The organism is Natronoarchaeum mannanilyticum, assembly GCF_039522665.1.
Taxonomy (GTDB): domain Archaea; phylum Halobacteriota; class Halobacteria; order Halobacteriales; family Natronoarchaeaceae; genus Natronoarchaeum; species Natronoarchaeum mannanilyticum.
On record NZ_BAAADV010000001.1, the window covers coordinates 600,519 to 654,768 of the forward strand.

Sequence of the window (54,250 nt, forward strand, 5' to 3'; positions counted from 1 at the left end):
GCTACCGCTTCCTGGAGACCGGCGCCAAGGCGATCGTCTCGATCGTCGTGCTGGCCTTTGTCGCCACGGCGTTCCTCGTGCCGATCGATCCGGGCGCCGCGGCGGGCGGGCTGGTGCCGACGATCCCGGCCGGCATCGACGGCGCCTTGCTGGCGGCGGGCGTGCTCGGCGGCGCGGTCCACATCACGCTGATCACGATGCAGAGCTACACGATGCGCGCTCGCGGCTGGACCCGCGACGACTACGATATCGGGCTGTTCGACGTCGGCACCTCGATGCTGGTCGCGTTCGGCGTGTTCAGCGTCGCGACGTTCCTCGTCGCCGCGAGCGTGCTCGCCCCCGAACTATCGCCGGGCGGTCAGCTGCAGGCGTCCGCGGCGGCCGCGTCGCTCGGCCCGCTGGTCGGCAATTTCGCAGAGACGCTGTTCATGCTCGGCCTCTGGGCCGCGGCCGTCTCCACGCTGGGCGCGAACACGGTCGTCCCGCCGTACCTGCTGGCCGACAAGCTCGGCTGGGAGACCGACGTCTCCGACGACCGGTTCCGCGCAGCGGTCGTCGCGGTGGCGCTGCTCGGCGGACTCGGGGCGTTCCTCGGCGGGAACTTCTTCTCGCTCCTGACCCAGATGCTCACCTTCGGGCTGATCGGGACGCCGTTCGCGCTCGCGATCGTGCTGTACCTGCTGAACGATCCCGAAGCGGTCCCCGAGACGAACCCCGCGATCGCGAACGTCGGCGGTCTGATCGTGTTCGGGATCGCATCGGTGCTGGCCGGTTCGTACGTCCGGGAGCAGCTTCGGTCCGGCCTCGGGGAACCGGTGCCGACGTTCTTCGTCGCGTTCGCGATCGCGATCGGCGCCGCGACGGTCGCGCTGGTCGGTAAGTTCGTGCGCGAGGCGCGCCGCTCCGCCGCGGGCGTCGACGCCGAGGCGGATGTCTGAGCCGATCGGCTCGGCCGACGAGCTCCCCTTCCCGCTCCGCGGGACGACGCTGGTGACCGGCCCCTCGAACGCCGGGAAGACGCGCCTGACCGCCCGCGCCCTCGACGCCTGGGTCGCCGATCGCGGCGCCGAGGGCGTCGTCGTGCTGGAGTTCGCGCCCGAGATCGAGCGCGACGGCGTCCTGCTCGGCGGGCGACTCGACCGGTTCGTCGAGGTGCCCGACGTCGCGTTTCACGGCATCCTCGATGCCCATGCGCCGCGGGCCGCGGCGAGCGACGAGACCGAAGCTCGCGAGCTCGCTGCGGACAACGCCGAGCGCGCGCGGTCGATTCTGGACGCCGCGCCGGAAGCTCCTGGGGCGGTATTCGTCAACGACGCGACGATCCCGTTCCAGCACGAGGCGGGCGACCTCGACAGGCTGCGCTCGTACTGCGGGGACGCCGACATCGCCGTGCTGAACGCCTTCGAGAGCGACGAACTGGGCGCGGAGCACCCCGTCACGCGACGAGAACGGAACGCGCTCGACGGGTTGCAGGACTGCGCCGACCGACACGTCGGACTCGACGCGGACGGGAGCGAGTGACGGCACCGGACCGGCAGTGACGCCGCGGCGACGCGTCGACCCTGTCACGGTGACGCCGTCGCGCCGCTTCGGTTCCGTCGTAGTGAGGCCGCTGTGACCTGTCGCGATCGGGACAAAGCCGCGGTGGCGACATCTCACGGCGTCGCCAACACCGTTTATGACCCGTGCTACCATAGTTCAGTATGTCCGGCGAGGACCCGAGGACACACCGGACGACCCGGCGCGGACCGTCCGAGCGGCGGACGGCCTGTTCCGGGTTAGGGGCAAAACTGAACTCCCCGTGAGAGGGGAACAAAGTGAACGCCCCGAAGGAGACTCGAAGCGGCCCGGCAACCGCCCGCCCGGGCGGGCGGTCGAGAAGGCCAAGTATCGGACGTCGCGCAAGTGACGTTCGCGAATCTGGCGACGCCGATTGGCGCCGTCAGCACGGTCGTAGGGGCCGCGGAAACCGGCTCCCGTCCGGGTCCTAATCGGGCCCTCGTCGGGAGCGCGACGATTTTATCGGCGATGCCGCTAGTCAGCCGCGGGACCGTCACCCGATGTCGAAGTTGAGCCGATTCTTCGCCTTGTCGACCAGCGCGTCGATCCGGTCCTGGAACTCCTCGACGGAGCGCTCGACGTAGTGGACCTTGCCGCGGGGGATCCGGCGGACCACGTCGTTGCCCTCCTCGTCCTCGCCGGTCTTGACCTGCCAGTGGTCCTGGAAGTAGACGATGTGCTCGTTGTCGACCTCGATCGACTCCACGTCGCCGTCCGGGTCGTCGAACACGATCGTCGCCTGGCCCAGCTCCGGGTCGGGCATGTCGAACTGCGTCTCGGACATGGGTATAGACGCCACGAGAGCGGACAAAAGCGTCGGGGGCGGTGCGAAGTTCGGGGGACGGCCTCCGCGATCATCCGGACCGGGGGACGCCTTATTACCGTACCGCGTGAAGCACCGCGAGAGATGGCGATCGCCCGAAGAATGCGACTCTGGCTCGACGAGCACCTCGGCTACGTCGGAGCGGCGCTCGCGTATCTTGTCGCCGGCATCCACCTCTTTCACCCGCAGTACGGCTTCTCTCGACTGGTCAGGCTTCTCGCGACCGGGAATCTGTCGTTGCTCGGGTACGATCCCCGTCCGCTGGCGTTCGTGTTGTCCGGGTTCGCTATCCTGCTCGGGATCAAGCTCGTGCTCCTCGATTTCGGCCGCAACCCCGTCTACGCGCTCGGAATGTTGCTCGTGACAACCTACTTCGTCGGCTACTTCGCGTGGCACCTGACGGGCCACGGCGGCTTTCTGCCCGGTCGAAAGCCGCTGTATCACGGTTTGCACCCGGTTACGGCGGTCCTGTCGCACCTCGCGAACTATCCGCTGGCCGCCGCGGCGAAGTTCGCCGAGGCGGCGCTGTTCGTCGTTCTCGCGGTTCTGTATCGGCGAGAGACGTGAGCCCGCGCGGTAAACCCCGCTACAGGTACGTGTCCCGCATCGTCTCCTCGAGGATCCCGTCCGGGTCGAGCACGATGTAGACGAGCACGAACGGCTCGCGCGGGTCGAGCACCCACACCGAAAACGGCGGTTCGGCGGACTCGGCCGCACGGGCGACCAGCGGCTCCAGGGGCTTGACGCCGTCGCGGAACTCCGAGAACAGGTCGCGCTGGCCCGCCTGCTCGGCGAACGTGTAGACGACGCCGTTGGGCTCGTTGTCGGTGCTGTAGGTGACCCGCGAGTTCATCGCCTCGCCGGCCGAGCGGGCGGCCTCGAAACACTCCTGGGCGGCCTGGAACACGGCTTCCTCGGTGCGGACGAACCGGAACCGCGTCGGCGAGGTGACGTCCACGTCCTCGATCTCGGGGTCGCCGTCGGTCCACCGTAGCGACGCCGCGACCCGGTTGCCGACCGCCAGATCGGGCGCGTCCGCCGCCGGGACGTAGGTCGGCTCGGCCGACTCGACGTCCAGCAGGAGCCACTCCTCCTCGTCGCGCCCCGGGAGCACGCGGAACCGACCGTCCGACGACTGTTGCATTGGGTGGACGTAGGCCCCCCGGCGTACATGAGTGCCACGACCTGGAGAGGCGCTGACTGCGACCGTCCCAGGCTGTCCCGAAACACAGGCATATCCAGCGCGAGCGCGTAGCCCCGCCCATGAGCGAGGGAGCGTCGGGACTGACGGACACGCCCGGAATCCACCACGTCACCGGGATCGTCGGGGACGCCCAGCGAAACGTCGACTTCTACGCCGGGACGCTCGGACTGCGGCTCGTCAAGCGGACGGTCAACTACGAGGACGTGCTCCGCTATCATCTCTACTACGGGAACGAGCGGGGAGAGCTCGGAACCGTGCTGACGTGCTTTCCGTACCCGAACGACGACCCCGGCCGACTCGGCAAGCCCCAGATCGAGTCGGTCGGCTTCGTCGTCCCGCCGGGCTCGCTCGCCTACTGGGTCGATCGCCTGACAGACCGGGGCGTCGACGTCAAGGGGCCGGACCGGCGGTTCGACGAGCAGTACGTCCGGTTCGAGGATCCGGCCGGAACGCAGGTCGAGCTCGTCACCGGCGAGTCGACGGTCGAGCCCTGGACCGGCGCCGGCGTCCCGGCCGACACGGCGATCCGCGGCGTCCACGGCGTCGCGACGCTGCCGGCGAACCCCTACGCGACCGCGAGCACCCTCGAAACGCTGGGGTTCGAGCTCGCCGAACAGGACGGCGACCGCATCCGCTATCGCGCGAGCGGCGATCGCGCGACCGCGATCGACGTGCTCGACCGCGAGGCGGCCTACGGGCGCGAGGGTATTGGGACGATCCAGCACGTCGCCGTCCGAGCCGAGAGCGTCGACGAGCTCTACGAGTGGCACGACCTGTTCCGCGAGCGCGACTACGACGTCTCGCGGGTGACGGATCGCCACTACTTCCACTCGCTGTACGTCCGCGGCCCCGGCGGGATCCTGTTCGAGCTGGCGACCGAACGGCCGGGACTGACGATCGACGAGGACGTTGCGACAATGGGCGAGTCGCTGGTGCTGCCCGACCGGTTCGAGGACGACCGGGAGATGATCGAGGGGCAGCTGTCACCGATCGAGCTGCCCGAACGAGAACGATCCGACTGAGCGACCGGATCGCTCCCGGACCGGTCGAACGACCGAGTCCGGACGTGCGACCGCGCAACCGACCCGAGATTTCACTGAACCGATCCGCGCGTACCCGGAGGCGAACCTGACCGACGCGCAACTACGCCTAAAGTCGCCGCGCGCGTAGCCTCGCCCGTGCTAGAATCTCTGCAGCGACGCATCGAGAGCGACGGCGAGACGGAGCGTCGACTCGACTCTAACCGGGGACCTGACGCCGAGCGTCGATCGGTCGTCGCGACGCCGCTGTTCAGACTGGGGCGGGCGATCTTCGGCGGCATCCTCGCGCTACTGGCGATCGACAACCTGCGCAACCTCGACGAGCGGATCGAGTACGCCCGGGCGAAGGGCGCGCCCGCTCCGGATCTGTCGGTGCCCGGGATCAGCATTACCCTCCTACTGGGCAGCGTCGGCGTCACGCTCTGGCGACTGCCCTCGGCGTCGGCGGCGGCCGTCGCGACGTTTTTCGCGGCCGTGACGCCCCAGATGCACGACTTCTGGACGATCGAGGACGACGCCGAGCGCCAGCAGGAGTTCTTCCAGTTCCTCAAGAACGGCGCGCTATTTGGAGCGGCGCTCGCGCTCGCGCGACTCGCTCGCAGGCACAGGTAGCGACGACCATCGCCGGACTACTCGGCTGCCGAATCGCCGGCTCGCGAATCACCCGAAGCCACCGACGGATCGGCGACCGTCGCGTTGACGATGATCCCCGTCAGGAGCACGGCCGACGCGAGATACAGACTCGTGAGCATGACGATGATCCCGCTGAGGACGCCGTACACCGCGAACCGGCCGGCGTTGACTGCGTAGAGGTGGACGCCGGCGTGGATGGTGGTGAGCCCGACTGCGGCGGTGATCGCACCCGGAAGCGCCGCCGCCGGTCGGTCGAGCGTCCGCGAGGGGACGTAGTACAGCGGGACGAACACGACCGAGAGCGCGACGACCAGCGCTCCGAGGCCGATCGCCGTCCCGCCCGGCGTGCCGAACAGCGTGCTCGCGAGGATGATTGCGCCGATAGTCAGGACGAGCGATCCCAGGACGACCGCGGCGTCCCTGAGCTGATACCGCAGCGGCCGGTCCCGAACGCCCTCGACGCGCTCGACGACCGCGAGGAAGCCGACGGCGACGTTCGTCGCGCTCCACGCGAGGACGACGATCGCCAGCGCCGCTGCACCGGTTCGGCCGGTCGCGGTCGTCGTCGCCTCGTACACCAGCTGCCGGGCGCCGAGCGTGAGAAACCGGGGCGTCGACGTCTGGACGCGCGCCGCGAGCTGCTCGCCGAACAGCGCGAACACGATCAACAGTACCGGGACGAACGAGACGAACGCGTAGTACGCCAGCGCCGCGGCAGGGTACTTCACCTCCTGCTCGTAGGCTACCCGGACGATCCGCCGTCCGAGAACGAGCGCGTCGGAGAGCCGCCCCATAGTTCCCGGTTCGTGACACGCGCCCATACGTCTGTGTTCGACGGCGGACTGCGACCCAGCGCTACGAGAGGTGGGCGGTGACGTCCGTCGAGGAGACCATCCCGACGTAGTCGTCGTCGACCACGGGGAGATGCTTGATCCCGTAGGTCGTCAGCATCGCGGCGACCTCCTCCATGTAGAGGTCCGGCGTGACGGTCTCGACGTCGGTCGTCATCACGTCCGACACCGCCAGTTCCGACGTGTCCCGTCCGTCGGCGACGGCGTCGAGCACGTCCGTGCTACTCACGATCGACCGCGGCGTCGTCGGGACGACCAGCGCGCTGATGTTTTTGTCTCGCATCCGCCTGGCGGCCTCCTCGACCGTGGCGTCCGCGGGAATCGTCTCCAGGGGCGTCGACATCACGTCTTCGACGGTTACTCTTTCTTCAGAACTCATACGTCTACAGATGGGATCGGGGGGTATGGAGCTTTGCCCCTGACCGGCATCGCCCTCGAAACTCCGGACCGCCGGTTCGCTGCCACCGCCAGTCGCGTCAGCCGAGGCTGATCAACCGCTGACGATCCGCCACTCGACGACGTCGAACGCGTCGACGAAAATCGAGGCTTACCGCTCGTGCGACCGGTTCGGTCGAGGTGCCGTTCTCACGCGCTACAGACCCTGTGAAGGTCGCTCAGCGAGTCGATATCCCAGGTCGGCCAGACGTTGAGCTCCCAGTTCGTGCGGTGGGGACGCCGGATGAACGCCGAATCGATGCCGGCGCGCTCGGCGGCCCGGATGTCGGACTCGTTGTCGCCGACGAACAGCGCCGAATCGGCGTCGAGGTCGGACAGCGCGCGCTTGAGGTAGTGCGGGTTGGGTTTCCGAAGGTCGAGGCTCTCGACGGTCGGCTCGCGGCCGTAGGCGGTGCCGAATCGATGGGAGATCTCGTTGTGCTCCAGCACGAAGTCGACCGTCTCCTGCTGATTCGAGCTGACGATCCCCATCGCGGCGTCGAGGTCGGTCAGCGTGTCGATGTCGTCGTAGAGCGCCTTCCGGCCCTCGCGGACCTCCACCTGCTGGGCGCGCGACAGCGCGCTCTCGCGGGCTTGCCAGAAGGTTTCGGGTTCGAGATCGTACGTGCCGCAGATGCTGTCGACCTGTCGGGGCGTCGCCCCGACGGTCATGTCGTCGACGTGATCGGGCTCCAGGTCGGTGACGCCGAACTCCGAAAACGTCTCCCGGGTCGCCTCCCGGAGGACGTCGAAGTCCGTTCGCTCGACGAGGACACCGTCGTTGTCGAAGATGACGGTATCGTATGTCATATTACATACTGGGCGGTCGGACTGATAAGAGTTTCAGTCGACGCGGCGTCGCGGTAACGGTGGGACTGCTCGAAATTCGGAAGAAGATCACGGTCAACGGGTGACAGAAGTCGGCAAATATTTTCTACGTTCGAGAAGCGAACGGGCGCGACGGGAGTGAGCAAACGCGAAGCGTTTGCGAACTACGTCGCGTCCGCTCGTTTGCGAGGAACGGACGTGACGAGCGAGAGCGGGCGCGACGGGATTCGAACCCACGGCATCTTGGTCCGGAACCAAGTGCTCTGTCCGCTGAGCTACGCGCCCTCGAATACAGTTAGGACTGCGCCGTGGTAAAACCGTTTTGAACCGTAGAGCGGAAGCACAACTGTCGAAGAAGCCGAACCGCGTTCAGGGCTGCTCGCCGGTCTCGATAGAGAACTCGCCGCGGGGGTACGCCACGCAAGTGAGCGTGTAGCCGTCGGACATCTCGCTCTCGCCGAGCATCGACTGGTTGTCGTGCTCGACCAGCTCGTTGGCGTCGCCGTCGATCTGGCCGGCACACGAAACGCACTGGCCCTGGCGACAGGCGTAGGGGAGGTCCCAGCCTTCCTCCTCGCCGCGGTCGAGGATGTTCTCGTTGTTGGCGATCTCGATCGTCTCGCCCTCCTTGACGAACTCGATCTCGTAGTACTCGATCTCGTCTTCGGGGATGTCGGCGGGGCCGCTGCCGCCCGAACCGCCCTCGCCGCCCTCTTCGAGCTCGCCGCCGGCTTCGCCGCCGCCGATGGCGCCCGCCGGGGCGCCGCCGCCGATCGAGCGGTTCATCGGCTCGGGGAAGTCGGTCTCGGGGACGCTCTCGGCGCGTCGGTCGAGAACCTGCTGGGAGATGTCTTCGTTTGCGGTCCAGCCCGTGCCCCGCGAGAAGTGCATGAGCACGGCAACCAGGGTCAGTCCGATCCCGATAGCGACCCCCAGTTCGTTCACCATATGCGCCCAGATTCGAAGTGCGGGTTTAATTGGTTTGTGTTTCCCGACCACCTTTTCCCTACCACCTTTTTCCCGTTCGGGTGGCCTCGCTGCGCTCGGCCACCTCTCACGGCAAAAACGTGGGCGAAAAAGGCCGATTCCTCACTTCGTTCGGAATCGGTGAAACGCCTCGCTTCGCTCGGCGTATGCTCCACCACTAGCCCCGTTGTCGGACCGCTACTCGTCTTTCCGCGCGACTTCGTGCCGTCCGAAGCCGTAGCGAAGCCGGTTGGCGAGGCGGCGGGAGAACCGGTCGTCGCGGCTGGCGAACCGCTCGGAGAGCGCCTGGTAGATCAGCGGAAGCGGCACCTCCTGTTCGAGCGCCTCCTGAACGGTCCAGGTTCCGGTCGAGCCGCCGGCGACGTAGTCGTCGACGTCGCCGAGGTCGGAGCCCTCCTCGCGGAATGCCTCCTCGCAGAGTTCGAGCAGCCACGAGCGGATCACGGCGCCGTTGTTCCACGTGCGCGCAACGGCTTCCAGATCGAGATCGTAGCGGCCGTTCGCGAGGAGCTCGAAGCCCTCACCGTAGGCCTGCATGAGCGCGTACTCGACGCCGTTGTGGACCATCTTGACGTAGTGGCCGCTGCCGGCGGGGCCCATCCGGTCGTGCCCTTCCGGACCGGTCGCGACGGCGTCGAAGATCGGCGTCAGCTCGTCGTAGGCCCACTCGGGGCCGCCGATCATCAGCGAGAACCCGAGCTCGGCGCCGGCGGGGCCGCCGCTGGTGCCGCAGTCGAGATACGCCGCGTCGGTCGCCTCCGCTCGACGCACCGAGTCCTCGAAGTGGGAGTTGCCGCCGTCGACGACGATATCGTCGGCGTCGAGCGAGCCCTCCAGATCGTCGAGCGCGGCGTCGACCGCTTTGCCGGCAGGCACCATCAGCCAGATGCGCTTCTCGTCGCCGAGTGCCTCCGCGAGGTCCGTGACGGAGTCGGCCGGCGTCGCGCCGGCGTCCGCCGCCGCCGCGACCGCGTCGTCGTCGAGGTCGAACGCCACCACGTCGTGGCCCGCGTCGAGCACACGCTCGACGACGATCTGTCCCATCCGTCCGAGTCCGATAACGCCGAGTTGCATGGAACACCCTCTCCCGGGGACGTAGGTAGTGATTGCGATTCGTCGGCCGACGCCGTCGAACGGTACAGCCTCGAGACGCGGGACGCTGAACGGTTTCGTCGCCCCACCTATAGTATAATTATAATTGGAACTATAGTATATTCATCTAACAATTAAGAATAATTTTAACTATCATGGTTGTATATGGCGAGTCATGCCATCCGATCACAACGGACGTGGCACGACGTACAGCGCGGACAGACGAACAGTGCTGAAAGGTATCGGCGCGACGGGCGCGGCCCTCGCCGGTGGCGCAGTTGCGTCCGGCACGGGCGCCGCCGCGATCGGCGACTCGGCCGTCCTCCAGTTTTACCACACCAACTGGTCGGACGTCGAGAGCCAGGTGAGCGCAATCGCGGACGCCGGGTTCGACGCGATCCAGCTACCGCCCGCACAGGAATCGAAGCTGACGCGCGCCGATCAGGACGACGACCACCACCCGCCGCTGGGGTATCAGCCGATCAATCACAAGAACTTCGACAGCGAGTTCGGCACGGAAGCCCAGTACCAGTCGCTGGTCGACGCCGCGCACTGGAACGGGCTGAGCGTCATCGCCGACGCGGTCATGAACCACATGGCCGCCGGCGTCGACTTCTCGAACTTCCCGTACTTCAGCTACAACGACTTCCACCACAACGGCGGGATCGACGACTACAGCGACGACTGGCAGGTCGAGAACTGCGACCTCTCGGGGCTGCCGGACCTCGACCAGGACTCGAGCTACGTTCGCGGCCAGCTCAAAGACTACGTCGACAAGTACGCCAGCCTCGGCGTCGACGGCATCCGCTGGGACGCCGCCAAGCACATGTCGGAGTCGTTCTTCGCCAACCACGTCAGCTCGTGGGCGAACGAACACGGCCTGTACTCGGTCGGCGAGGTGCTCCAGGGTTCGAAGAGCTACTGCGACGGCTACGCCCAGACGGGGATGTCGGTGACCGACTACCCGCTGTACTACACGATGAAGGAGGACGCGTTCCACCAGAACGGCGACCTCAGCACGCTCGACGGCGGCGGCTACGTCGACTGGAACTCCTACAGAGCGATGACGTTCGTCTCGAACCACGATAGCGACCCGCCGCAGTACCAGAAGATGGCCTACGCGTACATCCTGACCCAGGAGGGCTATCCGCGGGTGTACCAGAAGGACATGCCCTACTGGGACGGCGACATCAAGGATCTGCTGTGGGTCCGACGGAATCTCGCGGCCGGATCGGCGATCACGCGACACGCCAGCCGGGACCTCTACATCTTCGAGCGGGAGGGGAACCTGCTCGTCGGGCTCAATCGGTCGGGCTCCTGGCAGGGCAAGTGGGTCCCCACGAGCTGGACCAACACCGAGCTCTCGGACTACGTCGGCAACAACGGCGACAACTTCACGACGAACGGCGACGGCTGGGTGCAGATCTGGATCCCGCCGCGAGGGTGGGTCTGCTACGCGCCGGCCTGAACGACGAGCGCGCGACCGCTGCTCGGCTGGGTGAGACCGGGCGCAGGTCGGCTTCGTCGGTCACCGCGGCTGACGGTCTTCTTTTGCAGCTTCGGAGCCTCACGAGGTCGGACTGAACGCTAACGATGGAAGCGACGATCGGCTGCTAGAATCGTACGCAAAAATCGAATCGACGGATCGAAACCGACTCTCAGCGGTACCAGGAACGCTGGTCGAAGATGTACGCCAGGCACGCGACCGAGATCGCGAGCGGGACGAGCCACTGGAGCAGGCCATCCGCGTAGGAGACGGGCACGTTGGAGCTCGTCTGGACCCACACGAGGCAGCCGAGGAACAGGACCGATTGCGCCCCGAACATCGCCAGTGCGGCCGGCCAGGCCCACGACTTGATGCTCCAGATGCCGCCGATGACGTACAGCTGAACAACCGTCAGCGCCATCGACGCGAAGACTACCCACGCGAGACCGTCGATCGAGAGGAGCGAGAAGTTGAAAAAGCCCGCCCCGGCCATGTCCGAGAGCCCGATCATCGCGAAGGCCATCCCGAACAGCACCAGATATCCGTCTACGACACAGGCGGCCCGAATGCCCGCGGGGACCGATGTCAATTTCTCGTCTGCGGTCATGTCCACCAAGTCGGAGCGCCACCGTAAAAATTTTTCTAACGCAAGATTACCGAATTCCTCATTCTTTCAACTCGCGGTCGGGCTGCCCGAGGACGGCGACGAAACGAAGCCCTTAACTCCCGGAGCGGCATTCGTGGAAATGCACATCGGGACCGTGGGGTAGTGGTATCCTATGCGGATGGGGTCCGTATGACCCGAGTTCGACTCTCGGCGGTCCCACTCCACCTTTTTCATCGTCGGGTTCGCTCGCTAGGCTCGCGAACCACTCCTCGAAAAACGTGGGCAAAAAAGGCCGATTCCGAACGAAGTGAGGAATCGGTGAACCGCCTCGCTTCGCTCGGCGGATGCACTCTCCGCGAGTCCGCTAACTTGGAGCCTCGACACAACTAACCGAAGACAACTGAAGCTACGGCGCGATGTCCGCAGTACTTTTCATAATTCCGACCGATCGTCCGCACATGAACCGAAGGCGGCTGAAAATCCTGATCGGTGTGGCGATGGTCCTGCTCGGTCTCGTTCAGGCGTGGTCGTTCGCCGTTCAGGATATGTGGATCCCGACCGCCCTGGGAGTCGCCTACGGTGCCATCGGCGTCGCCTTTCTCTGGACCGAAGTGTACGCCGCCGACGAGTCGGCCGGCTAGAGGAACCCGCCGCCGACGTGCAGGACCAGCCCCGCCCCGAAGTGGGCGATCATCGCGGCTTCCAGCCCGCCCTTCCAGTAGAGCCAGCCGAACAGCGCGCCCGGAAGTCCGTTGAGTACGAGCGCCCGGACGATCACCGCGGGCGTGAGCGCGGTAAGTTGCGCGGTCGCCGGCAGGTGCCCGAGGGCGAATAGCACCGAGGTGAGTACCACGCCGAGCCAGACCATCCAGGGCTGCGGCATCCCGTCGGGGCCCGGACGGAGTCGCCAGAGCGTCCAGACGACGAGCGTCATCGCGCCGAACCGAAGGAGGATCTCCTCGTAGGTTCCGCCGGCCAGGGCTGCGAGGACGCCGACGCCGAGAATGTCGAGCGGCGTGCCGGCGAGGCCCGAGCCGACCGCGACGTGGCCGGCGAACGCGAGTCGATCGAGAGCGAGGACGAGCGCGCCGGCCGCTGCACCCAGGCCGAGCGACTGCGCGACGACCGGCCGCGGGTCCGGCATCGGGTAACCGCCGAGCGCGGCGTCGAGAAACGGCGTGCGAAAGCCGACAGCAGGACCGAGCGACAGGCCGATCCACGTTGCGATCGCGAGCAGGACGGCGGTCTGACCGAGCGTGGCGGCGACGGCCAGCGCCGGCGAAACGGGAAGCGCCGCGGGATCGAGGACGCCGGAGCGAAACAGGTACGGCAGCGACGCCGCGACGCCGGCGACGCCGAGCAGCCACAGAGCGAGAAACGATCGGCGATCGACCGGGCGACGAGTCATCTCTCCGGGATTTCTGATCGAGGGGCAAATCGCTGGCGGTCGGCGAACGAGTCGCTGGCGGTCGACGACCGGGTCGGACGCCGACGCGTCCGCGTCGACGCCGGGGCGACCGTCTCGACGCCGAGGCGGAACCCCGAGGAACCGGAACGCGACGGGTCGATCCGGACGACTTTATGCTGTCCGGCCCCTAGCAGGTCGCATGCAGTGGCAACCCGACTGGGGACTTCGCGCGCGGATGGGGCTGACGATGTTTCTCCTGTTCGCGCTGTACATCGTGTTCTTCGCGGCGCTGTGGGCGTACTCCGGCGGGAGCCTGCTCATCGCGGGGCTGGTCATCGGCTCGTTCTCGCTGGGCCAGTACTTCTTCAGCGACAAGCTCGCGCTCCGGAGCATGGGCGCGAAGACGGTCAGCGAGGAGGAGTACCCCGAACTCCACGCCGCGGTCCAGCGCCTCGCTCAGCAGGCCGACCTGCCCAAGCCGACCGTGGCGGTCGCCGACGACCGCGTTCCCAACGCCTTCGCGACCGGCCGGAACCAGAAGAACGCCGCCGTCTGCGTGACGACCGGACTCCTGCAGACGCTCAACCAGGACGAACTGGAGGGCGTACTCGCCCACGAACTCGCCCACGTCAAGAACCGGGACGTGATGGTGATGACGATCGCGTCGTTCCTCTCGACGATCGCCTTCATGATCGTCCGGTGGGGCGCCTTTTTCGGCGGCGGCGGGCAGCGCCGCCAGGGCGGCGGCGGCATCATCGTCGCGATCTTGATCTCGCTGGTCGTGTGGATCATCAGCTACGTACTGATCCGGGCGCTCTCGCGGTACCGCGAGTACGCCGCCGACCGCGGGGCGGCCGTGATCACGGGCAAACCCTCCGCGCTGGCGTCGGCGCTGATGAAGATCTCCGGCGAGATGGAGAAGATCCCGAGCAACGACATGCGCGACGAGGCCGAGATGAACGCCTTCTTCATCATCCCGATCTCGAAGGGGGCGATCGCGCGCCTCTTTAGCACCCACCCGCCGACCGAGAAGCGCATCGACCAGCTCAACCGGCTGGAGCGCGAGATGGAAGGGTTGTAGTTCCCGACGCCCCACGACGGAGATATGGGACTGCTCGACGGGCTCCGGAGCATCTTCGGGACCCGCGCCGAATCCGACGCCACGAGCGGGGCCGACCCCGACGACCTGTTCGGGATGAGCACCGCTTACCTGACGATGGCGGCCGACCTGGGGTACGAGCCCACCGGCCACGCCGCGCTGTGTTTCGCCGAGGTCGACAGCCACGAGTTCGCCGGAACGGTTTCTGACGTCCGCGCGATCCTGTCGGCGGGCGAGGCCGAAACCGGCACCGTCTCCCGGTTCGTCGACGACGACCACGGCTACCGCTGGGTCGTCTTCGAGGACGAGGACGACTTCGAGGATCTGGTGACGAATCTGAACTTCGCCTCGGACACGTTCATCGAGGAGGGGTACGGCTCGCGCCTGCTCGCGGCCGTGTTCGCCTTCGAGGGCCGCGGTCAGCCCGCCGACTGGATCTACTCGTTCCGCCGCGGGACCTTTTATCCGTTCGCGCCGAAGCCGGACGCCAGCCACGAGCGCGACAACCAACTGGAGCTGAAGCTGTCGAGCGTGCTCGACGGCGAACTTGAAGTCGAGGACGACAAGGAGTACTGGTACCCGCTCTGGCCCAGCGAGGGCGGTCGGCATCCCTGGGAGTAGCGTGAGAGGGCGTCTCTCGATGTTTCGGTTGACGCACCACCGAGGGATCTTCTGATTCTGGAACCGGGGTGAACACCTCGAAAGCCCCCGCTCGCTCCGGTCGAGGGGCTTGCTGCGCGCGCTCCCTTCGGTCGCGTGCTTACGGCGCCCGTCTTCCCGGAGCGAGCGGCCCCTTTCAGTCCCACCCATGTCGGCTGGTCGATCAAGCGTAGGGGTGGGACTGAAAGGGGCTGACGCCTCGACGTACCCGGACGAAGCAAGCACCGCAGCCGCCGAAGGCCGAGGAGCGAAGCGAGTCCCGGAAGTCGAGGCGTCAGGGGCTTTCGAGGTGTCGTTGATCGCGGTGACAGAGAAAACGAGTCAGCTAGTAACCGCTAATCCTCACTCCGAAACGTCGAGGAACGGAATCGTCGCGAGCGCTTCGTCGTCGTACGCGAGCGCCTCGGCGCGACTCAGTCCGGTCGGCGTCACCAGATCGAGCACGTTCGGATTGAGGTCGTCGTCGCGGCCGCCGCCGAACGTCCACTGCCCGGCGTCGGCCTCGACCTGCCGGACGTGAGCGTGCTGGGTCTCGTCGAACGCGGTCACCAGCGGAACGATCTCGGCGTCTTCGAGATCCGGCAGGGCGTCCGTGTCGACCCAGACGAGCACGGCGTCCCGATCGGACAGCACCTCCGCGCCGCCGGTCGCGCGCACGTCGCCGTAGGCACTCTCGACGGTGACGCCGCCCATCGGTCGGGCGAGCACGCGGTGCTGGTACTCGGCCTCAAAGCTGGCGTTCACGCCGGCCTGGGCGTACACCGATCCGCCGTCGGCGTCCGGCTCGCGGACGTACACCTGCGGGAGCTGGACCGAGAAACCGGTCTCGCGGTTCCAGGGGTTCTCGATCGTGTCGAACTCGAAGACGAACTGGTAGCTCTCGGCGAACTTGCGGACCTCGAAGCTCGTCAGGTCGAAGCTCCCCGGCGCGAAGTCGTCCGCGAGCGGGAACTCGTAGTGGCCGGGGCCCAGTCCGGGCGCCGAGTCGCCCGTCCAGGTCGCGATCGGGTCGCCGACGGCGTCGAACGTCGGCGTCTCGAAGACGGCGATCGTGTCGACCTCGACCGTGGTGAGATCGTCGCTCGTCGCGGCGCCGTCACCCGTCGCACCGCCGGACGCCGCCCCGTCCGCGGCGTCGACGGCCAGGTCCTTCCCGGAGAACCGGTCGGTCGTGTCGACGATCGAGGGGAGTTCGACACGAGCCGGCCCGTCGCTCCCGAAGTTCACGACGACAACCGCGCGCTCGGGGCCAGAGAGGTTCGCCAGATCGCTCGCGTCCCGCCCGAACGCGAGCACGTGATCGTCCGATCGGAACCAGACGTCTTCGAGGTCGGCGTTCGGACCGAGTGCGTCGACGTCGTGGTACAGGTCGATCACGTCGCGGTAGAACTGGACGTGGTCCTCGGGCACCGTATCGCCCTGGTTGGCCCAGTTCATCAGCGCGCGCTGCTTGCCGCCCGGCCGGACGTCGGCGTCGCGGTCGTCGCCCTCGCCGCGGTGGCGGCCCTCGCCGTACTTGCTGATCTGGCGCTCCTGACCCGAGTAGACGAAGGGGACGCCCGGCAGCGCGACGCCGGCCGCCCAGATCGCTCGCTGGACGTGTTCGGGGTCGTCGTGGGCGTCGGCGTGGAGCGCCTCGTTGAGCAGGCGCGCCTCGTCGTGGTTCTCGGTGGCGTTGAGCAGCAGGGTGTGGTCGGGGAACCCCTTCTCCGCGCGGGCCTCGACGGCGTCGAGCAGGTCGAACGCCGACCCCTCGCCGCGGGCGATGTCGTGGGCCGCGCCGGTGTACTCGACCGTGTCGAAGTGGACGTCGAACTCGTTTTCGGCGAACCCGGCGTCGTGGGGGATCGACTCGTCGAGCATGAGGAACTCCCCGTCGTTCGAGCGGACGATCTCGCGGACGTCCTTCCAGAAGTCGTGGGGGACGCCCCACGCGATGTCGCAGCGGAACCCGTCGACGCCGACCTCGCCCGACCAGAAGTCCGCCGCGGCGAGCAGGTGCTCGCGCACCGCGAGGTTGTCGAAGTTGAAGTTCGGCATGTCCAGCAGGTCGAAAAAGCCCGTCACGCGGGGCTCGGGCTCGACCAGCCCGTCGCCGTCGTAGCGGGCCTCGTGGACCCGGTCGAACCAGTCGTAGTACTTCGAGTCGGCGTCCCAGGCGTCGACGCGGGGCCAGTCGGCCAGCCCGTCGCGCTGCTCGTCGATCGATTCCTGGAAGAACTCGTGGTCCCGGCCGCAGTGGTTCGCGACGAAGTCGAACACGACCTTGATGTCGCGGTCGTGACACGCCTCGACGAACGACCGGTACGCCTCGATCGGGTCCTGTCCGTCGGGCACCAGATCCGGCGCGACGCCGAAGTAGTCCAGCGTGTCGTAGCCGTGGGGACCGCCGCCCGAAATTTCCTTGGCGGCGCTGGCCGAGGGGACGATCGGCGTCAGCCAGACGGCGTCGACGCCGAGGTAGTCGAGGTACTCGACGCCGTCGGCGAGCACGTCGAAGTCGGTCTCGCCGCGCTCGCCGGCGAACGATCGGGTGAAGATCTCGTAGACGACGCCGTCCTCGATCCACTCGGGCGGGCGGTTCGGCAGGTCGACGTCTCCCTCCGGCGAGAGCTCGACCGTGTCGACGACCGAGGCGAGGCGGCCGTCGTAGGCCGCGGCGTGGACGCGGGCCGACTCGCCGCCGAGGGCGCTCTCGGGCACGCGCGCAGTCAATCCATCAATCTGAACGTCCTCGGTCGCCAGCGCGTCGCGATCGTCCGCCAGAAAGAGGACTTCCAGCGCGGCCGTCGACGCGTCGGCGCCGGGCGCGAGCTCGGCGTCGGCCTCGACGACGAACTCGGCGGCGGCGGGGTCGTACGTCGCGTCGAGCGTGACCCGCGGCTGGCGTTCGGCGTCCGCCGGCGGTTCCGGGAACGCGTGGACGGTCTGCTCGTGGGTGCCGTCCGGCGCGTCGAGTTCGAGCACGTAGGTTCCGGGCGCGTCCGGGACGAACTCGGTGACGTGGTCCTGCCCGTGGTCGTAGCGCGGTTGCTCGTCGATCGTCGGCGTCGAGAACGACAGTTCGGCGTCGCTTTCCTCCGGCCGCTCGGCGATCGACCACTCGAAATCCGCGGGATCGTACCCGTCGGGATCCTCCCGGAGCACCGGCAGCCGCGGGCCGAGGTGGTCGCGGTTGGCGTAGTTGTCGCGGTCGCTCCCGTAGATCCGCCCGACGAAGGCCGGATCGACGAGCGCCTCGCCGACGGTCACGACGCGGGGCTGTCCGGGGTGGTACGAGTCGGCCCCGAACGCCGTGTGGGTGTCGACGCGGCTGGTGGTTCCGGATGCTGTGCTGCCGGACGGTCTGACGCTGTCGTCGTTCTTACTCATGAAGGTAGGTTCCGAAATCGGTCGCCGCCGATCGATCGCAGTCCGCCAAACGCGCGGCAACGCCGCCGGGGGTCGTCGTCCGCGACCCAAGAGAACAGCCCGCACGCCGGGGCCCTCCGACGTGCCGAGAGGAATGTTGCCACATCGATAGCATACCATGATAACTCCTTACATATATACTATCGTGTTCCGGCGCGCGAATGGAAGGGGGAAACTCCCCGACGACGAGTCCCGGTCACACCGGAAACGTAGAACGGGACCGTTGCAAAAGCAAGCGCCTACACACTTTGCCCTCGTTCGACGAGGCCCCTCCGGTTCGATGTCGAGCAGCGCGTGTGCGCAGGTTTAGGTACGATCGGGCGGCGACATCCCGACGAACGCGCGCCAGTTTCACTTCCACTTCGGTGTTAACGGAGGTTTATGTACCATCGGGGGCAACGGACGGGTATGGCAGCAGAAGCAGACCTCGAAGATCTCCCCGGCGTCGGACCGGCAACCGCAGAGAAGCTTCGCGACAACGGCTTCGACGACTACCAGGGCCTGGCGGTCGCCAGCCCCGGCGAGCTGTCGAACACGGCCGACGTCGGCGAGAGCACGGCCTCCGACATCATCCAGGCCGCCCGCGAGGCCGCCGACATCGGCGGGTTCGAGAGCGGCGCGCAGGTGCTCGAACGACGTGAGGAGATCGGCAAGCTCAAATTCAACATCCCGGAAATCGACGAACTGCTGGGTGGCGGCGTCGAGACCCAGTCGATCACGGAAGTGTACGGCGAGTTCGGCGCCGGCAAGTCCCAGGTGACCCACCAGCTGGCGGTCAACGTCCAGCTGCCCAAGGAGCACGGCGGCCTGCACGGCTCGGCGATCTTCGTCGACAGCGAGGACACGTTCCGCCCCGAGCGGATCGACGACATGATCCGCGGGCTCGACGACGAGATTATCGCCGCCATGCTCGAAGAGCGAGAGATCGAGGGCGAACCCGGGGACGACGACACCATGGATGCGCTCCTGGAGAGCGTCCTCGACAAGATCCACGTCGCGAAGGCGTTCAACAGCAATCACCAGATCCTGCTCGCCGAGAAGGCCAAGGAACTCGCCAGCGAGAGTCAGGACGACGAGTACCCGGTTCGCCTGCTGTGCGTCGACTCGCTGACCGCCCACTTCCGCGCCGAGTACGTCGGCCGCGGCGAGCTCGCCGAGCGCCAGCAGAAGCTCAACAAGCACCTCCACGACCTGATGCGCGTGGGCGACCTCAACAACACCGCCGTGCTCGTGACCAACCAGGTCGCCTCGAACCCCGACTCGTTCTTCGGCGATCCGACCCAGCCCATCGGCGGGAACATTCTCGGCCACACCTCGACGTTCCGCATCTACATCCGCAAGTCCAAGGGCGACAAGCGCGTGTTCAAGCTGGTCGACGCGCCGAACCTCGCCGACGGCGAGGCGATCATGCGCGTGCAGGACGAAGGCCTGAAGCCCGAGTAAGCGACCCGACGGCGGCGTTTTCTATCGCTTCGTCGTTTCTCGATACGCCCGATAGCGCAGCGAGCGCGAGGCTCACCTATTTTCTCGTGTTTGAGTCCCGCGTCGAAACCGCAGCGTGGCCGGGCGCGACCTCCGTGTCGCGCCGAGGGGGAGGGCAGGCCGCGGTGCGGTTGCTGGGGCGGTGGCTGTGCAGAAGCGGTCCTGGCGGAATGCAAGGGCGAGCGACCGGAGGGAGCGAGGGCTTGTTACACGAAGCGGAACGTCTCGAGGTTCTTCGGCGCGAACGTCCGCATGTTGTAATCGTGGTACAGCGCAGATGAGAGATCCTGCGTCGAGGACTCGTCGCCGTGGACGCACAGCACCTTCTCCGGGCGGGGATTCATCGTCTTGACGAAGTTCTCCAGGCCCTGCCGGTCGGCGTGACCGGAGAAGCCGTCGACCGTCTCGACGTCCATGTTCAGCGTGAGCGTCGACTGGCGGCCGGTGTCGGCGTCGTCGATCGGGATCTCGTCCCAGCCGCTCTGGATGCGACTGCCGAGCGTCCCCTGAGCCTGGTAGCCGACGAAGGTCAGCGTCGAGTCCGGATCGCTGCCGAGATGGCGCAGCCAGGACATGATCGGGCCGCCCGTGACCATCCCCGACGTCGAGAGGATGATGCAGGGCTCGCCGTCGGCGACCTCCTGGCGTTCCTCCTCGCCGCCGTCGATGTGGTTGAACTCGTCGGCGAGGAACGGGTTCTCGTCGTCGTGGAAGATCCGGTCGCGAAGGTCGTCCCGGAGGTACTCGGGGTAGGTCGTGTGGATCGCCGTCGCCTCCCAGATCATCCCGTCGAGGTGGACGGGCATCTCGGGGATGTCGCCGCTGCGCATCGCCTCCTCGAGAACGAGCATCATCTCCTGGGAGCGCCCGACGGCGAACGCCGGGATCAGCACCTTCCCGTCCTTCTCGTAGGTGTCCTTGATGACCTGCTTGAGGTTGCGCTCGGCGTCGTCCTGGTCGGTCTGGTAGTCGTTGCGACCGCCGTAGGTCGACTCGAGGACGAGCGTCTCGACGCGCGGGAAGTCGTTGACTGCGCCGTTGAACAGGCGCGTGTCGTCGTAGTGGATGTCGCCCGAGAACGCGACGTTGTACAGGCCGTCGCCGATGTGGAAGTGACAGACCGCCGACCCCAGAATGTGGCCGGCGTTGTGCAGCGTGAGCTTGACGTCCGGCGCGATGTCGGTGACGTCGCCGTACTCCAGCGGGATGGTGTGCTTGATCGTCTCGCGGACCATCTCGGAGTCGTACGGCGGCGCGCGACCCTCCTTGGCGGCGACGTCGAGGTAGTCCAGTTGGAGCAGGCCCATCAGGTCGCGGGTCGGCTCGGTCGTGTAGACGGGACCGTCGTAGCCGTACTTGAACAGGAGGGGAAGGAGCGCGGAGTGGTCGAGGTGGGCGTGGGTCAGCACGACGGCGTCGAGGTTCGACGCGCCGGCGCCCAGCGCCTCGGGCACCTGCAGGTACGGCACCTCGCCTTCGGCGCCGGGCTTGTCGCCGCAGTCGATGAGGATGCGCGTCTCGGGCGTCGAGAGGACGAACGCGGCGCGGCCGACCTCGCGACAGCAACCGAGCGTCGTGATGCGGACGTACTCCTCGTCGGACATCTCCTCGCGGTGGATCTGCCGGCCGACGCGTTCGAGGACGTCCCGGCGCTCGTCGCGCTCCTGCTTGAGGAAGTTCCGGACGTTCGAGACCGTCGAGGACTCGATCGGCGGCGTCCGGACGACTTCCGGCGTCCAGCCGACTTCCTTGGTGATCTCCCGAAGCGTCGAGCCGTGGCGGCCGATCACCATGCCGGGTTTCTCGGCCTCGATGACGACCTCGCCGGTGTCCTTGTGGAAATCCAGGTCGGACACGCCGGCGTCGTCGGGAATCACCGAGAGGATCTGCTCGCGGGCCTCGCGAGGCTCGGACAGCACGTCCGGATCCGGTCGAACCGTGATGCGCTTGCGGAGCTTGCTGGCCAGCTGGCGGATCAGATCGCCCTGCTGGGCGAACTCCTTGGGATCGCGCGTGTACACGACCAGCTCGGGGCCCTCGTACTTCACCTCCGAAACGGAGATGTCGCTCGGCAGTTCGCTCTTGATCTCTGTACGCAACTCGTCGAGTTGTTGGTCAACGGAACTCATAGGTCATAACGTCGCGGTAGCGTGGTGTCCCCCCGTCGGACGGCACGGGCGACCGCCGGGCGGTCCCTCGGAAGCGGCGTCGAAGCGACGATACCGGGGCTCCGGCGCGACGGCGACAGCGACCGCACGACACGTCCGCCGTACGATGTCTGAGTGCCGGAGAGTACGCATACTGATCCTTCGGTATCAGGGTTCCGTTCGCTTCGACCGGGAAATGGTCCAGGTCCGTGCGGGAGGATTCCAGGGAGAACCCGCTTGTTCGTCCGTATTAGCTCCGTGTTATAAAAGCCTTCGCAATAACGGGTAAGGGAACGCGCAAGTATCGCTTCGTATGCACGTTTCGCGCGCGACCGTCGAACGTGAGTACGAGTGGGTCCGGACTCGCGAGGCTGCCGTCGATCTCATCAACGACGTCCGCGCCGATCTCTCCGCGGTGTTCGACGCCGAGGTCGACGGCGTCACCGCCGAACGGTACCGCACCGAGGTCGACGCCGTGTTCGCCGACGGCGACCTCGCGGTCAACGTCGCCGCGCTCGTCGCGCTGCTGCGCGACCTCGACGTCGAGGACGACTACCCCGGGTTCGTCGTCGACGAACTCCTGGGGCGGCAGCTCGCGGCCGCGATCGCCGGCGCCCAGCCGTTCGGCCTGCTCGGCGAGGCGACGTTCCACTACGCCGACGTCACCCACCACCCCGACGAGGGCGGCGCCGGCGCCGACGATCTCGACGCCGCGCTCGCGGCGGGGTTCCAGACGCGCCTGCCCGGCTGGAACTGGACCGAAGGGGAGAGCCCCTTCGCGGTCGACGTCGCCGTTCGGCGCGCCGATCGGTGAACCGGCGCGGTGACGAGGTGGAACTGCGGCGTCACGATGCCAAAGGTCGGCGTCAGGATGCCGAACCGCGGCGTCGAGACGCCGAAGCCTGACCGTCGGTCGTCGGGAGTCGTTCGGGCGACTCACTAGTACGCCGCCGCGAGGTAGTCGTCAATCTCGGCGACGAACTCGTCGTCGTACGTCCAGAAGCCGAAGTACCGGTCGGGCTTGCGTTCTTCCGCGAGCAGGGCACAGGAGTTCGAGCCGCGGTTCGCGGCGGCGTCCGAGCCGCCGGCTGACCGGCCGGCGCCGTCCCGCTCGGCGGCGGTGTCGCGAAACACGACGAACCAGACTCGTCCGATATCCTCGTCGTCGGCCTCCTCGTGGAGCCGGACGCCCTCGACCGCCGGCGGCGTCCAGTCGGGCCGGCCGTACACGTGAACGTCGAGGTCGGTTTCGGAGCCGAGCCGGCGATACACCGACAGCTGGGACTGATAGGCCGACAGCGACTGGAAGCCCGCGCGAAGCCGTCCCTCGCCCGTTCGCCAGGCCCGGTCCTCGATCTCGCGGGTCGTCGCGAGCAGCTCGCGCCGCGAGTCCGTGCTGAACGCTGTCTCCCGGAACAGCGACAGGAACTGGCGGTACGCCGGGCTGTCGCCGCGGTCGCCCCAGGGCGGGGCGACCGTCGCCCGATCGGCCTCCCGGAGCGCGTCGAGGCCGATCGATCCCAGCGCCGCGCCGTTTTGCTGGACCAGCACGAACCCGTCGTCGGCGACCGCGGGCAGCGACTCGTGCGAGATCTCGACGTTACGGGTCGAAAACTGGTCGAGCAGCTCCTCGTGCGGTTCGGACGCGAAGACGGTGATCGTCGTCGCGGTTCGCTCGATGGCCGCGACGAGTTCCCGCAACGAGTCCACGCGCCCGGGCGCCCTAAACGGGGGGATCTCGTCCGGGAGATCGACCGCGGCGGACGATCGCTCGACGGCCGGCGCTTCGAGGTCGCTCGTCCTGTCGAGCAACTCCGAGAGCGGTTCCGGAAGCGATCGGGCGCTCGCGTAGTTCGTCTCGGCGTCGTAGTCGAGGAGGCCGGCGTCGTCGAGCGTCGGAAGGTGGGTGTGGTGGAGCTCGAGTTCGAGCCGGTCGTGATCCGCGCTGGTCGTCAGCCCCGCGTCGCTCTCGGCGCCGATCCAGCCGGAGACGACCCGGGCCAGCGTCGTCAGGTCCGCGCCGTCGCGGTCCCGGAGGTAGTAGAGCACGTACCGTCGCCGAACGTCGGTCAGCGCGGTCAGCGCAGCCTGCGGAACGTCCTCGAGCGGGTCGTCCGCGTCCGGCCGGCGGTCCTCCTCGTCGACACCCATGGTACGTTAACACACGAATCGAAGGCGGTTCACTCTTTCGACGATCCGAGAGGTCGAACGCCGATCGCGCGGTATCGAGCCGCAAGAACGACAGCGGCGTCCGACCGTATCGGTTCGTCTATTACCCCCGACGGATTCGTGTGGAACAAGGGACAGCATGAGCGAGCAAGAACTCGGCATCACGGAGAGCAAGGAGTACGCGACGGGCGACTGGTACGCGGAGGTCGTACAGAAGGCGGGGCTGGCAGATTACGCGCCGATGGGCGGCTTCATCGTCACTAAACCCCGGGGGTACGCCCTCTGGGAGGCGCTGCAGGACAACCTCGACGGCTGGTTCAAGGACACCGGCGTCGACAACGCCTACTTCCCGATGTTCATCCCCGAGAGCTTCCTCGAACGGGAGAAAGACATCGTCGAAGGGTTCGACCCCGAGGTGGCGTGGGTGACGCAGGGCGGCCACGAGGAACTCGAAGAACGTCTCGCGGTCCGCCCGACCAGCGAGAGCATCATCGCACCGTTCATGGCCGACTGGGTGCGCAGCCACCGCGACCTGCCCCTGCGGCTCAACCAGTGGTGCAGCGTCGTCCGGTGGGAGGCCACCGAGACGAAGCCGTTCTTCCGCACCAAGGAGTTCCTCTGGCAGGAGGGCCACACCGCCCACGCCAGCGAGGACGGGGCCTGGGACGAAACGATGCTCCGGCTCGACCAGTACGAACGCCTATTTGAAGACGTGCTGGCGATCCCGGTCATGCGCGGCCGGAAGCCGCCCCACGACAAGTTCCCCGGCGCCCACACGACGACGACCGTCGAGGCGCTGATGCCCGACGGCAAGTCGGTCCAGAGCGCGACCAGCCACTACCTCGGGACGAGCTTCGCCGAGGCGTTCGACATCACCTACACCGACGAAGACGAGGACGAGGCGGTCGCCCACACCACCTCGTGGGGCCTGTCCTGGCGCGCGCTCGGCGCGCTGATCATGACCCACAGCGACGAGCAGGGGCTCGTCGTTCCCCCGACCGTGGCGCCCACGCAGGTCGCGATCGTCCCGATCTGGCAGGAAGACACCAAAGACGAGGTCCTAGAGTACGCCGAGGGGATCGCCGAGGAGCTCGAAGACGCCGGCATCAGCGTCGACCTCGACGACCGCGACGAGCGCAACCCCGGGTTCAAATTCAACGAGCACGAGCTCAACGGCGTCCCGGTGCGCTTCGAGATCGGCCCCAACGAGGTCGAGGACGAGGAGATCACGGTCGTCCACCGCCCCGACGGCGAGTCGATCGTCGAGGACCGCGAGGAGATCGCGGAGACGGTCGAGGATCACTTCGACGACGTGTACGACAAGCTCTACGAGGCCGCCGAAGAGAACCTCGAAGAGAACGTGCGCGAGGCCGACAGCGCCGAGGAGATCCTCGGGACGATCGGCCAGCACCGCGGCTACGTCAAGGCGCCGTGGTGCGGCGACGAGGCCTGCGAGACCGCGATCAAGGAGAAGATCGCCGCCGAGATCGTGATGTGTCCGCTCGATCGGGACGTCGAGCCCGAGAGCGACGAGTGCGCTATCTGTGGGGACGAAGCCCACGAAGTGGCGTACTTCGCGAAGTCGTACTGAGCGTACTGCGCGAGCGAAGTGAGCGCGGTTTCGCCGAGTGTGAGCGGAGCGAGCACTCGGTCGTTTTCATCGACGTTTTGCGAGGAGTGGTGTGCGAGCGGCGAGAGCCGCGAGCACACCCGACGAAGTAAAAGGTCGTGTGCGATCTGCGGCGACGGTGCCCACGAGGTCGCGTACTTCGCGAAGTCGTACTGACTGCGAAGTTCTCTTACTTTTCGACGGCTTCCGCAGGATCGACAACGGCACCCGATTCCGCGTCGACGCCGACCCGATCGCACAGATCCGCCATCGGACACTCCTCTCCCCCGTCGAGACACGCGGGCTTGCGCGCCGAGCAGTACTCGCGCCCGAACTGGATGCTCGCGGTGTGGCCGAACCCGCACTTCTCGGGCGGGACGTCGCGCTCCAGCGCCGCCCGAACGCCCTCGTGGTCGGCATCCGGCGGCGCGACGCCGATGCGGCGGTAGATCCGGTGGACGTGAGTGTCCACAGGAAATACCCCCTCGCGCCCGCCCGCGAACAGTAACACGCAGTCGGCGGTCTTCGGACCGACGCCGCCGAAATCGAGCAGCGCGTCGCGGACGTTCGAAGGGTCCTCTTCCCGGACGAAGGCGTCGAACGCCGCCGTCGAGCCGTACTCGTCGAGCACGCGCTCGGACACGGTCTGGATCACCTCCGATTTCCGGTTGTACAGTCCCGCCGGCCGGATCGTCTCGGCGAGCTCCTCGCGGTCGGCCGCCGCGAGCGCCGCGGCGAGGTCGGCGTCCGGCGTCGGCTCGGCGGAGTCGGCGTCTGACGTCGCTGCTTCGTCATCGTCGGGCGCGTACCGCTCCATCAGCGCGTCGTGAGCGGGCTGGCTCGCCACGTCGCTGGTGTTCTGGCTCAGGATCGTCCGGACGAGACACTCGAATGCGTCCCGGCCGCCGTAGGCTTTCTGCCAGTACAGTTCGCCGAGCCGGTCGACGACGGCCTCCGCACGAGTTTCCGCATCGGCCGGCTCGAACGTTGCTGTCGTACCCCCGCCGGCCGCGCCGCCGCTGATGTTCTCGGCGGGCTCGGGATCGTCTACCATGCGCGGGCGTTGGTCCGACAGCCACTTGAGGGCCCCGCTCAGCGATCGGCCCGGACGGCCAGAATCGGCCGTAGCTGTCCGGAATTCGACGCTCCGCGTTTCCAAACCGTTTATACACCCGCGGATATTACGTCGCGGGTATGGCGAAAGAGCAGAAGGAAGTGCGAGACCTTCAGGAAGGCAACTACGTGATGATGGACGACGAACCGTGCAAGATCACCTCCTACAGCACGGCCAAGCCGGGCAAGCACGGCAGCGCCAAGGCTCGCATCGAGGGCAAGGGCGTCTTCGACGACCAGAAGCGCAGCCTCTCCCAGCCCGTGGACGCGAAGATCTGGGTCCCGATCATCAACCGCAAGCAGGGCCAGGTCGTCAGCGTCGAGAGCGCCGACGTCGCGCAGGTCATGGATCTGGAAACGTACGAGACGATCTCGATCAAGACGCCCGGCGACGTCGACCTCTCGCCCGACGACGACATCGAGTACCTCGAGATGGAAGAGCAGCGCAAGATCCTGCAGGACTGATGTTTCCCGGTGCCGGCGCCGCCCGCGACGACGCGAACTACGTCGTCGTCGGGGCGCCGCTGGACGTCTCGACGACGTTCCAGCCCGGCACCAGGTTCGGCCCGGACCGCATCCGCCGGTTCGCCCGGACCTTCGACGACTACGATCGACGGACGGACGCGCACTTCTCTGACCTCTTCGTGCACGATCAGGGCGACGTCCGCGCGTGGGACGACGCCGCCGAGTATCTCGACTACCTGGAGGGCGTCGTCACCGACGTCGTCTGGGACGACGCCGTCCCGCTCGTGCTCGGCGGCGAGCACACCGTCTCGGTCGCCGGCGTCCGCGCTGTCGACCCCGACGCGTTCGTCTGTCTGGACGCCCACCTCGATCTCCGCGAGGCGTACGACGGCAACGAGCTGAGCCACGCGACCGTCGCACGCCACGCGCTCGACGTCGCCGACGAGGCGTTCGTGCTGGGCGCGCGAACGGGGAGCGAGGACGAGTGGGACCGGGCCGAGCGCGACGACGTGACGGTCGTTCCGCCGGAGGACGTCGGCGAGTGGTCGCCACCGGAGCGCCTGCGCGAGCGGTCGGTGTATCTCAGCGTCGATATCGACGCGGCAGATCCGTCGGTGGCCCCGGGCACGGGCACGACCGAGCCGTTCGGGCTGGAGGGGCGCGAGCTGCGCGACGTCGTCCGGGCGGTCGCGCCGCTCTCGGACGGATTCGACGTCGTCGAGGTGAACGACCGCGACGACGGGCAGGCCGCGACGCTGGCCGGGAAACTGCTCCGCGAGTTCGTGTTCACCCACGCGGCGAGCGAGTAGGCCAACGTAACGGGGGCTAACGGCTTTCGGCCGGCACGGAGTAGCAGGGTCTATGGGAGATGCTTCGACCGATTCCGAGCGCGCGGGTCGCGGTGCCGCGCGGCCGATCGTAATCGCCGGGGTGGTGCTCGGCATCGGGTTCGGCGGCTTCTTCGACGGTATCGTCTTCCACCAGCTACTCCAGTGGCATCACATGCTGAGCCACCACTCGAACCCCGCGATCGCCGGCGATCTGCGGTTGAACGTGTTCGCGGATGGTCTGTTTCACGCGTTCGCGTATCTCGCGACGGCGGTCGGACTGGCGCTGCTCGTCCGCGCGGCGCGGCGGCCGAACGCCGTCGTGACGCCGCGCCTGCTCGGCGGGGCGCTGGTCGCGGGCTGGGGACTGTTCAACCTTCTGGAGGGGCTGATCAACCACCAGCTGCTCGGCATCCACCACGTCAATCCCGCCGGCCCCGGGCCGACGCTGCTGTGGGATCTGGCGTTTCTGGCATGGGGTGCCGCGTTCCTGCTGGGCGGGGCGCTGATCGTCAGCCGGAGTCCGGCCGCGGGAACGGCGTCGAGCGGCCGGCCGACGCCCGAGTAGGAGTCCGCGAACCGCAACGCACAATCGGACGGTGACCAAACCGTCGGGCATGGAACTCTCCGAACTCGTCGAGCGGTACGACGACCGACTCGATACGGACGCCTACGCGGACGTCGACGCCAGCGCGAACGGGTTACAGGTCGGTCCCGAGGAGGCCGACGTCGAGCGCGTCGCCTTTGCCGTCGACGCCGGTCGCGCGACGATCGAGGACGCCGTCGACGCCGACGCGGACGCGCTGGTCGTCCACCACGGCCTCTCGTGGGGCGGCATCGAGCGCGTGACCGGGACGGAGTACGAGCGGATCGCGCCGCTGGTCGAGAACGACCTCGCGCTGTACGTCTCGCACCTACCGCTCGACGGCCATCAGGAACTCGGCAACGCGGCGGGGATCGCGGAGCTGCTGGATCTGGACGATCGCGATCCGTTCGGCACCGTCGGCGGCGAGTACATCGGGCAGCGCGGCCGGGTCGACGAGCCGTTCGAGTCCGACGAGCTGACGACCGGATTACTCTCGCAACTGGACACCGACGGCGAGGACGTCCGCGCGATGACGTTCGGGCCCGACGAGATCGAGGACATCGCGATCGTCACCGGCAGCGGCGTCGACTGGCTGGAGGACGCCGCCGCCGCCGGCGCGGACGCGCTGATCACCGGCGAGGGGAAACAGAAGGCGTACCACCTCGCCCGGGAGCTGGAGATCAACGTGTTCCTGGCGGGCCACTACGCCACCGAGACGTTCGGCGTCCGGTCGCTGCAAGAGCTGGCCGAGGAGTGGGGACTGGAGACGACCTTCATCGACCACCCGACCGGACTCTGAGGGGAGCAGTAGCTGTTCGGGGGCGAGCAGGCGACGCTTCCGATCGGGGACGATCGGTAACGCGACGATCGTCCCCGCCGCGACGCGGTGCGTCGCACACCGGCTTACTCCTGCGTCGCGGCTAGCGAGTGGCGGATGGGGATTTTGGCCGCTCACTGTCGGATAAACCTGTGCTGCAGTAGCTGGAGAACAGAACAGCAACGAGACCTCCACCTCGAAAGCCCCCGACGGCCCCTTTCAGCCCCACCAGTACCGGCTACCCGGACAAGCGCACGGGTGGGACTGAAAGGGGCTGCCGTCTCGGGGAAGACGGCCGACGCAAGCACCGCAGCCGGTAGGCGAGGAGCACAGCGAGCCTCCCGAGCCCAGAAGTCAGGGCTTTCGAGGCGGTGTTGTAGATGCTTTCAGATCGATCTGCGCAACCAACCAATCCCAGGACCGTCGCGTTCAAATCGCTCGCACCGCGAGAGAGTGGTATGACCGACGAGAGCCACGACGAGCACGCCGAGGAGCACGAACAGCCGCCGCGCGAGGAGTTCGGCCACGACCCGATCGGGCACGCCGACGTGCGCGACGGGATGTCGGTCGGCGAGCTCGTCGACCAGTACGGCGAGGCTGGTATCGGCGCGGCCGACCTCAACGCGGCCGTCGACATCTACGCGGAGATGCTCGGGGACGACGACGTGACGAACTTCTTCGGGCTGGCGGGCGCGATGGTGCCGACGGGGATGCGCAAGATCGTCGCCGACCTGATCCGGGACGGCCACATCGACGTGCTGGTGACGACGGGCGCGAACCTCACCCACGACGCGATCGAGGCGATCGGCGGGAAGCACCACCACGGGCGCACCCACGGCGAGGGGACGATGCGCGAGCACGACGAGCAGCTGCGCGACGAGGGCGTCGACCGCATCTACAACGTCTACCTGCCACAGGAGCACTTCGCGCTATTTGAAGAGCACCTGCGCTCGAAGGTGTTCCCCGAGGTCGAGGAGACGGTTAGCATCCAGCGACTCACGGAGGAGCTCGGGCGAGCGAACGCCGAGGTCAACGAGAACGAGGGGATCGACGAAGGCGCCGGCGTCGCCGCCGCGGCCTACGAGAACGACGTGCCGATCTACTGTCCGGCGATCCAGGACTCCGTGCTGGGCCTGCAGGCGTGGATGTACTCCCAGACGACCGACTTCGCGCTCGACGCGCTCGGCGACATGACGCCGCTGACCGATCTGGCGTTCGACGCGGAGAAATCGGGCGCGATGGTGGTCGGCGGCGGCGTCCCGAAGAACTTCGTGCTCCAGACGATGCTGGTCGCGCCCGACTCGTACGACTACGCCGTCCAGCTGACGATGGACGACGAGCAGACCGGCGGGCTCTCGGGCGCGACCCTGGAGGAGGCCCGCTCGTGGGGGAAGATCGAGAAGGCCGGTCGGAACGCCAGCGTGTACGCCGACGCGACGATCACGCTCCCGCTGGTGGTCGCCGCGGCGCGCGAGCGGATCGGGGAGTAACTCGTGCGATCGGATGACGGAATAGCGAGCCAAACTACCTCGCCCGCGAGCCTAAACCGTTCGAGGGCGTACGACGGGTATGAGTCACCGAGAGACGGTCGAGGAGGTCGAAGCGGAACTCGAGGAGGCGATCGTGGGGGGAACTGAGGGCGCACTCAAGCGCATCGACGCCGTCGGCACGCTGCTCGACGACGCGTTCCGGGTCCCCGGGACTGACATCAGATTCGGGCTGGACCCGGTCGTCGGCGTCCTGCCGATCGCCGGCGACTGGGCGACGGCGGTCGTCTCGACGTACATCGTCGCGGAGGCCGTCAACCTCGGCGTCCCGAAGGGCGTGATCGGGCGGATGCTGTTCAACATCGGTCTCGACGCCACGGTCGGGATGGTCCCGATCCTCGGGACGCTGTTCGACACGGCGTGGAAGGCGAACCGCAGAAACGTCGAGCTGGTCGAAAAGCACGTCGACGCCGACGCGTAAGTCCTCGCAGCGGCGCCACTCCATCGCAGCGGCGTCACTCCACGGACAGCGTCAGCGTCGCGTCGGCGCCGTCGGCCAGCGCCGCGACGATCTCGCGGTCGACGCCGAGCGCGGGGCTGTCGGCGTCGATCATCACCGTGCGCTCGTCGACGTGGTCGCTCGTTCGGCCGACGGCGCTGCGCTCGCTCGCGAAGGATAGCTCGGGGTGGCCGCTGCCGGTGATCGTCTCGACGCGGGTGCCGTCGGCGGTCTCGACGGCCAGCTCGGCGGTGATGGTGGCGTCGCGGTCTTGGCACGCTTCTACGAACTCGGCGTCGAAGTCGGCGGGCGCGCGGTCGGCCTCGATCGCGAGGATGCAGTCGCCGGCCGGTGTCAGGTAGTCGTCGGTCGTCACCTCGAACGTGCTGGTGTGTTCGGCGAGGACGTTCGGGTGACCCGTCGCTCGGATCACTTCTTCCATGGGCGGCGATTCTCGGTCGGGCGACTTGAGCGCACGCATCTCCGATCGCGAGCGCGGGGCGGTTCGATCCGGACAGCCGCTACTGCTGCACGACCGTGATCGTGACGGCGCCGCAATCGCACTCGTAGGCGCGGCGCGTGCCGTGCTCAGTCTCCATCGCGAGCATCAGGTGGTCGTCGTCGAGCGCGCGGTCGCACCCCTCGGCCTCGCACGTGCTTGTGAGCCGTTCGAGCATACTTCGAGGTGCGCCCGAGAGGATCCTTAAACTGCGCCTTCCCCGGAGTGAAAGTGAAAGTAGTCGATTCGACGCCGCGTCGCGCCGACGGCCGGCGATCCGGGGACTGTCGAGAGTAAGACCTATTTCGGTCCCGTGCGGTGGAGTGGGTAGTGATGCTGGGCCAGTGGCTGGGGACCGCGGTCGAACCGAGCGAGGACGACGCGCCGCCGGCGGTCGAGGATCCCCAACCCGTCGACGTTCCCGGGCGCCCGGACGCGCTGGCGGGAGCCGACGCCGTCGCCTACCGGACGACGTTTCCCGACCCGCGCGAGGGCGAGGCGACGCGCGCGACGCTCGTTCTCGAAGGGCTGTACGCGCAAGCGCGCGTCTGGCACGACGGCGAGTTGCTCGGCGAGCACGACACCTACTTCGAACCCGCGCGCTTCGAGTTCGAGCCCTCGGCGGACAACGAACTGATCGTCGAGTGTCGACGACCGACCGACGGCTTCGGCGGCGTCCACGAGACCGACCTGCTGCCGGAAACCGACCGGGTCCCGGGCATCTGGTGGGACGCCAGAGTCGAGACCCACGGTCCGGTCGCGCTCGTCGACCTCTCGGTGACGCCGACGCTCGGCGAGGAGCGGGCGACGATCGAAGCCGAACTGACCGTCGACGCCGCCGAGGCGGTCGACGAGCGCGCGACGCTGTCGCTCCGCCCCAAAGGGTTCCGCGGCGGCGGCGCGATGGAGCGGGCGCGGGTGCGGGCCGCGGCCGGCGAGCGCGTGACGGTGACCAGGGAGATCGAGGTCAGGGACCCGCAGTTCTGGTGGCCACGCGGACTGGGCTCACAGCACCGCTACGAGGTGACCGCGAAACTGGACGGCGCCGAGCGATCGGCGACGACCGGCTTTTGCACCGTCGAACTCGACGACGGGCTCGTCGTCAACGGGCAGCGGGCGCGCGCACGCGGACTCAACGTTCTCCCGAGCGAGGACCCCGAGGCGGACGTCGCGGCCGTCGCCGGCGCGAACGCGAATTTGGTCCGCGCACACGCGCACGTCCCGTCGCCGACGTTCCGCGAGGCCTGCGACGAGGCCGGGCTGCTGGTCTGGCAGGATCTGCCCCTGACCGGCGACGCCGACGTCGATCCCGAGCGGGGCGCCGAGCTGTCCGACGCGCTGGTCGAAACCTGCCGGTCCAGCCCGAGCGTGGGGATCTACGGCGTCCGGGACGACCCCCGAACTCCCTTCGAGCAGCCCCTCGGAAGCGGGAGGCTCGCCCGCTCCCGGCTGCGCTGGCGCGCCTGGCGGACGAACTACGACCGCTCGACCGACGACGAGATCGCGGCATCGTTCGACACCGACCGTCCGGTCGTGCCCGTCACCGGCCCGCCGGGAACCGGCGCCGACGCCGCGACGTTGTATCCGGGGTGGGACTACGGCCGGGCTGACGACGTCGACCGGCTGCTGGACCGGTACCCCGGACTCGGCGACGTGGTCGCGGAGTTCGGCGCCGGATCGGTGCTCGACCGCGACGATGTCGAGCCGACCGCCGACCTCGAAGATCGCCTCGACACCGGCGATCCTCCGGCGACTCAGCGCGAGCAGGCCCGGACGCTCAAACGCGTCGGCGAAGGCCTTCGGCGTCGCGACGCCGACGTGCTCGCGGCGTTCGCGCTGCGGGACGTCCGGCCCGCGGGCGGGATGGGCGTCCTCGATGCCGACGGCCAGGAGAAGCCGGCCTACGAGGCGCTCGCGGACGCCTACGAGCCGGTGCAGGCCGTGCTCGACGCCGCGCCGAACCCGGGCGCCGTCGGCGTCACGGTGGTCAACGACGCCGCAGATCCGGTCGAAGCAGCCGTCGAGTGGACCGCCGGCGACCGCAGCGGCTCGTTCGAGGCGACGGTCGACCCGCTCGACAGCGAGTCCGCCGGCGGGCTGAAGATTCCGAAGGGCGCCGACGAGGTCGTCCTGACGACGACCGTCGACGGCGAGCGGGTTACGAACACCTACCGGCTGTAACGATCCGCGGGAGGACGCCGCCACTCGGCGCACGGTCTTTTATATGTCGCTACGGCCCCATTGGCAACCCCTTACACGGCCCGTCAGGCCGCTTGCTAACTGTTTTCACGGGGTAGATGACCGGTACTTTTAAATTGCAAGCCCCGTTAGTAACGGGTACCAGAACGCCACCGGCGTTCAGGCAGCATCGCTCGCAGACCAATGACAGGGGATCTTATCACTGAACCGTCGTCACACGTCGCGAGCTACTGCTGTCCCGCCGGTGCGGGTATGGCACAGAGGCTTGACTAACAATGGTAGAAGCACAAGAACTCGACGAAGCGGACAACGTCGAACTCACGGAAGACGACCTCGAGAACAAATCGAAAGGACAGCTCATCAAGCTCGCAGGGCAGCTGCGAGACCGACGAAACGAGCTGAACCAGCTGGCGTCCGAACGCGCCTCCAAGCGGGACGACCTGAACGCGAAGACACGCGAGAAGGTCGACGAAGCCCAGGAACACCGCGAGAAGCGCGACGAGCTCAACGAGCAGGTTCAGGAGCACAAGGAGAAGCGCAACGAGCTCAACGCCGAGGCCAACGAGCTGTTCGACAAGGTCGAGGACATGAAGTCGGACATGGAGCTCGACGAGGGCAAGGACCTCGAGGAGCTCGAAGAGGAGATCGAGGAGCTGGAGTTTAAGCAGCAGACCGAGGTCCTCAGCACCGAAGACGAGCGCGAGCTCATCGAGAAGATCGAGGAGAAGCGCGAGGAGTACACCGAGCGCAAGGAAAAACTCGACCAGAACGAGGAGCTCGACGACCTCGTCGAGGAGGCCGAGGAAGTGCGATCGGAAGCGTCCCAGCACCACCAGAAGGTGACCGAGCTCGCCGACAAGGCCCAGGAGCACCACAACCAGATGATCGAGGCCTATCGGGAGGCCGACGACATCCGCGACGACGCCGACGAGATGCACGAGCTGTTCGTGGAGGCCCAGGAGGCCGCCGACCGCCACCACGAGGACTTCGTCCGCGTCCAGAAGCGCCTGCGCGAACTCGACAAGGAAGAGGAAGAAGAGCGCAAGTCCGAGCGCGAGCAGGAGAAAGAGGAAGTCGAGCAGGAAGCCGAGGAGATCTACGAGCGGTTCAAGGACGGCGAGACTCTCGACACCGAGGACCTGATGAAGCTCCAGAAGGCCGGCCGTCTCTAACTAGGTAGCGCGTTCTTCTGCGGTTTTACGGCGAGCGCGTAGCGACGGCAAAGCGTCGCTTCGACCGCTGTCGGAGCGTCGTCCCGAACTACCGAGCGCTGCGCCCGGTCGGGAAACCACCACGCTTAAACGAGCGAGCGGCCAACGGGCGGGTATGGCTACGTTCGAAAAAGCGGAGGGACGGCTGCTCAACAAGATGATCTGCATGCGATGTAACGCGCGCAACGCCGCCGAGGCCGACCGCTGCCGGAAGTGCGGCTACGGGAACCTGCGTCCGAAGGCGAAGGAAGCCCGCAGCGCCTGACTATTTCCGTCTTCTCTCCGAACGCCCGCACGATGGAGTCCCGACTCCGCGCGGGCGTCGCCGCGTACAACGCCGGCTACCACCACGCGGCCCACGACGCCTGGGAAGAGTACTGGCTCGATCTGGAGCGCGGCACCGACGACGAGCGGCTGCTCCACGGGCTGATCCAGTTCACCGCCGCGGTCCACCACGCCCGCGGGCGCAACTGGGAGGGCGCGGTCGGGCTGGCCGAGAGCGCGGGCGAGTATCTCGCGGACCTCCCCGCGGACTACCGCGACGTGAACGTCGAGACGGCACGATCCTTTCTCGCAACGCTCGCGGCCGATCCCGAGGCGATCGAGCGGCGGCATCCGCCGAAGCTGCGCGTCGACGGGCGGGCCGTCGAGCTGGCCGATCTCGACGTCGACGCGGTCTGGATCGCGGCGCCGCTGCTCGCGGAGGCGATCGACGGCTTCGACGACGCCGTCGTCGAGCGGGCCGTCCGGTACGCCCGCGAGGACCTCGACGCGGGCGACGAGGGCAGCAAGTACGTCACGTTCCTGCTCGATTTCGTCGGCGACGCCGAGAACAGAGGGATCATCTACCAGCGGCTCGGACAGCACGTCGACCGGCGACGCTCGCGGGAGAAAGACGTCGAAGGGCTGTTCGACTAAGCTGCGCTGGGAGCAGTCGTTGACGAGTGTAGAGCGCATCGAGACGCCGAGCGACGGCGCCGGACGTCGAGCATTGGCGCCGGGCGCCGAACTCAGGCTTCGGGACCGTGAACCCGCTCCTCGCCCTCGAAGTGCGCGGAGTTGTCCTGCGGGTCGTAGCCGAGCACGTCCTTCGCGCGATCGATCGAGTAGTACTTGCGGTCGTTGTCGGAGATGCCGTAGACGATCTCGTAGTCGTAGTCGGCCCGCAGGCAGCGGTCGAACAGGTGGGCGCAGTCCCGGTAGGAGAGCCACATCGCCTGGCCGCGCTCGTAGTCGATCGGCGGGTGGCCTTCGGTGAGGTTGCCGATCCGCACGCAAACGACGTCGAGGTCGTGCTCGTCGTGGTAGTACCGGCCGAGCACCTCGCCCGTCGCCTTGCTGACGCCGTAGAGGTTGGTCGGGCGGGGGAGCTCGGTGCCGTCGAGGCGGAGCTCGTGGTGATCTCGGTACATCTCGGGCGTGCGCTCGTCGGTCTCGTAGGCGCCGACGGCGTGGTTCGAGGAGGCGAAGACGAACTTCTCGACGCCGGCGTCGACGGCGGCCTCGTAGACGGTCTTGGCGCCGTCGATGTTGTTCTCCAGCACGCTCGACCAGGGCGCCTCGGGGCGTGGATCGCCGGCGAGGTGGATCACCGCGCCGACGCCCTCCATCGCCGCCCGGACCTCGTCGTAGTCGGTGATGTCCGCGACGACGTACTCGCCGGGATGGTCGCCGGTCGGCGGTTCGCGATCGAGGAGTCGCCACTCGTAGTCGTCCGCGATCCCGCCCAGGATGGCCTGCCCGACGCGCCCGCTGGCGCCGGTCAGGAGCACGGGGTCGTCCATTCAATATCTCAGTGGACGAGGGTCGGTAAGTACCATGCGATTTAGGACGCCGGACCCCGATCAGCTGACATGGACGAATCCGACGCGACGCCGACGGTCGGCGAGCGAGCGTGCTTCGAGGCCGGCGTCAAGTTCGGCACGCTGTACCACCAGTTCGCCGGGACGCCGGTGAGCCCCGACAACGCGAGGAGCCTGGAGCGCGCCATCGAGGAGTCGATCGAGAACCAGCCCCACTGCGTCGGCGTCACCGTCGACATCCTCGAGGATCGCCTCGACGCTGCGATCGACCACGGCTACACCGAGCTGACGGGCGAGTTCATGGAGGTCGAGATCGTCGTCGACTACGAGGGCACCGAGGTCGTCACCAGCATGGCGATGGAGGACGGCTACCCCCTGATGCGCGTCGAGGAAGTGCGGCGCGGCGGCGACTGACGGGCGCCGGCCGCCAGTCGATCGACGCCCGTCGGCGATCGATCAAGTTTTTTAGGGGCCAGCGGTTTCAGATCGGCCGGCGTACGTTTGGGCCCAATGGTCGACGTGATGGGACACGTGGCGATGGGGTTGCTGTGGGCGATCCCGGCGTGGTTCGTCTGGACGGATCGCGCCAGCCTGGCGTTCATCGGGATCGCGGCCGTGGCCGCGCTGCTCCCGGACATCGACCTGTTTCTCAGTCAGTGGTTCCCGGCGGCGATCCACCACCACGGTATCACGCACACGGTCGTCGCGGTCCTCGGCGCGAGCGTCGTCGCCGGCGCGCTCACCGCCGTCGCGTTCGCCGGGCCGTTCGAGCGCTGGACCCGCGGCGAACGGTTCGACAGGACCAGCGCGTTCGTGTTCGCGGCCGCGGCGTACGCGGTGGGCGGGCTGAGCCACATCTTCGCGGACATGCTCTCGGCGCCGGACCTCTCCACGCCGATCGAACCGCTCTGGCCGTTCGTCCGGCAGTCGTGGGGACTCGACCTGATCTGGTACAACTCGCCGTGGTGGAACATCGGGCTCCTGGCCGTCGCGCTGACGATCCACGCGGCGATCGCCGTCGCCGCGGACCCGCTGGATCATCCCTATCGGCTCGGAGAGGCGTAGGCGAGCGCATCGCCGAGTTGCGGGTCGCAGCGCGGCGCGCCGACGCCGCCGACCGACGACGAGCGTTCGGCATTACGTTCGTTTCGGATCGTTCCCGCGGCGGAAGTCCGAACCGCTTTCTGGATCGCTCTTCGGTCGGATTTCACTTTCACTTTCGGGCGACTTTTTAACCGTTGACGGGTCGAAGTGTTCGGTATGAGCCAGTCGACGCTCGACGACGACGAACTGTTCGGCGAGGCCGCAAGCGAGATGCGCAAGGACGTCGAGGCGTCGCTCGACGACGCCCGGGCCGCGCTCCCCGACAGCGACGAAGTCTGGGACGCGGAGGCCGACAACGTGCTCGGCGTGCTCAACGCGCTGCGCTCGGCGCTCGACGTCGAGGACGCCGCCGACGAGCTGCACGACGCCAAGAAGTGGTTCACGATGGGCCAGCGCGCCGACGCGTTCGACGACGCCGACGACCTCGAAGAATCGATCGAGGAGATCGAGGAGACGATCGAGACGATCGAGGACGCCCACGAGCAGGTCGGCGATCTCACCGCGACGATCCCGGACCTCCGGGGAACACTCGACGAGGCCGCCGAGGCGATCGAAGACGACGGTGCGGATGCGGACGCCGACGCCGATGCGGACGCCGACGCCGAGGAAGCCGAAGCGGAGTAGACGCGGACGATTCGAGAATCACGCCGCGCTACCGCCGATCGTCGGGCCGCTCCACGTCGCGCTCCGCGACGGCGTCGAGCAGCGCCGCCAGCGCGTCGGCCGCCAACTCGAGCAGTTCTTCGCCGCGCTCCGCGTCTCCTTCACCCGGGTCGCCGACGACGCCGTTCTCCGTGAACTCCGCGGAGTCGAACGCGAGGTTGACGCCGCTGACCCACTCGCCCCAGCCGTCGCTGGCGTCCTCGCGGGCCTCCTCGATCCGATCCTCGCGGACGAGTTCGGGCGCCACGGCGCGCAGCACCGCGGTCTCCAGCGGGCCGCCGTGACCCATGTCCGCCGAGTGGTCGCCGACCGCGTCGAACCAGGTGAAGGGGACCGCGTAGGCGTCGTCGCGGCGGACGATCCGGCCTGCGACCTCGCGCAGCGCGCCGACGTTGCCGCCGTGGCCGTTGACCAGCACGACCCGGTCCCAGCCGTGCTCGGCGAGGCTGGCGACCGTCTCGCGGACGTACGATCGGAACGTCTCCTCGCTGACCCACAGGGTGCCGGAGAACTGGCGGTGTTCCTCGGCGACACCGACCGGGATCGCCGGCGCGACGACGACCTCGCCGTCGTAGCGCTCGACGCCCGCCTCGGCGACCGCCTCGGCCGTCAGGACGTCCGTCCCCAGCGGGGCGTGGGGGCCGTGCTGCTCGGTGCTGCCGATCGGCAGGATGGCCAGCTCCGTCTCGGCGTCGGCGGCGTCCGTCCAGGTCCGTTCGCTGAGGTGCATGTTCTGTCTCTGGCGTAGCGGCGATAAATATGTGGGGCCAACGGGTTTGTGTGCGCCCGGCGTCACTCCGATAGAGGGATTCCAGATGGCAAACGACAGCAACGCCGACGGGGGCGACAGCCGCGAGATGGGCGTCGATTTCGGCGAACTCGACGAGGCGCTCGAGGAGAAGTCCTACCCGGTGACGACCGGCGAACTGCTCGACGAGCACGGCGACGTCGAACTGGAGTACGAGGGAGGGCGGGCGACGCTTTCCGAACTGCTCGAACCGATGGGCGACCAGGAGTTCGACTCGAAGAACGACGTCCAGCAGGCCGCGCTCAACATGGTCGGCGACGACGCCATCGGGCGCAAGAACTACAGCGACCGGACGCCGCCGGCGACCGGCGAGGACCGGCAGGAGGAGGGCGCGCCGGGGCAGGACACCGGCGAGGGACAGGAGTCGCTGTAGCGCCGAGGGACGGGTAAGCCGGAGCTATCGGCAGTTCGAAGGTCGTGCGGCCGAGCGCGGGAGGAGTAAGCGAGCGCTAATTTCGGACAGCGCCGACCGAACGATTCTGAACGGTGGGACGGCTTTTCCCCCTGACCGCCTCAACCGGCGAGGGGAGTGGGATATGACGAACGCACCGAGCGGATCGGACGGACGAGCGAGGAGTCGCGGACGTGCGGAGAACAGAGCGCGGACGGCGCCGTTCGCGTCCCGGAGCGTCCGCGGGGGGGGCCGGGCGTGACGCCGGAAGACGGGGCCTGGACCGACAGCGGCGACGACTCCAGGACGGCGGCGACCGAAGCCGCGGCGTCGTTCCTGGACGGCCGCAGCCCGGTGGTGATCTCCAATCGCCAGCCCTACAGCCACGAGTACGAGGACGAGGAGGTCGTCGTCAACCGGCCCGCCGGCGGACTGACCGCCGCGCTCGACCCGGTGATGCAGACCGTCGAGGGCACCTGGGTCGCGTGGGGGAGCGGCGAGGCCGATCGGGTGGTCGCCGACGACGACGTCGTCCCCGTGCCGCCGGACGACCCCAGCTACGACCTGCGGCGGGTCTGGCTCGACGAGGACCAGGTCGACGGCTACTACTACGGCTACAGCAACCAGGCGCTGTGGCCGCTGAGCCACTCCGATACGACGCGAGCGACGTACTCCCAGTCGGACTGGGAGTGCTACCGGCAGGTCAACGAGCTGTTCGCCGAGGCCGCCGTCGAGGAGAGCGATGGCGAGACCCCGGTACTCTGGTTCCAGGACTACCACTTCGGGCTGGCGCCCCGGATGGCCCGCGATCGGCTGGACGACGCCTTCATCATGCAGTTCTGGCATCTTCCCTGGCCCGGCTGGGACGTGTTCCGCGCCTGCCCGCAGGCCGACGAGCTCCTCGACGGGCTGCTGGCCAACGACATGCTCGGCTTTCACACCGAGGCGTACTGCCAGCACTTCCTCGACACCGTCGCCGCGCTGACCGATCTCGACGTCGACCGGGAGAGCCGAAGCGTCCGCCACGGCGACCGGCGCACGTACGTCCGGCCGTTCGGCATCGGCATCGACGCCGCGTCCCAGGCCGAGGCCGCCGCAACCGAGGAAGCCGAGGAGTTCTGGGAGACGTTCACGAGCGGCCACGGCATCGACGAGGATCAGCGCGTCGCCGTCGGCGTCGACCGGCTGGACTACACCAAGGGCCTCGTCGAGCGCCTCGAAGCGCTCGAGCACTTCTGGGAGACGCGCCCCGAGTGGCGCGGCGAGCTCACCTACGTCCAGAAGGGCGCCGAGAGCCGGAGCCGGATCCCCGCCTACCGAAAGATCCAGGAGCGCGTCGAGGCGAAGGTCGCCGACGTCAACGCCCGGTTCGGGACGACCGACTGGCAGCCGATCGTCTACACCACCGAGATGCTCTCCGAGGAGGAACTGGCGGGGCTGTACCGCGGCGCGGATCTCTGTCTGGTCACGTCGCTGCGGGACGGGATGAACCTCGTCTCGAAGGAGTTCGCCGCCGCCCAGCTCGACGAGGACGGCGTGCTCGTACTCTCGGAGCTGGCCGGATCGAGCGGCGAGCTCGGCGAGGACGCCCTGCTGGTCCATCCCTCGGACACGCCGGGCGTCGCCGACGCGATCGAGTCGGCGCTGACGATGCCCGACGACGAGCGCGCCGAGCGGATGCGCGCGCTCCGCGAGCAGGTGCTCGACGCCGACGTGTTCGACTGGATCGCCCGCCAGTTCTGGACCGCCGAGCGGATCGAGGGCGCCCGGAACCAGCAGGAGTCGACGCTCGAATCCTGATCAGCATGGCACCTCACGACGCCGACGACCGATCGGCGACCGACCACCCCGTGCTCGACCCCGTCCTCGACGATCTCGCGGAGCGACTGGCGCGCGCGGACGGCCTGCTCTTTCTCTCGGACTTCGATGGCACACTCGCGCCGATCGTCGAGGACCCCGCCGCGGCGGCGCCGCTCGACGGCGTCCCCGAGAGCCTGCGCGAGCTTCGGGACGCCGACCGGGTCGCCGTCGGGCTGGTCAGCGGTCGCGCGCTGGCCGACCTCCGCGAACGCGCCGGCGTCTCCGGCGTCCACTTCGCCGGCAACCACGGGCTGGAACTGCAGGAGCCGGCGGACGCCGATGCGTCAGCGGCGTCCGGCGGCGAGGAGCGTCCGGACGCCGACGTCGAGATTCACCCCGCGGCCGAGTCTGCGGCCGACGCCATCGGGTCGGTGGCCGACGACGTGGCGTCGCGCCTGGACGAGATCGACGGCGCCCGCGTCGAGGACAAGCGCGTCACCGCGACGGTCCACTACCGCGGCGTCGACGACGACGCCGTTCCGGCGGTCGAGCGGGCGGTCAGCGAGGCCGTCGACGACGTCGACGCCGAACTGCGAATCACGTCCGGAAAGAAAATCTTCGAGATCCGGCCGGACGTCGACTGGGACAAGGGCGCGGCCGTCGAGTGGCTGCGCGACCGACTCGTCCCGAAGAGCGAGAACTGGCTCGCGATCTACGTCGGCGACGACGTCACCGACGAGGACGCGTTCCGGACGCTGGAGGAAGGACGGGGGATCGCGGTCGGGCGCGAGGAGACCGAGGCGGACCACGTGATCCCCGACCCCGAGGCGGCCCGCGCGCTGACGCGGTGGGTCGCCGGGGCGGGGCGGCGTCACCTCGTGGGCGACGGCGGAGAAAACTGACGGCGAGTCGGGTCCGGCCTTCGATCAGTCGTCGTCGTCCATGTCGACTTCCGTACGCGCCTGTCGCCGGGCCGCGCGCTGGACGAACTCCTCGGGCAGCTCGTCGATCTCGCCGGCCTGGACGCCCCAGAGGTGAGCGTAGAGGCCGTCGTTGCCGATCAGGTCGTCGTGGCGGCCGCGCTCGACGATCTCGCCGTCTTCGAGGACGACGATCTCGTCGGCGTCCTTGATCGTCGAGAGCCGGTGGGCGATCGCGAAGGTGGTCCGGTCCTCGGTGAGCTCGTCGAGGCTGCGCTGGATCAGCATCTCCGTCTCGGTGTCGACGTCGCTGGTCGCCTCGTCGAGCACGAGGATCTCGGGGTCCCGCAGCACCGCGCGGGCGATCGAGATGCGCTGGCGCTGGCCGCCCGAGAGCTTGACGCCGCGCTCGCCGACCTCCGTGTCGTAGCCGTCGGGCAGGTTCTGGATGAACTCGTGGGCCTCGGCGGCCTTCGCGGCCTCGATCACGGCCTCGCGGTCGGCGTCGAACGTGCCGTACGTGATGTTCTCGGCGACGGTGCCGTAGAACAGAAACGTGTCCTGGCTGACGTAGCCGATCGACTCGCGCAGGCTCGGCAGCGTCACGTCGCGCACGTCGGTGCCGTCGATCCGTATCTCGCCGTCGTCGACGTCGTACAGGCGCATCAGGAGTTTGAGGATCGTCGACTTGCCCGCGCCGGTCGGCCCGACGAGCGCGAGCGTCTCGCCGCCCTCGACGTCGAAGCTGACGTCCTCGACGATCGTCTCGGCGCCTCGCGAGTCGCCGTGCTCCTCGCTCGACTGATCCGAGGCGCGTCGCGCCTCGCTATCGTCGTAGCCGAACGTGACGTCGTCGTACTCGACGCGCCCCTCCTCGACGACCAACTCGTCGGCGTCGGGGTTTTCCGCGATGCGAGCCGGCTCGTCCATCAGCCCGAAGATCCGGGCGCTGGACGCTCTGGCGCGCTGGTACATGTTGATGATCTGTCCGAATTGGGCCATCGGCCAGATAAAGCGCTGCGTGTAGAGGATGAACGCCGTGAACGTCCCGACCTCCAGATCGCCCGTCATCGGCCCGGGCGGCCCCTGAAACACCCAGATGCCGCCGACGAGAAAGGTGATCACGAAGCCGATCCCGGCGAACACGCGCAGGCCGGGGAAGAACTTGATCCGCGTGTCGATGGCGTCCCAGTTGGCGTCGAAGTAGTCCTGCGAGACGTCCTCGACGCGCTCGGACTCGTAGGGCTCGGTGTTCGAGGACTTGATGACGGTGATGCCGCCGAGGTTGTTCTCAAGCCGGGAGTTGACCTTGCCGACCGTCGAGCGCACCTCCTTGTACTTGGGCTGGATGATCTGGATGAACCAGTAGGTGAAGGCGGCGATCAGCGGGACCGGCAACAGCGCCACGAGCGCCAGCTGCCAGTTCATCCAGAACAGGATGCCCGCGATCCCGAACACCATCACGACCAGCCGGAACAGCGAGTTCATCCCGTCGTTGAGGAACCGCTCTAATCGGTTGACGTCGTTCGAGAGGATCGACATCATCTCGCCGGTCTGCTTGTCCGCGAAGAAGTCCATGTTGAGCCGCTGCATCTTGTCGTACGTGTCGGTCCGGATCGAGTGCTGGATGTTCTGGGCGGCCGCGTTGAACCCCCAGTTTCTGACCCAGTGGAAGACGGCGGCGAACAGGAACGACGCCGCGATGATGCCGACGGCGAACCAGAACTGCGCGGTCTGGCCCTCGGGGACCCACGCCTGCGGAACCAGCGGCAGATCGAACGGCCCCGTCTGGTTGAAGACGGCGTCGATCGTGACGCCGAGGATCAGCGGCGGCAGCAGGTCGAGCACCCGCGAGAACACGCTCCCGACGACGCCGACCGACAGTTGGGACGCGTTGTCCCGGCCGTACGTGAGAAAGAGCCGCTTCATCGGGTTCTCGACCTGCTCCCGCTGCTCCTCGAAGGGATCGTCGTCGTCGAGATCGACGCCGCTCATGAGGTCGCTCTAGCGGATAGCCGTGCAAAAGGGTTTGCGAGCACCCGAACGGTGCCGGTTCTCGGGGTATCGATACCGATCGTCGGCGTCGCGCCGCGGCGTTCAGAGCTCGCGCCGTTCGACGTCGGCGTCGATCCCCGCGGCCGCCAGATCCTCGCGGATGCGCTCCCGGAGCGGCCCGGGCACCGTCTCCCGGGCGACCGGCACGGCCGTCTCGCCGTCGTCCTTGACTTTCCAGTAGAGCACGCACTCGCTGGGCTCGTAGAACTCGATGCTGTAGGCGTCGCCGGCGCCCTGATAGTGAACGCGAGCCGCGAAGTCCTCGGCGCGCCACCCCTCCCGCTCGGCGAGCGCGTCGACGTGATCGCCCATACTAACGGCTGGACGAAGCGGGCGCGTATGCGTTACGATCCGTTGCCGTGGTACTCGATCTCGATCCGGTCGCCCTCGGTGACGTTGTTGTCGGCCATGTACCCCTTCGGAACCTCCAGGACGTACTTGCCGCGACCCGGATACTCCATGGAGCCGCCGTCCTCGTTCGGGCCGGGTTTTCGAGCCTCGTGGATCTCATTGATCCGCTTGTCGCTTCCGACGTACACGATGTCAATGCCGAACGACATATTGGGCATTATGTACGTGTGCTGCCCCTCGCTGTCGTGGACGAACAGCATTCCGTGTCCGTCGTCGAGCGAGTCGTGCTTACTCAGACCGATCCGGCGCTCGCGGTTCGTGTCCGCGACCTCCGTCTGGACGACCGCGAGTCGCTCGCCGCTCTCGTCGCTGATCGTCACCGTCGCCTCGCCGTACTGGTCGGCCCACGGCGTCGGGACGAACCCGGCCTGTACCGCGAGCGCGCCGACGAGCAGGAGGGCGGTCAGGCCGCCGATCGCCGCGGTCGCGCGCGTGTCCGCCATACTCGGTGTGAGGGGCCGTTTCGCCGTAAGGCTACCGACCGAGAGAGAAAGCGTTATTTCGCCGGATCCTCTGGTTGGGAGTGACGGGTTCGTAGTCTAGCTGGTTATGACGTGGCCTTTACAAGGCCGAGATCGGCGGTTCGAACCCGCCCGAACCCATAGATTTTGACTGCGAACGAACGTGAGCAGTCAAATCTTTGACCGAGGGCGCGGTTCGAACCAGGGAGCGGGAGGTGAGCGAGCGCCAGCGAGCGAACGGGAGCGACCGAGGTTCGAACCCGCCCGAACCCATCATTTTGCGACGGTCACGCGAACGGAGTGAGCGTGACATCGTGACGAACGGAGTGAGTCACGGCAAACGGACGTGAGAAATCAAATCTCTGACTCGAGGTACGGGGCGAATCAGGCCTCACGTCGTCCGGGCCACCGACCCGACGCCTGCCGCGTACACAACAACTTTGCCGCGCCGGACGCCGAGTTCGAGCATGACCTACGCGGATCTCCACGTCCACACGACCGCGTCGGACGGCGAGTTGACGCCCGAGCGGCTGCCCGAGGCCGCGCGCGACGCCGGCGTCGAGGTCGTCGCGGTGACCGACCACGACCGGCTCCACCCCGATCTCGACCGGCCCGTGACGACGCGCGACAGCGTCACCGTGATCCGCGGGATCGAGCTGCGCGTCGAGGCGGCGGGCGGGCAGCGCGTCGACCTGCTGGGGTACGGCGCGCGAGCGACCGCGGGGCTCGACGCCGAGATCGAGCGGCTGCAGCGCGACCGCGTCGAGCGGGCCCGGGCGATCGTCGAGTCGGTCGAAGACCGGACCGGCGTCGACCTCGACGTCGAGATCCACGAGGGCGTCGGGCGGCCCCACATCGCGCGGGCGATCGCCGCCGAGTCCGATCTTCCCCACAACTACCAGGACGCCTTCGACGAGCTGATCGGGAACGACTGTCCGTGTTACGTCGCTCGCTCGATCCCGTCGTTCGAGCGGGGCCGCCGGCTGCTCGACGACGCCTGCGGGCTCGTCGGGCTGGCCCACCCGCTGCGGTACGGCGATCCCGCGGCGGCGCTCGAGCTGACGAGCGAGCTCGACGCCGTCGAGCGGTACTACCCCTACGGCCGGTCCGTCGATCGCGCGCCGGTCGAGCGGGCGATCCGCGAGCACGACCTGCTCGCGACGGGCGGCAGCGACGCCCACGACGAGCAGTTGGGGCTGGCGGGCCTCTCGGCGTCGGAGTACCGGCCGATCGCGGAGGCCGTCGAGGACGCCGGGGAGACGTGATCGCGCCGTTGTGAGGCACTCTGCGATCGTGCGCGGACCGCGTCCGAAGCCGTAGCGTTCAAACTGCTCGGGCCGCTAGAGGAGGTATGCAGTGTCATTACTGCGACGACGACGCCACCGTCGCCGCCGAATCCGACGGTATCAAAGTGGGCCTCTGCGAGATGCACTTTCAGGAGCGCCTCGAGGAGCTCGCGGAATCCGACGCCTTCGACGACCTTCGAGAGCAGATCGACGTCGATCACCGGGAGTGACCGGCCGGCGTGGCTCGTCGTTCGCGGCACCCGTCCTCGCGTCGTCCGTCGTCGGTCCCGACTTGATTCTCTGCAGATCGCCGGCAGTGGCGGCTACTGACGACGTTGATAGCGTTTGACAAAATGTATAGATTCTTTACGATCGAGACAGTAGATGTACGCATCTGATGAATCTGCTGGAGATTCTGGTCATCGTCGCGCTGGTGTCCGGAACGGCCACCGGCGCCCTCCTGTGGACCTGCGTGGGTCGCACGCGTCTCGCGGAGACGCTGCGATCCGCCGCCGAGCGGCGGCGACGCTTTCGCGAGGTGCTTCCCTATCTCGCCGCCCTCGTCGCCGTGCTGTTGATCAACAAGGGACTGCTGCAGTACAGCCGCCAGACATCGTTCTACCTCGGAATCAAGCTCACCGGAACGATCATCGAGATCGAAGGTGCGTTCGTATCGTGGGTACAGCAGCTGTTCCCGGCGGGTGCAGTGCTTTACTTCTCGGCCATCTACGTGTTCGGCTACGTCGTGTTGCTGATCTTTCCGATCCTCGCGTACTTCTTCACCGATCGTCTGCGGTACCTGAAAGTGCTGCTGACCGCGTACGCGATCAACTACGGCGCCGGCGTCGTGTGTTACACGGTCTTCGTCGCCTACGGGCCCCGGAACTCGATCCCCCAGGACGCCGCCCCGCTGATGTACGATCAGTTTCCGGCGGTGATGACGCTGACGTCGATGATCAACTACAGCTCGAACGTGTTCCCGTCGCTGCACACCTCGATGGCGCTGACGGCGATGATACTCGCGATGATGAGCCGCGAGGAGTTCCCCAACTGGACGCCGATCGCGTCGGTGCTGGCAGTCAGCGTGATGATCGCGACGATGTATCTGGGCATCCACTGGCTCACCGACGTGATCGCGGGCATCGTGCTCGGCGCGGGCGCCGTGTACGCCGCCGATCGCATCGTCGATCGCACCGAAAAGATCCTCGTCCGGCGTCGCAAGCAGTCCCAGTCGCCCAACTGGTCCGACTGAGCGCTAGAACCACCGGACGAGCGGCGCGAACACGACGGCGACCCACAGCAGGGCGCCGAGTCGCAACGACTGGCCTTTTTCGGCGGCGCCCGCGGCGAGCAGCCCGACCGCCAGCACGACCCCGAGCCGGTGGACCAGCGTCTCGACGGGCAGCACGGCGACGCCCAGCAGCGCGTAGTCGACCGTGATCCCGAGCGCGACGCCGGTCGAGGCGACCACGAAGCACCGGAACTCGTCGAGCCCGCGGGCGGGCAGGTACGCGACCAGCGGGACGCCGACCGGCACGAGCGGGTAGCACAGCGCGACGACGAGCTTCGGCGAGCCGGGGAGTACCTGTTCGAGGTAGATACCGGTGGTGCGGACGAACAACAGAACGGACAGCGTCGCACCGAACAGCACGAGGTAGCGGAGATCGACGTCAGCAGCGACGGCGACGAGCCGCTCGCGCGAGCGAGACAGGGTCCGCGAGATCCGATCCGGCGACACCGGCGCGCTCGCCGTCAGCGCCCCGACGAGGCCGGCCGCGAGTGCCGCGAGCGCGAGGATCCCACCAACTTGCGGGACGCCGACGCCCGGTAGCGCGGCGAGCGGAACGCCGACGAGCAGCTGCGCGGTGGCCGGAACGGCAGCAGTCGCGAGCGCGCCGTCGGCCGTCGAGTTCTCCGAGGCGTCCGCCTCGCCCTCGGTCGCGTTCGGAAGCCGAACCGCGCCGCCGCGCAGTTCGATCTCGGTCACCCAGCCGTCGGTGTCCAGCGGGTCGGACGTGGCGTAGTACTCACGGGAGACCGAGTCGACGAACGGCTGGCCCATGAAGTCGGCCTCGACGTACTGCTGGGCGCGCTCGTTGCTGTCGACGCTGTGGCGCAGCCCGAACCAGTCCCAGTGCTCCTGGTGGGCCTGCATCGCCACCCAGCGCTCCTCGTCGTCGATCGGCTCGTACAGCCTGACGTGGTACCGCGATCCCAGGTAGTCGCCGTCGTGGAACTGGCCCGACTCGGCCATCCAGTAGCCCGCGGGCGTCCCGTCCTCGCGGGCGACGTTGGCGACGTACGTGTAGCGAGTCGCGCCGCGGGCGCTCTCCCAGGCGACCGCCGTCCCGTTGGGCCCGGGCGGCGCGGCGTCCGGATCGAGGTCGGACTGGTCGCTGGCGGTCTCGTTCCAGTCGGCGTCGGTCCGGGCGACCAGCGCGTGGCGGACGTCGGCGGCGTCGCCGTAGACGACCACGTTGATCGACAGCGTCTTCGAGGGGAACGCCCGCGCCCGGCTGGTGTAGGGCCACAGCGCGGTGCCGTTGCTCGTCTCGACGAGCTGGACGTCCCGGTCGGGGTGGTACTGCGCGCCGGTCTCGTCGGTGAACGACACCGCGCCGGCGCCGGCCGCGACCGCCACCAGAACGACCGCCGCCAGCGCGAGAACGACCAGCCGGTTCGTGTCCACCACGACGGCCGGTACGGCGACCGAGCGCATAAGGGTGTTAACCGGTTGCTACTCGGCGGTTACCGGTCGGTTGCGGGTCGCGGTCGGATTCGTCAGAAGAGTTCGAAGGGACGCCGCCGCAGTCCATCGCTTCCGAAGATCGATGACGAAATTTATACCGGTGGACGGCGAAGCCGCGGTCATGTCAGTATCACGATCGGAAACGATCGCCGACCGGGTGATCGACGAGGTGCTGGGCGCCGTCGTCGCCGACCGCCGCCTGATGGAGACGATCATGACGGGCGTGCTCGCGCGGGGGCACGTCCTGCTGGAGGACGTCCCGGGCACCGGGAAGACGCTGACCGCCCGGAGCCTCGCGACCGCGCTCGGCCTGGAGTTCAACCGGCTCCAGTTCACGCCGGATCTGCTGCCCGCGGACGTGACCGGCTCGTACGTGTACGACGAGAACTCCGGCAGCTTCGAGTTCAACGAGGGGCCGATCTTCGCGAACGTCGTGCTCGCCGACGAGATCAACCGCTCGCCGCCCAAGACCCAGGCCGCGCTGCTGGAAGCCATGGAGGAAGGTCAGGTCACCGTCGACGGAACGACCCACGAGCTTCCAGAGCCGTTCCTGGTGATCGCGACCCAGAACCCCGTCGAGCAGGAGGGGACCTTCGAGCTGCCGGAGGCCCAGCGCGACCGCTTCACGGTCAAGACGTCGATCGGCTACCCCGACGCGGCCGGCGAGCGGGAGCTGATCGACCGGCGCGCCGATCGCACGGCGCAGGCGCCGACGGTCGATTCGGTGATCGACGCGGAGGCCGTTCGCGCGCTGCGGCAGATCCCCGAGCAGGTCACCGTCGAGGACGAACTGCGGGACTACGTCGTCGCGGTCTGTCGGGAGACCCGAGCCGATCGTCGCGTCGACGTCGGCGTCTCGCCGCGGGGCGTCCAGCGGCTGTTCGAGGCCGCCCGCGCCCGCGCCGCGATCGAGGGCCGCGAGTACGTCGTCCCCGACGACGTGCTGGCCGTCGCCGAGCCCGTGCTGGCCCACCGGCTCGTGCTGACGGCCGAGACGTCGGTGAGAGACACCTCGAGAAGAGACGTCGTCCGCGACGTGATCGATCGGGTGGAAGTGCCGGCGATGACGCCGCCGGAAAGCTAAGTTCGACGAACGCCCGTCAGGCCGGCGACGACGCCCGCTTACGAGCGTACAGCGCCAGCGCGACGACCAGCGCGGCGCCGACCCCGACCGCGAGCACGACCGGGCCGGCGACGACCTGTTCGACCAGCGGTCCTATTCGGCGGATTCCGGCCGCCAGCGCGACCGCGACGACGGTCGCGAGCGCGCCGACCGCGACGCTGCCGCCGGGCCTGACCAGCGCCGAGCGCTCGACGACGGCGTCGGCGCCGAGTTCGACGCCCATCGTCGCGCCCGTCCGGCCGACGTCCCAGACGATCGCCGCGGCGCCGATGCCGACCAGCGGCGCGACGACGCCGCTCCCGCGCAGCGCGGCGACGACCGACGCCGCGAGCAGCCCGCCCGCGCAGACGTACGGACCGAGCGCCGTCCGGCGATCGGACACGTCGGCGATCCCGCGGAGGCCGAACAGCACGACGGCGGTTCCGACCAGTGCGGCGGCGAGCCCGCCCCAGATCGGTGACCAGTCGCCCAGCGCCGCGGGGTGGACGACCGCGTTCCCGCCCGGGATCCGAACGAGCGCTGCCGTCGCGCCCGCGACGAGGCCGATCAGCGCGATCGTCCCGACGCCGCTCGTAAGCACCAGCACGCGAGTCGTGTCGGGGCCCTCCTCGTCCCACGCCCACGCGGCGCCGGCCCGGGCGGCGAACGCCAAGACGGCCACCGTCGCGACGGCGACCGGGACGAGTCGGAGAGTCGGGCTGCCGGTCGCGACCGCCAGCGCGCGCCACAGCGGCGTCGCGACCTCGGACAGGAGCCGATAACCGCCCAGAACTCCGACGATCGCGGCGACGCCCGCGGCGCCGAGCAGCCGGCGACCGAGCCGCTTGGCGCGGCCCGCTCGTCGCCGGAGCTGCCGGTTGATCGGCCGCCGCTCGTCCGGCGCCGAGGGCGTCGCCCCGAGGACGGCGCCGACGATCAGCGCGGCCGTCCCGTATAGCGCCAGCACCGTGCCGACCGCGGGCGCACCGACGTTCCACTCCAGCAGCGCCACGAGCCCGGCGGCCGCGAGGATCGACCCGCCGAAGACCGGGATCAGCACGCCCAGGGCGAGAAGCGCCGCGAACGCCCCGACCCCGCCGCCGGTGAGCGCGTGCGACGACAGGCTCCCGCGGCCGACGCCGAGCCCGCCCAGCGCGGCAACCCACAGTAAGGCCGCCAGCGACACCGAGACGTCCGCGGCGCCCGGCGCCTGCCCGGCGACGAACACCAGCGTCCCGACCGCCATCGACGCGGTCACCAGCGCGACGCCGCGAGCGATCTCCCGCGTCGGCGTCCGGGCGTCCTCGAACCGGGCGAGGCCCAGCGCCAGCAGCCCGCCGCTCATCGCTCCCAGCGCCGGCGCCGCGGACGTGGCCGTCAGCGAGAGCGCCGCGACGCCGACGATCGCGGTCGCGGTCGTCACGAGCGCGACGGTTCGTGGGACTTCGGACGGACCGGCGTCGACGCTCACAGCGTCGGCGTCGTCGCTCACAGGCCGTCACCTCCGGCTATCGCGGCCCCGAGCGAGGCGCCCAGCGGCCGGTCGCGATCCCAGTCGACGACATCGATCCGCTCGCTCCGGAGCGAGCGGAGCCGGTCGGCGCGCTGGATACGCCGGACGCCGAGCATCGAATCGTCGCCGTCGGTGACGTCCGGACTGACGAGCGTCACGTCGTACCCCCGGCGAGCGAGCCCGCGACAGAGGTTCGCCGGGAAATCGTCGAGCGCCGGCGAGAACACCAGCACCGTCGCGCCGTCGGGCAGCCGATCGAACGCCGCCTCGCCCACCTCGGCCGGTCGAACCGACCAGGCGTCGCTGTAGATCGACGACCGAACCGGACCGGTCGATTCGCCGGTTCGAAGCTCCTCCAGGCGACCGCGAGCGCGCTGGAGCGTCTCGGTGTCCGTGCCGGGCCCGATCGGCGCCTCCGCCTCGTCGGTCGCCGCCAGAAGGCAGATCGGCGAGGCGGCGTCCGCGAGGCGCTCGAGCGCCCGTTCGGCGGCATAAGCGGCCGTCGCCGCGGCCGTCGCGCCCCCAGACTCGGGCGCGAGATACGTCTCCGGACGCGCGTCGACGACCAGACCGACCGTGGCGGCCCGCTCGGCCCGGTACTCGACGGTCGTCAGGTCGCCCGATCGCGCGTAGCGCCGCCAGTCGATCGACCGGATCGGATCGCCGCGCTGGTACTCCCGGATGGCGCGAAACTCGACGCCGCTGCCTCCCTCGTCGGCGGTCACGCGACCCGTCCGGTGGGAGGTCCGGCCGTCGAGGGGGACGTCCTCGACGGGGAGTTCGCAGACGATCTCCTCGGTGCCCGACGCGTCGATCTCGCCGGTTTCGACGACGGTGCCGACGAGATTGCGGGCCCGGAGCGTCGGCGCCTCGAAGCGGTGAGTTCCCCGTTTCGCCGCGAGTTCGTACTCGACGGTCGCGCGCTCGCCCGGCCCGAGCGCGACGCAGGCGCGGGGCGAGCCCTCGACGACCGCGAGCTCCTCGGGGACGCCGTCGACGACGCGCAGATCGGAGATCGGGTCCTCACCGACGTTCTCGACCGTCAGCTCGATCGACACCCGCTCGCCGGCCTCGGTGACGACCCGTGGGCACTCCCGGGCGACGGCGACATCGACCTCGCCCATCCCGGTGACGGCGGCGTACGCGAGGTACCACAGCGGGATCGTCGCGCCGACGACCAGCACGGGCGTCCGGGTCGCGATGCCGATCGCCGCGAGCCCCAGCCCGATCCAGACGGCCCCGGAGAGTCGCGGAACGTGCTCGACCGTCGAATCGAAGGCGGAGCGGGTCGCGCGGGCGGAGCGCGGGTCGGATCGGTCGTCCAGCGGCTCGTAGCGATCGTTCGAGGGGCCAGTTCGATCGGACCGAGACGTGGTCCGATCAGCCGGCCCGGACGCCGTCGCGTCGGTCCGCGATCCGGGTTCTCGACGGCCCGATCGGTCGCTCCGATCCTGCGTGGACGGTTCTTCCTCGATCGACGCCGTCGTCGCGGTGTCTGATCCTGTCATCGTCGGTTCCCCAGGGATACTTCGTCGATTTCCAGTTCGTCATCGCCGTCCGAACTGCCGGCGTCGGACGACCAGCGGAACGCCACCTCGCGACCGGTATCGTCGCTCGTATCGGTGCCGCCGTCAGCAGCGGGGACCTCCCCGCCGGTCGCGGTATCGGCGGCGTCCGGACGGTCGTCGCCTGCGATCGCCGCCGGATCGGCCGAACCGAGGCCGTCACTGTCTTCGGCCTCGATCGAACCAGACTCGCAGCGATCGACCACTGCGCCCGCGGTTCGCCGGACGCGCCGGTCGAGCGCGCCGTTGGGATCGACCGCCCCGTAGAGGAGATCGACGAGCGATCGGTCGACGGCCGCGGCGGCGTCGGCGAGAAACGCGGCCGCGACCGGGTCGTCGGTCCACTCGCCGTTTCTGACCGCCGTTCTGGCGTCCGCTTCGCGTTC

General features: G+C 68.2%; 56 protein-coding genes and 3 tRNA genes (2 of these 59 only partly in view). 34 read left to right on the forward strand and 25 right to left on the reverse strand.

From position 1 onward, the window contains the following. Both ABDZ81_RS03175 and ABDZ81_RS03180 read left to right on the forward strand, forming a co-directional pair. Positions 1-938 carry the 3' portion of an NRAMP family divalent metal transporter gene (locus ABDZ81_RS03175; protein ID WP_343772404.1) on the forward strand. It extends 430 nt beyond the left edge of the window, so 938 of the gene's 1,368 nt are visible here — the last part of the coding sequence; its start codon lies off the left edge, out of view; its stop codon occupies positions 936-938. After that, entirely contained in the window at positions 931-1,521 is a 591-nt protein-coding gene (locus ABDZ81_RS03180) for a P-loop NTPase family protein (protein WP_343772405.1), read from the forward strand. The genes ABDZ81_RS03175 and ABDZ81_RS03180 overlap by 8 nt, the downstream gene beginning before the upstream one ends. Positions 1,522-2,053: 532 nt before the next feature. Here ABDZ81_RS03180 and ABDZ81_RS03185 read toward each other — a convergent pair. After that, on the reverse strand, positions 2,054-2,344 hold the full coding sequence (locus ABDZ81_RS03185; protein ID WP_343772406.1) for a hypothetical protein: 291 nt from the start codon (positions 2,342-2,344) through the stop codon (positions 2,054-2,056). Positions 2,345-2,467: 123 nt separating this feature from the next. On the opposite strand from ABDZ81_RS03185, the gene ABDZ81_RS03190 reads away from it, so the two are divergent. Then, positions 2,468-2,950, forward strand: coding sequence for a hypothetical protein (locus tag ABDZ81_RS03190; protein WP_343772407.1), 483 nt, complete (start codon positions 2,468-2,470; stop codon positions 2,948-2,950). Positions 2,951-2,969: 19 nt separating this feature from the next. On the opposite strand, the gene ABDZ81_RS03195 is transcribed toward ABDZ81_RS03190, so the two are convergent. Next, positions 2,970-3,527, reverse strand: coding sequence for a DUF6663 family protein (locus ABDZ81_RS03195; protein ID WP_343772408.1), 558 nt, complete (start codon positions 3,525-3,527; stop codon positions 2,970-2,972). 119 nt (positions 3,528-3,646) lie between these two features. Between ABDZ81_RS03195 and ABDZ81_RS03200 the strand changes: the two genes are divergently transcribed. Further along, on the forward strand, positions 3,647-4,609 hold the full coding sequence (locus tag ABDZ81_RS03200; RefSeq protein WP_343772409.1) for a VOC family protein: 963 nt from the start codon (positions 3,647-3,649) through the stop codon (positions 4,607-4,609). A 156-nt stretch (positions 4,610-4,765) separates the two neighbouring features. Then, complete coding sequence (locus tag ABDZ81_RS03205; RefSeq protein WP_343772410.1) at positions 4,766-5,239, forward strand: DoxX family protein; 474 nt, start codon at positions 4,766-4,768, stop codon at positions 5,237-5,239. 17 nt (positions 5,240-5,256) lie between these two features. On the opposite strand, the gene ABDZ81_RS03210 is transcribed toward ABDZ81_RS03205, so the two are convergent. From ABDZ81_RS03210 to gnd, 6 genes are all read right to left on the reverse strand, one after another. Beyond that, positions 5,257-6,054 carry a YhjD/YihY/BrkB family envelope integrity protein gene (locus ABDZ81_RS03210; protein WP_343772411.1) on the reverse strand — a complete coding sequence of 266 codons (798 nt, stop codon included), beginning with the start codon at positions 6,052-6,054 and terminating at the stop codon, positions 5,257-5,259. Between the two features lie 61 nt (positions 6,055-6,115). Further along, the gene (locus ABDZ81_RS03215) at positions 6,116-6,490 is read right to left on the reverse strand and encodes a CBS domain-containing protein (protein ID WP_343772413.1); all 375 of its coding nucleotides are present in this window, start codon (positions 6,488-6,490) and stop codon (positions 6,116-6,118) included. A gap of 206 nt (positions 6,491-6,696) precedes the next feature. Then, positions 6,697-7,356: an HAD family hydrolase gene (locus tag ABDZ81_RS03220; RefSeq protein ID WP_343772414.1), complete on the reverse strand. Its 660-nt coding sequence runs from the start codon at positions 7,354-7,356 to the stop codon at positions 6,697-6,699. A gap of 230 nt (positions 7,357-7,586) precedes the next feature. Further along, positions 7,587-7,659 (reverse strand) — tRNA-Arg (locus ABDZ81_RS03225). A gap of 84 nt (positions 7,660-7,743) precedes the next feature. Continuing rightward, complete coding sequence (locus ABDZ81_RS03230; protein WP_343772415.1) at positions 7,744-8,322, reverse strand: 2Fe-2S iron-sulfur cluster-binding protein; 579 nt, start codon at positions 8,320-8,322, stop codon at positions 7,744-7,746. A gap of 216 nt (positions 8,323-8,538) precedes the next feature. Then, entirely contained in the window at positions 8,539-9,435 is an 897-nt protein-coding gene (gene gnd / locus ABDZ81_RS03235; protein ID WP_343772416.1) for a phosphogluconate dehydrogenase (NAD(+)-dependent, decarboxylating), read from the reverse strand. Between the two features lie 193 nt (positions 9,436-9,628). On the opposite strand from gnd, the gene ABDZ81_RS03240 reads away from it, so the two are divergent. After that, positions 9,629-10,921: an alpha-amylase domain-containing protein gene (locus ABDZ81_RS03240; protein WP_343772417.1), complete on the forward strand. Its 1,293-nt coding sequence runs from the start codon at positions 9,629-9,631 to the stop codon at positions 10,919-10,921. Positions 10,922-11,111: 190 nt separating this feature from the next. On the opposite strand, the gene ABDZ81_RS03245 is transcribed toward ABDZ81_RS03240, so the two are convergent. Beyond that, positions 11,112-11,546, reverse strand: a complete 435-nt coding sequence (locus ABDZ81_RS03245) for a hypothetical protein (protein WP_343772418.1) — start codon at positions 11,544-11,546, stop codon at positions 11,112-11,114. A 148-nt stretch (positions 11,547-11,694) separates the two neighbouring features. Here ABDZ81_RS03245 and ABDZ81_RS03250 point away from each other — a divergent pair. Together ABDZ81_RS03250 and ABDZ81_RS03255 are read left to right on the forward strand one after the other, a co-directional pair. Next, a tRNA-Pro gene (locus ABDZ81_RS03250) sits at positions 11,695-11,765 on the forward strand. A 239-nt stretch (positions 11,766-12,004) separates the two neighbouring features. Then, the gene (locus ABDZ81_RS03255; RefSeq protein ID WP_343772419.1) at positions 12,005-12,187 is read left to right on the forward strand and encodes a hypothetical protein; all 183 of its coding nucleotides are present in this window, start codon (positions 12,005-12,007) and stop codon (positions 12,185-12,187) included. On the opposite strand, the gene ABDZ81_RS03260 is transcribed toward ABDZ81_RS03255, so the two are convergent. After that, positions 12,184-12,954: a CPBP family glutamic-type intramembrane protease gene (locus ABDZ81_RS03260; RefSeq protein ID WP_343772420.1), complete on the reverse strand. Its 771-nt coding sequence runs from the start codon at positions 12,952-12,954 to the stop codon at positions 12,184-12,186. The genes ABDZ81_RS03255 and ABDZ81_RS03260 overlap by 4 nt on opposite strands. Positions 12,955-13,153: 199 nt before the next feature. Between ABDZ81_RS03260 and htpX the strand changes: the two genes are divergently transcribed. Both htpX and pspAB read left to right on the forward strand, forming a co-directional pair. Further along, positions 13,154-14,035: a zinc metalloprotease HtpX gene (htpX, locus tag ABDZ81_RS03265; RefSeq protein WP_343772421.1), complete on the forward strand. Its 882-nt coding sequence runs from the start codon at positions 13,154-13,156 to the stop codon at positions 14,033-14,035. Positions 14,036-14,059: 24 nt separating this feature from the next. Continuing rightward, positions 14,060-14,674, forward strand: coding sequence for a PspA-associated protein PspAB (pspAB, locus tag ABDZ81_RS03270; protein ID WP_343772423.1), 615 nt, complete (start codon positions 14,060-14,062; stop codon positions 14,672-14,674). Between the two features lie 381 nt (positions 14,675-15,055). On the opposite strand, the gene ABDZ81_RS03275 is transcribed toward pspAB, so the two are convergent. Further along, positions 15,056-18,085, reverse strand: coding sequence for a glucodextranase DOMON-like domain-containing protein (locus ABDZ81_RS03275; protein ID WP_343772424.1), 3,030 nt, complete (start codon positions 18,083-18,085; stop codon positions 15,056-15,058). Between the two features lie 447 nt (positions 18,086-18,532). Between ABDZ81_RS03275 and radA the strand changes: the two genes are divergently transcribed. Continuing rightward, the gene (radA, locus tag ABDZ81_RS03280) at positions 18,533-19,567 is read left to right on the forward strand and encodes a DNA repair and recombination protein RadA (protein WP_343772426.1); all 1,035 of its coding nucleotides are present in this window, start codon (positions 18,533-18,535) and stop codon (positions 19,565-19,567) included. A gap of 245 nt (positions 19,568-19,812) precedes the next feature. Here the strand turns inward: radA and ABDZ81_RS03285 are convergent, their stop codons facing one another. After that, complete coding sequence (locus ABDZ81_RS03285) at positions 19,813-21,735, reverse strand: beta-CASP ribonuclease aCPSF1 (RefSeq protein WP_343772427.1); 1,923 nt, start codon at positions 21,733-21,735, stop codon at positions 19,813-19,815. Positions 21,736-22,066: 331 nt separating this feature from the next. Between ABDZ81_RS03285 and ABDZ81_RS03290 the strand changes: the two genes are divergently transcribed. Then, positions 22,067-22,567: a DUF7984 family protein gene (locus tag ABDZ81_RS03290; protein WP_343772428.1), complete on the forward strand. Its 501-nt coding sequence runs from the start codon at positions 22,067-22,069 to the stop codon at positions 22,565-22,567. Positions 22,568-22,692: 125 nt separating this feature from the next. On the opposite strand, the gene ABDZ81_RS03295 is transcribed toward ABDZ81_RS03290, so the two are convergent. Continuing rightward, complete coding sequence (locus tag ABDZ81_RS03295) at positions 22,693-23,904, reverse strand: DUF7344 domain-containing protein (RefSeq protein WP_343772429.1); 1,212 nt, start codon at positions 23,902-23,904, stop codon at positions 22,693-22,695. Positions 23,905-24,061: 157 nt separating this feature from the next. On the opposite strand from ABDZ81_RS03295, the gene proS reads away from it, so the two are divergent. Then, positions 24,062-25,513: a proline--tRNA ligase gene (gene proS / locus ABDZ81_RS03300; RefSeq protein WP_343772430.1), complete on the forward strand. Its 1,452-nt coding sequence runs from the start codon at positions 24,062-24,064 to the stop codon at positions 25,511-25,513. 208 nt (positions 25,514-25,721) lie between these two features. On the opposite strand, the gene ABDZ81_RS03305 is transcribed toward proS, so the two are convergent. Continuing rightward, entirely contained in the window at positions 25,722-26,585 is an 864-nt protein-coding gene (locus ABDZ81_RS03305) for an endonuclease III domain-containing protein (RefSeq protein WP_343772431.1), read from the reverse strand. A gap of 140 nt (positions 26,586-26,725) precedes the next feature. Here ABDZ81_RS03305 and ABDZ81_RS03310 point away from each other — a divergent pair, with 140 nt between their 5' ends. The 6 genes from ABDZ81_RS03310 to ABDZ81_RS03335 all read left to right on the forward strand — a co-directional run bounded on the left by ABDZ81_RS03310 (position 26,726) and on the right by ABDZ81_RS03335 (position 31,307). Continuing rightward, complete coding sequence (locus ABDZ81_RS03310; RefSeq protein WP_343772432.1) at positions 26,726-27,109, forward strand: translation initiation factor IF-5A; 384 nt, start codon at positions 26,726-26,728, stop codon at positions 27,107-27,109. Beyond that, positions 27,109-27,918 carry an agmatinase gene (speB, locus tag ABDZ81_RS03315; protein ID WP_343772433.1) on the forward strand — a complete coding sequence of 270 codons (810 nt, stop codon included), beginning with the start codon at positions 27,109-27,111 and terminating at the stop codon, positions 27,916-27,918. Before ABDZ81_RS03310 ends, speB begins: the two co-directional genes overlap by 1 nt. A 52-nt stretch (positions 27,919-27,970) precedes the next feature. After that, positions 27,971-28,504, forward strand: coding sequence for a DUF2243 domain-containing protein (locus tag ABDZ81_RS03320; protein WP_343772434.1), 534 nt, complete (start codon positions 27,971-27,973; stop codon positions 28,502-28,504). A gap of 49 nt (positions 28,505-28,553) precedes the next feature. Then, positions 28,554-29,321: a Nif3-like dinuclear metal center hexameric protein gene (locus tag ABDZ81_RS03325; RefSeq protein ID WP_343772435.1), complete on the forward strand. Its 768-nt coding sequence runs from the start codon at positions 28,554-28,556 to the stop codon at positions 29,319-29,321. Positions 29,322-29,797: 476 nt separating this feature from the next. Next, positions 29,798-30,829: a deoxyhypusine synthase gene (locus ABDZ81_RS03330; protein WP_343772437.1), complete on the forward strand. Its 1,032-nt coding sequence runs from the start codon at positions 29,798-29,800 to the stop codon at positions 30,827-30,829. A 79-nt stretch (positions 30,830-30,908) separates the two neighbouring features. Then, positions 30,909-31,307: a DUF4112 domain-containing protein gene (locus ABDZ81_RS03335; protein ID WP_343772438.1), complete on the forward strand. Its 399-nt coding sequence runs from the start codon at positions 30,909-30,911 to the stop codon at positions 31,305-31,307. 34 nt (positions 31,308-31,341) lie between these two features. Here ABDZ81_RS03335 and ABDZ81_RS03340 read toward each other — a convergent pair whose 3' ends face one another. Together ABDZ81_RS03340 and ABDZ81_RS03345 are read right to left on the reverse strand one after the other, a co-directional pair. Beyond that, a complete protein-coding gene (locus ABDZ81_RS03340) occupies positions 31,342-31,767 on the reverse strand; it encodes a DUF371 domain-containing protein (RefSeq protein ID WP_343772439.1) in 426 nt (141 codons plus the stop codon). A gap of 79 nt (positions 31,768-31,846) precedes the next feature. Beyond that, a complete protein-coding gene (locus tag ABDZ81_RS03345; protein WP_343772440.1) occupies positions 31,847-32,002 on the reverse strand; it encodes a hypothetical protein in 156 nt (51 codons plus the stop codon). Between the two features lie 155 nt (positions 32,003-32,157). Here ABDZ81_RS03345 and ABDZ81_RS03350 point away from each other — a divergent pair, with 155 nt between their 5' ends. The 4 genes from ABDZ81_RS03350 (at position 32,158) to ABDZ81_RS03365 (ending at position 36,152) form a co-directional block, all read left to right on the forward strand. Further along, entirely contained in the window at positions 32,158-34,005 is a 1,848-nt protein-coding gene (locus ABDZ81_RS03350) for a glycoside hydrolase family 2 protein (protein ID WP_343773362.1), read from the forward strand. Between the two features lie 293 nt (positions 34,006-34,298). Then, positions 34,299-35,195, forward strand: a complete 897-nt coding sequence (locus ABDZ81_RS03355) for a coiled-coil protein (RefSeq protein ID WP_343772441.1) — start codon at positions 34,299-34,301, stop codon at positions 35,193-35,195. 154 nt (positions 35,196-35,349) lie between these two features. Beyond that, a complete protein-coding gene (locus ABDZ81_RS03360; RefSeq protein WP_256394175.1) occupies positions 35,350-35,499 on the forward strand; it encodes a 50S ribosomal protein L40e in 150 nt (49 codons plus the stop codon). A gap of 32 nt (positions 35,500-35,531) precedes the next feature. After that, the gene (locus tag ABDZ81_RS03365; RefSeq protein WP_343772442.1) at positions 35,532-36,152 is read left to right on the forward strand and encodes a DUF309 domain-containing protein; all 621 of its coding nucleotides are present in this window, start codon (positions 35,532-35,534) and stop codon (positions 36,150-36,152) included. 92 nt (positions 36,153-36,244) lie between these two features. On the opposite strand, the gene azf is transcribed toward ABDZ81_RS03365, so the two are convergent. Beyond that, a complete protein-coding gene (gene azf, locus ABDZ81_RS03370) occupies positions 36,245-37,018 on the reverse strand; it encodes an NAD-dependent glucose-6-phosphate dehydrogenase Azf (protein ID WP_343772443.1) in 774 nt (257 codons plus the stop codon). 69 nt (positions 37,019-37,087) lie between these two features. Here azf and ABDZ81_RS03375 point away from each other — a divergent pair, with 69 nt between their 5' ends. From ABDZ81_RS03375 to ABDZ81_RS03385, 3 genes are all read left to right on the forward strand, one after another. Continuing rightward, positions 37,088-37,450 carry a dihydroneopterin aldolase family protein gene (locus ABDZ81_RS03375; protein WP_343772444.1) on the forward strand — a complete coding sequence of 121 codons (363 nt, stop codon included), beginning with the start codon at positions 37,088-37,090 and terminating at the stop codon, positions 37,448-37,450. Between the two features lie 96 nt (positions 37,451-37,546). Next, positions 37,547-38,101, forward strand: a complete 555-nt coding sequence (locus tag ABDZ81_RS03380) for a metal-dependent hydrolase (protein ID WP_343772445.1) — start codon at positions 37,547-37,549, stop codon at positions 38,099-38,101. 195 nt (positions 38,102-38,296) lie between these two features. After that, on the forward strand, positions 38,297-38,764 hold the full coding sequence (locus ABDZ81_RS03385; protein ID WP_343772446.1) for a DUF5790 family protein: 468 nt from the start codon (positions 38,297-38,299) through the stop codon (positions 38,762-38,764). A gap of 28 nt (positions 38,765-38,792) precedes the next feature. Here ABDZ81_RS03385 and ABDZ81_RS03390 read toward each other — a convergent pair whose 3' ends face one another. Further along, entirely contained in the window at positions 38,793-39,533 is a 741-nt protein-coding gene (locus ABDZ81_RS03390) for a creatininase family protein (RefSeq protein WP_343772447.1), read from the reverse strand. A gap of 85 nt (positions 39,534-39,618) precedes the next feature. Here ABDZ81_RS03390 and ABDZ81_RS03395 point away from each other — a divergent pair, with 85 nt between their 5' ends. The 3 genes from ABDZ81_RS03395 (at position 39,619) to otsB (ending at position 42,704) form a co-directional block, all read left to right on the forward strand. Continuing rightward, positions 39,619-39,984, forward strand: coding sequence for a DUF5789 family protein (locus ABDZ81_RS03395; protein ID WP_343772448.1), 366 nt, complete (start codon positions 39,619-39,621; stop codon positions 39,982-39,984). Positions 39,985-40,140: 156 nt separating this feature from the next. Then, entirely contained in the window at positions 40,141-41,802 is a 1,662-nt protein-coding gene (locus tag ABDZ81_RS03400) for an alpha,alpha-trehalose-phosphate synthase (UDP-forming) (protein WP_343772449.1), read from the forward strand. A gap of 5 nt (positions 41,803-41,807) precedes the next feature. Then, positions 41,808-42,704 carry a trehalose-phosphatase gene (otsB, locus tag ABDZ81_RS03405; RefSeq protein ID WP_343772450.1) on the forward strand — a complete coding sequence of 299 codons (897 nt, stop codon included), beginning with the start codon at positions 41,808-41,810 and terminating at the stop codon, positions 42,702-42,704. Between the two features lie 24 nt (positions 42,705-42,728). Here otsB and ABDZ81_RS03410 read toward each other — a convergent pair whose 3' ends face one another. The 3 genes from ABDZ81_RS03410 to ABDZ81_RS03420 form a co-directional block, all read right to left on the reverse strand. Further along, positions 42,729-44,717 carry an ABC transporter ATP-binding protein gene (locus tag ABDZ81_RS03410; protein WP_343772451.1) on the reverse strand — a complete coding sequence of 663 codons (1,989 nt, stop codon included), beginning with the start codon at positions 44,715-44,717 and terminating at the stop codon, positions 42,729-42,731. A gap of 102 nt (positions 44,718-44,819) precedes the next feature. Further along, complete coding sequence (locus ABDZ81_RS03415) at positions 44,820-45,089, reverse strand: DUF7538 family protein (RefSeq protein ID WP_343772452.1); 270 nt, start codon at positions 45,087-45,089, stop codon at positions 44,820-44,822. A 32-nt stretch (positions 45,090-45,121) separates the two neighbouring features. Beyond that, the gene (locus ABDZ81_RS03420; RefSeq protein WP_343772453.1) at positions 45,122-45,631 is read right to left on the reverse strand and encodes a DUF192 domain-containing protein; all 510 of its coding nucleotides are present in this window, start codon (positions 45,629-45,631) and stop codon (positions 45,122-45,124) included. A gap of 85 nt (positions 45,632-45,716) precedes the next feature. Between ABDZ81_RS03420 and ABDZ81_RS03425 the strand changes: the two genes are divergently transcribed. The 4 genes from ABDZ81_RS03425 to ABDZ81_RS03440 all read left to right on the forward strand — a co-directional run bounded on the left by ABDZ81_RS03425 (position 45,717) and on the right by ABDZ81_RS03440 (position 48,187). Further along, positions 45,717-45,790: transfer RNA gene (locus ABDZ81_RS03425), tRNA-Val, on the forward strand. 326 nt (positions 45,791-46,116) lie between these two features. Continuing rightward, positions 46,117-46,914: a PHP domain-containing protein gene (locus ABDZ81_RS03430; protein ID WP_343772454.1), complete on the forward strand. Its 798-nt coding sequence runs from the start codon at positions 46,117-46,119 to the stop codon at positions 46,912-46,914. An 86-nt stretch (positions 46,915-47,000) separates the two neighbouring features. Further along, a complete protein-coding gene (locus ABDZ81_RS03435) occupies positions 47,001-47,165 on the forward strand; it encodes a DUF6757 family protein (RefSeq protein WP_256393509.1) in 165 nt (54 codons plus the stop codon). Positions 47,166-47,332: 167 nt separating this feature from the next. Beyond that, a complete protein-coding gene (locus tag ABDZ81_RS03440; RefSeq protein WP_343772455.1) occupies positions 47,333-48,187 on the forward strand; it encodes a phosphatase PAP2 family protein in 855 nt (284 codons plus the stop codon). Between the two features lie 3 nt (positions 48,188-48,190). Here the strand turns inward: ABDZ81_RS03440 and ABDZ81_RS03445 are convergent, their stop codons facing one another. Then, positions 48,191-49,627, reverse strand: coding sequence for a hypothetical protein (locus tag ABDZ81_RS03445; RefSeq protein ID WP_343772456.1), 1,437 nt, complete (start codon positions 49,625-49,627; stop codon positions 48,191-48,193). A 178-nt stretch (positions 49,628-49,805) separates the two neighbouring features. On the opposite strand from ABDZ81_RS03445, the gene ABDZ81_RS03450 reads away from it, so the two are divergent. Continuing rightward, positions 49,806-50,768 carry an AAA family ATPase gene (locus ABDZ81_RS03450; protein ID WP_343772457.1) on the forward strand — a complete coding sequence of 321 codons (963 nt, stop codon included), beginning with the start codon at positions 49,806-49,808 and terminating at the stop codon, positions 50,766-50,768. A 16-nt stretch (positions 50,769-50,784) separates the two neighbouring features. On the opposite strand, the gene ABDZ81_RS03455 is transcribed toward ABDZ81_RS03450, so the two are convergent. The 3 genes in view from ABDZ81_RS03455 to ABDZ81_RS03465 are tightly spaced (each overlapping or abutting the next) and all read right to left on the reverse strand, a layout consistent with a single transcriptional unit that may run on beyond the window. Beyond that, positions 50,785-52,278: a hypothetical protein gene (locus ABDZ81_RS03455; RefSeq protein ID WP_343772458.1), complete on the reverse strand. Its 1,494-nt coding sequence runs from the start codon at positions 52,276-52,278 to the stop codon at positions 50,785-50,787. Then, positions 52,275-53,807 carry a DUF58 domain-containing protein gene (locus ABDZ81_RS03460; RefSeq protein WP_343772459.1) on the reverse strand — a complete coding sequence of 511 codons (1,533 nt, stop codon included), beginning with the start codon at positions 53,805-53,807 and terminating at the stop codon, positions 52,275-52,277. The genes ABDZ81_RS03455 and ABDZ81_RS03460 overlap by 4 nt, the downstream gene beginning before the upstream one ends. Continuing rightward, a protein-coding gene (locus ABDZ81_RS03465; RefSeq protein WP_343772460.1) for a DUF7269 family protein crosses the window boundary here: on the reverse strand, positions 53,804-54,250 show its final stretch. The gene runs 855 nt beyond the window's last position; the window shows 447 of its 1,302 coding nt (coding positions 856-1,302); the start codon falls outside the window, past its right edge — the gene reads right to left on this strand; its stop codon occupies positions 53,804-53,806. The genes ABDZ81_RS03460 and ABDZ81_RS03465 overlap by 4 nt, the downstream gene beginning before the upstream one ends.

Excerpts from the sequence above, each read along its gene's own strand:
- ABDZ81_RS03180 (WP_343772405.1), top strand. The coding sequence starts at position 931 with ATGTCTGAGCCGATCGGCTCGGCCGACGAGCTCCCCTTCCCGCTCCGC.
- ABDZ81_RS03185 (WP_343772406.1), bottom strand. The coding sequence starts at position 2,344 with ATGTCCGAGACGCAGTTCGACATGCCCGACCCGGAGCTGGGCCAGGCG.
- ABDZ81_RS03190 (WP_343772407.1), top strand. The coding sequence starts at position 2,468 with ATGGCGATCGCCCGAAGAATGCGACTCTGGCTCGACGAGCACCTCGGC.
- ABDZ81_RS03195 (WP_343772408.1), bottom strand. The coding sequence starts at position 3,527 with ATGCAACAGTCGTCGGACGGTCGGTTCCGCGTGCTCCCGGGGCGCGAC.
- ABDZ81_RS03200 (WP_343772409.1), top strand. The coding sequence starts at position 3,647 with ATGAGCGAGGGAGCGTCGGGACTGACGGACACGCCCGGAATCCACCAC.
- ABDZ81_RS03210 (WP_343772411.1), bottom strand. The coding sequence starts at position 6,054 with ATGGGGCGGCTCTCCGACGCGCTCGTTCTCGGACGGCGGATCGTCCGG.
- ABDZ81_RS03215 (WP_343772413.1), bottom strand. The coding sequence starts at position 6,490 with ATGAGTTCTGAAGAAAGAGTAACCGTCGAAGACGTGATGTCGACGCCC.
- ABDZ81_RS03220 (WP_343772414.1), bottom strand. The coding sequence starts at position 7,356 with ATGACATACGATACCGTCATCTTCGACAACGACGGTGTCCTCGTCGAG.
- ABDZ81_RS03230 (WP_343772415.1), bottom strand. The coding sequence starts at position 8,322 with ATGGTGAACGAACTGGGGGTCGCTATCGGGATCGGACTGACCCTGGTT.
- gnd (WP_343772416.1), bottom strand. The coding sequence starts at position 9,435 with ATGCAACTCGGCGTTATCGGACTCGGACGGATGGGACAGATCGTCGTC.
- ABDZ81_RS03240 (WP_343772417.1), top strand. The coding sequence starts at position 9,629 with ATGCCATCCGATCACAACGGACGTGGCACGACGTACAGCGCGGACAGA.
- ABDZ81_RS03245 (WP_343772418.1), bottom strand. The coding sequence starts at position 11,546 with ATGACCGCAGACGAGAAATTGACATCGGTCCCCGCGGGCATTCGGGCC.
- ABDZ81_RS03255 (WP_343772419.1), top strand. The coding sequence starts at position 12,005 with ATGAACCGAAGGCGGCTGAAAATCCTGATCGGTGTGGCGATGGTCCTG.
- ABDZ81_RS03260 (WP_343772420.1), bottom strand. The coding sequence starts at position 12,954 with ATGACTCGTCGCCCGGTCGATCGCCGATCGTTTCTCGCTCTGTGGCTG.
- htpX (WP_343772421.1), top strand. The coding sequence starts at position 13,154 with ATGCAGTGGCAACCCGACTGGGGACTTCGCGCGCGGATGGGGCTGACG.
- pspAB (WP_343772423.1), top strand. The coding sequence starts at position 14,060 with ATGGGACTGCTCGACGGGCTCCGGAGCATCTTCGGGACCCGCGCCGAA.
- ABDZ81_RS03275 (WP_343772424.1), bottom strand. The coding sequence starts at position 18,085 with ATGAGTAAGAACGACGACAGCGTCAGACCGTCCGGCAGCACAGCATCC.
- radA (WP_343772426.1), top strand. The coding sequence starts at position 18,533 with ATGGCAGCAGAAGCAGACCTCGAAGATCTCCCCGGCGTCGGACCGGCA.
- ABDZ81_RS03285 (WP_343772427.1), bottom strand. The coding sequence starts at position 21,735 with ATGAGTTCCGTTGACCAACAACTCGACGAGTTGCGTACAGAGATCAAG.
- ABDZ81_RS03290 (WP_343772428.1), top strand. The coding sequence starts at position 22,067 with ATGCACGTTTCGCGCGCGACCGTCGAACGTGAGTACGAGTGGGTCCGG.
- ABDZ81_RS03295 (WP_343772429.1), bottom strand. The coding sequence starts at position 23,904 with ATGGGTGTCGACGAGGAGGACCGCCGGCCGGACGCGGACGACCCGCTC.
- proS (WP_343772430.1), top strand. The coding sequence starts at position 24,062 with ATGAGCGAGCAAGAACTCGGCATCACGGAGAGCAAGGAGTACGCGACG.
- ABDZ81_RS03305 (WP_343772431.1), bottom strand. The coding sequence starts at position 26,585 with ATGGTAGACGATCCCGAGCCCGCCGAGAACATCAGCGGCGGCGCGGCC.
- ABDZ81_RS03310 (WP_343772432.1), top strand. The coding sequence starts at position 26,726 with ATGGCGAAAGAGCAGAAGGAAGTGCGAGACCTTCAGGAAGGCAACTAC.
- speB (WP_343772433.1), top strand. The coding sequence starts at position 27,109 with ATGTTTCCCGGTGCCGGCGCCGCCCGCGACGACGCGAACTACGTCGTC.
- ABDZ81_RS03320 (WP_343772434.1), top strand. The coding sequence starts at position 27,971 with ATGGGAGATGCTTCGACCGATTCCGAGCGCGCGGGTCGCGGTGCCGCG.
- ABDZ81_RS03325 (WP_343772435.1), top strand. The coding sequence starts at position 28,554 with ATGGAACTCTCCGAACTCGTCGAGCGGTACGACGACCGACTCGATACG.
- ABDZ81_RS03330 (WP_343772437.1), top strand. The coding sequence starts at position 29,798 with ATGACCGACGAGAGCCACGACGAGCACGCCGAGGAGCACGAACAGCCG.
- ABDZ81_RS03335 (WP_343772438.1), top strand. The coding sequence starts at position 30,909 with ATGAGTCACCGAGAGACGGTCGAGGAGGTCGAAGCGGAACTCGAGGAG.
- ABDZ81_RS03340 (WP_343772439.1), bottom strand. The coding sequence starts at position 31,767 with ATGGAAGAAGTGATCCGAGCGACGGGTCACCCGAACGTCCTCGCCGAA.
- ABDZ81_RS03345 (WP_343772440.1), bottom strand. The coding sequence starts at position 32,002 with ATGCTCGAACGGCTCACAAGCACGTGCGAGGCCGAGGGGTGCGACCGC.
- ABDZ81_RS03350 (WP_343773362.1), top strand. The coding sequence starts at position 32,158 with ATGCTGGGCCAGTGGCTGGGGACCGCGGTCGAACCGAGCGAGGACGAC.
- ABDZ81_RS03355 (WP_343772441.1), top strand. The coding sequence starts at position 34,299 with ATGGTAGAAGCACAAGAACTCGACGAAGCGGACAACGTCGAACTCACG.
- ABDZ81_RS03360 (WP_256394175.1), top strand. The coding sequence starts at position 35,350 with ATGGCTACGTTCGAAAAAGCGGAGGGACGGCTGCTCAACAAGATGATC.
- ABDZ81_RS03365 (WP_343772442.1), top strand. The coding sequence starts at position 35,532 with ATGGAGTCCCGACTCCGCGCGGGCGTCGCCGCGTACAACGCCGGCTAC.
- azf (WP_343772443.1), bottom strand. The coding sequence starts at position 37,018 with ATGGACGACCCCGTGCTCCTGACCGGCGCCAGCGGGCGCGTCGGGCAG.
- ABDZ81_RS03375 (WP_343772444.1), top strand. The coding sequence starts at position 37,088 with ATGGACGAATCCGACGCGACGCCGACGGTCGGCGAGCGAGCGTGCTTC.
- ABDZ81_RS03380 (WP_343772445.1), top strand. The coding sequence starts at position 37,547 with ATGGTCGACGTGATGGGACACGTGGCGATGGGGTTGCTGTGGGCGATC.
- ABDZ81_RS03385 (WP_343772446.1), top strand. The coding sequence starts at position 38,297 with ATGAGCCAGTCGACGCTCGACGACGACGAACTGTTCGGCGAGGCCGCA.
- ABDZ81_RS03390 (WP_343772447.1), bottom strand. The coding sequence starts at position 39,533 with ATGCACCTCAGCGAACGGACCTGGACGGACGCCGCCGACGCCGAGACG.
- ABDZ81_RS03395 (WP_343772448.1), top strand. The coding sequence starts at position 39,619 with ATGGCAAACGACAGCAACGCCGACGGGGGCGACAGCCGCGAGATGGGC.
- otsB (WP_343772450.1), top strand. The coding sequence starts at position 41,808 with ATGGCACCTCACGACGCCGACGACCGATCGGCGACCGACCACCCCGTG.
- ABDZ81_RS03410 (WP_343772451.1), bottom strand. The coding sequence starts at position 44,717 with ATGAGCGGCGTCGATCTCGACGACGACGATCCCTTCGAGGAGCAGCGG.
- ABDZ81_RS03415 (WP_343772452.1), bottom strand. The coding sequence starts at position 45,089 with ATGGGCGATCACGTCGACGCGCTCGCCGAGCGGGAGGGGTGGCGCGCC.
- ABDZ81_RS03420 (WP_343772453.1), bottom strand. The coding sequence starts at position 45,631 with ATGGCGGACACGCGCGCGACCGCGGCGATCGGCGGCCTGACCGCCCTC.
- ABDZ81_RS03430 (WP_343772454.1), top strand. The coding sequence starts at position 46,117 with ATGACCTACGCGGATCTCCACGTCCACACGACCGCGTCGGACGGCGAG.
- ABDZ81_RS03435 (WP_256393509.1), top strand. The coding sequence starts at position 47,001 with ATGCAGTGTCATTACTGCGACGACGACGCCACCGTCGCCGCCGAATCC.
- ABDZ81_RS03440 (WP_343772455.1), top strand. The coding sequence starts at position 47,333 with ATGAATCTGCTGGAGATTCTGGTCATCGTCGCGCTGGTGTCCGGAACG.
- ABDZ81_RS03450 (WP_343772457.1), top strand. The coding sequence starts at position 49,806 with ATGTCAGTATCACGATCGGAAACGATCGCCGACCGGGTGATCGACGAG.
- ABDZ81_RS03460 (WP_343772459.1), bottom strand. The coding sequence starts at position 53,807 with ATGACAGGATCAGACACCGCGACGACGGCGTCGATCGAGGAAGAACCG.